58 protein-coding genes (2 of these 58 cut by a window edge) are annotated in these 57,671 nt (G+C 35.0%); 29 read left to right on the top strand and 29 right to left on the bottom strand.

Annotation, left to right across the window (positions count from 1 at the left end; translation table 11 throughout):
• From MKS83_RS02150 to MKS83_RS02130, 5 genes are all read left to right on the top strand, one after another.
• Positions 1-458, top strand: the final stretch of a protein-coding gene (locus MKS83_RS02150) for a pyridoxal phosphate-dependent aminotransferase (RefSeq protein WP_240581777.1). It extends 736 nt beyond the left edge of the window; only the last 458 of its 1,194 coding nucleotides appear in the window; its start codon lies off the left edge, out of view; the stop codon is at positions 456-458.
• 21 nt (positions 459-479) lie between these two features.
• Positions 480-3,419 carry a M16 family metallopeptidase gene (locus MKS83_RS02145; protein WP_240581776.1) on the top strand — a complete coding sequence of 980 codons (2,940 nt, stop codon included), beginning with the start codon at positions 480-482 and terminating at the stop codon, positions 3,417-3,419.
• 148 nt (positions 3,420-3,567) lie between these two features.
• The gene (locus tag MKS83_RS02140) at positions 3,568-4,200 is read left to right on the top strand and encodes a peroxiredoxin (RefSeq protein ID WP_100375498.1); all 633 of its coding nucleotides are present in this window, start codon (positions 3,568-3,570) and stop codon (positions 4,198-4,200) included.
• A 127-nt stretch (positions 4,201-4,327) separates the two neighbouring features.
• The gene (locus tag MKS83_RS02135; protein ID WP_100375497.1) at positions 4,328-4,633 is read left to right on the top strand and encodes a thioredoxin family protein; all 306 of its coding nucleotides are present in this window, start codon (positions 4,328-4,330) and stop codon (positions 4,631-4,633) included.
• A gap of 4 nt (positions 4,634-4,637) precedes the next feature.
• Entirely contained in the window at positions 4,638-4,886 is a 249-nt protein-coding gene (locus MKS83_RS02130; RefSeq protein ID WP_240581775.1) for a DUF6952 family protein, read from the top strand.
• Between the two features lie 151 nt (positions 4,887-5,037).
• On the opposite strand, the gene MKS83_RS02125 is transcribed toward MKS83_RS02130, so the two are convergent.
• Genes MKS83_RS02125 through MKS83_RS02115 form a run of 3 tightly spaced genes read right to left on the bottom strand, consistent with a single transcriptional unit; the run spans position 5,038 to position 7,286 of the window.
• Complete coding sequence (locus MKS83_RS02125; protein WP_100375495.1) at positions 5,038-5,727, bottom strand: Bax inhibitor-1 family protein; 690 nt, start codon at positions 5,725-5,727, stop codon at positions 5,038-5,040.
• 40 nt (positions 5,728-5,767) lie between these two features.
• Positions 5,768-6,214 carry a peptidylprolyl isomerase gene (locus MKS83_RS02120; RefSeq protein ID WP_240581774.1) on the bottom strand — a complete coding sequence of 149 codons (447 nt, stop codon included), beginning with the start codon at positions 6,212-6,214 and terminating at the stop codon, positions 5,768-5,770.
• A 37-nt stretch (positions 6,215-6,251) separates the two neighbouring features.
• The gene (locus MKS83_RS02115) at positions 6,252-7,286 is read right to left on the bottom strand and encodes an acyl-CoA reductase (protein WP_240581773.1); all 1,035 of its coding nucleotides are present in this window, start codon (positions 7,284-7,286) and stop codon (positions 6,252-6,254) included.
• A gap of 59 nt (positions 7,287-7,345) precedes the next feature.
• Between MKS83_RS02115 and MKS83_RS02110 the strand changes: the two genes are divergently transcribed.
• The 7 genes from MKS83_RS02110 to MKS83_RS02080 all read left to right on the top strand — a co-directional run bounded on the left by MKS83_RS02110 (position 7,346) and on the right by MKS83_RS02080 (position 14,766).
• Positions 7,346-7,696, top strand: coding sequence for a 4Fe-4S binding protein (locus tag MKS83_RS02110; protein WP_034682968.1), 351 nt, complete (start codon positions 7,346-7,348; stop codon positions 7,694-7,696).
• 108 nt (positions 7,697-7,804) lie between these two features.
• Positions 7,805-8,869, top strand: a complete 1,065-nt coding sequence (gene serC / locus MKS83_RS02105) for a 3-phosphoserine/phosphohydroxythreonine transaminase (RefSeq protein WP_240581772.1) — start codon at positions 7,805-7,807, stop codon at positions 8,867-8,869.
• A 127-nt stretch (positions 8,870-8,996) separates the two neighbouring features.
• Positions 8,997-9,956, top strand: coding sequence for a D-2-hydroxyacid dehydrogenase (locus MKS83_RS02100; protein WP_240581771.1), 960 nt, complete (start codon positions 8,997-8,999; stop codon positions 9,954-9,956).
• A 6-nt stretch (positions 9,957-9,962) separates the two neighbouring features.
• Positions 9,963-11,207 carry a DUF1015 domain-containing protein gene (locus MKS83_RS02095; protein ID WP_240581770.1) on the top strand — a complete coding sequence of 415 codons (1,245 nt, stop codon included), beginning with the start codon at positions 9,963-9,965 and terminating at the stop codon, positions 11,205-11,207.
• A 54-nt stretch (positions 11,208-11,261) separates the two neighbouring features.
• Positions 11,262-12,659 carry a M28 family peptidase gene (locus tag MKS83_RS02090; protein WP_240581769.1) on the top strand — a complete coding sequence of 466 codons (1,398 nt, stop codon included), beginning with the start codon at positions 11,262-11,264 and terminating at the stop codon, positions 12,657-12,659.
• Positions 12,660-12,661: 2 nt separating this feature from the next.
• Positions 12,662-14,017, top strand: a complete 1,356-nt coding sequence (locus tag MKS83_RS02085; protein WP_240581768.1) for a M20/M25/M40 family metallo-hydrolase — start codon at positions 12,662-12,664, stop codon at positions 14,015-14,017.
• A 77-nt stretch (positions 14,018-14,094) separates the two neighbouring features.
• Positions 14,095-14,766, top strand: a complete 672-nt coding sequence (locus MKS83_RS02080; protein ID WP_240581767.1) for a DUF2625 domain-containing protein — start codon at positions 14,095-14,097, stop codon at positions 14,764-14,766.
• 124 nt (positions 14,767-14,890) lie between these two features.
• On the opposite strand, the gene MKS83_RS02075 is transcribed toward MKS83_RS02080, so the two are convergent.
• From MKS83_RS02075 to MKS83_RS02035, 9 genes are all read right to left on the bottom strand, one after another.
• A complete protein-coding gene (locus tag MKS83_RS02075) occupies positions 14,891-15,196 on the bottom strand; it encodes an ATP-dependent Clp protease adaptor ClpS (protein ID WP_240581766.1) in 306 nt (101 codons plus the stop codon).
• An 11-nt stretch (positions 15,197-15,207) separates the two neighbouring features.
• On the bottom strand, positions 15,208-16,566 hold the full coding sequence (locus MKS83_RS02070; RefSeq protein ID WP_240581765.1) for a hemolysin family protein: 1,359 nt from the start codon (positions 16,564-16,566) through the stop codon (positions 15,208-15,210).
• 368 nt (positions 16,567-16,934) lie between these two features.
• A complete protein-coding gene (gene atpG / locus MKS83_RS02065) occupies positions 16,935-17,795 on the bottom strand; it encodes an ATP synthase F1 subunit gamma (RefSeq protein ID WP_240581764.1) in 861 nt (286 codons plus the stop codon).
• A gap of 80 nt (positions 17,796-17,875) precedes the next feature.
• Positions 17,876-19,453 carry a F0F1 ATP synthase subunit alpha gene (atpA, locus tag MKS83_RS02060; protein WP_240581763.1) on the bottom strand — a complete coding sequence of 526 codons (1,578 nt, stop codon included), beginning with the start codon at positions 19,451-19,453 and terminating at the stop codon, positions 17,876-17,878.
• An 18-nt stretch (positions 19,454-19,471) separates the two neighbouring features.
• On the bottom strand, positions 19,472-20,011 hold the full coding sequence (gene atpH, locus MKS83_RS02055) for an ATP synthase F1 subunit delta (RefSeq protein WP_240581762.1): 540 nt from the start codon (positions 20,009-20,011) through the stop codon (positions 19,472-19,474).
• 2 nt (positions 20,012-20,013) lie between these two features.
• The gene (locus tag MKS83_RS02050; protein ID WP_100375481.1) at positions 20,014-20,511 is read right to left on the bottom strand and encodes a F0F1 ATP synthase subunit B; all 498 of its coding nucleotides are present in this window, start codon (positions 20,509-20,511) and stop codon (positions 20,014-20,016) included.
• Positions 20,512-20,598: 87 nt separating this feature from the next.
• The gene (gene atpE / locus MKS83_RS02045) at positions 20,599-20,793 is read right to left on the bottom strand and encodes an ATP synthase F0 subunit C (RefSeq protein ID WP_002979108.1); all 195 of its coding nucleotides are present in this window, start codon (positions 20,791-20,793) and stop codon (positions 20,599-20,601) included.
• A gap of 37 nt (positions 20,794-20,830) precedes the next feature.
• Positions 20,831-21,931: a F0F1 ATP synthase subunit A gene (gene atpB / locus MKS83_RS02040; protein ID WP_240583223.1), complete on the bottom strand. Its 1,101-nt coding sequence runs from the start codon at positions 21,929-21,931 to the stop codon at positions 20,831-20,833.
• Positions 21,932-21,984: 53 nt separating this feature from the next.
• Positions 21,985-22,362 (bottom strand): hypothetical protein, encoded by a 378-nt coding sequence (locus tag MKS83_RS02035; protein WP_240581761.1) that lies wholly within the window; start codon positions 22,360-22,362, stop codon positions 21,985-21,987.
• A gap of 219 nt (positions 22,363-22,581) precedes the next feature.
• Here MKS83_RS02035 and ffh point away from each other — a divergent pair, with 219 nt between their 5' ends.
• On the top strand, positions 22,582-23,943 hold the full coding sequence (gene ffh / locus MKS83_RS02030) for a signal recognition particle protein (RefSeq protein ID WP_240581760.1): 1,362 nt from the start codon (positions 22,582-22,584) through the stop codon (positions 23,941-23,943).
• Positions 23,944-23,975: 32 nt separating this feature from the next.
• Entirely contained in the window at positions 23,976-24,257 is a 282-nt protein-coding gene (locus MKS83_RS02025) for a TM2 domain-containing protein (RefSeq protein WP_100375477.1), read from the top strand.
• Between the two features lie 79 nt (positions 24,258-24,336).
• Here the strand turns inward: MKS83_RS02025 and MKS83_RS02020 are convergent, their stop codons facing one another.
• The 6 genes from MKS83_RS02020 to MKS83_RS01995 all read right to left on the bottom strand — a co-directional run bounded on the left by MKS83_RS02020 (position 24,337) and on the right by MKS83_RS01995 (position 29,081).
• The gene (locus tag MKS83_RS02020; RefSeq protein ID WP_100375476.1) at positions 24,337-24,960 is read right to left on the bottom strand and encodes an outer membrane protein; all 624 of its coding nucleotides are present in this window, start codon (positions 24,958-24,960) and stop codon (positions 24,337-24,339) included.
• A gap of 33 nt (positions 24,961-24,993) precedes the next feature.
• Complete coding sequence (locus MKS83_RS02015) at positions 24,994-25,662, bottom strand: porin family protein (RefSeq protein ID WP_240581759.1); 669 nt, start codon at positions 25,660-25,662, stop codon at positions 24,994-24,996.
• Between the two features lie 75 nt (positions 25,663-25,737).
• Positions 25,738-26,394, bottom strand: a complete 657-nt coding sequence (locus MKS83_RS02010; RefSeq protein ID WP_240581758.1) for an outer membrane beta-barrel protein — start codon at positions 26,392-26,394, stop codon at positions 25,738-25,740.
• Positions 26,395-26,757: 363 nt separating this feature from the next.
• The gene (locus tag MKS83_RS02005; protein ID WP_240581757.1) at positions 26,758-27,267 is read right to left on the bottom strand and encodes a hypothetical protein; all 510 of its coding nucleotides are present in this window, start codon (positions 27,265-27,267) and stop codon (positions 26,758-26,760) included.
• Between the two features lie 109 nt (positions 27,268-27,376).
• Entirely contained in the window at positions 27,377-28,039 is a 663-nt protein-coding gene (locus tag MKS83_RS02000; RefSeq protein ID WP_240581756.1) for a porin family protein, read from the bottom strand.
• An 85-nt stretch (positions 28,040-28,124) separates the two neighbouring features.
• On the bottom strand, positions 28,125-29,081 hold the full coding sequence (locus MKS83_RS01995; RefSeq protein ID WP_240581755.1) for a PhoH family protein: 957 nt from the start codon (positions 29,079-29,081) through the stop codon (positions 28,125-28,127).
• A 131-nt stretch (positions 29,082-29,212) separates the two neighbouring features.
• Here MKS83_RS01995 and MKS83_RS01990 point away from each other — a divergent pair, with 131 nt between their 5' ends.
• The 7 genes from MKS83_RS01990 to rplI all read left to right on the top strand — a co-directional run bounded on the left by MKS83_RS01990 (position 29,213) and on the right by rplI (position 36,169).
• Positions 29,213-30,040 carry an S-adenosyl-l-methionine hydroxide adenosyltransferase family protein gene (locus tag MKS83_RS01990; RefSeq protein ID WP_100375470.1) on the top strand — a complete coding sequence of 276 codons (828 nt, stop codon included), beginning with the start codon at positions 29,213-29,215 and terminating at the stop codon, positions 30,038-30,040.
• Positions 30,041-30,103: 63 nt separating this feature from the next.
• A complete protein-coding gene (locus MKS83_RS01985; protein WP_240581754.1) occupies positions 30,104-31,414 on the top strand; it encodes a dihydrolipoamide acetyltransferase family protein in 1,311 nt (436 codons plus the stop codon).
• 209 nt (positions 31,415-31,623) lie between these two features.
• On the top strand, positions 31,624-33,060 hold the full coding sequence (locus MKS83_RS01980; protein WP_240581753.1) for a beta-lactamase family protein: 1,437 nt from the start codon (positions 31,624-31,626) through the stop codon (positions 33,058-33,060).
• Between the two features lie 326 nt (positions 33,061-33,386).
• Positions 33,387-34,739, top strand: a complete 1,353-nt coding sequence (locus MKS83_RS01975) for a chloride channel protein (RefSeq protein WP_240581752.1) — start codon at positions 33,387-33,389, stop codon at positions 34,737-34,739.
• 138 nt (positions 34,740-34,877) lie between these two features.
• On the top strand, positions 34,878-35,219 hold the full coding sequence (rpsF, locus tag MKS83_RS01970) for a 30S ribosomal protein S6 (RefSeq protein ID WP_100375467.1): 342 nt from the start codon (positions 34,878-34,880) through the stop codon (positions 35,217-35,219).
• Positions 35,220-35,250: 31 nt separating this feature from the next.
• Positions 35,251-35,553 (top strand): 30S ribosomal protein S18, encoded by a 303-nt coding sequence (gene rpsR / locus MKS83_RS01965; protein WP_100375466.1) that lies wholly within the window; start codon positions 35,251-35,253, stop codon positions 35,551-35,553.
• A gap of 106 nt (positions 35,554-35,659) precedes the next feature.
• A complete protein-coding gene (gene rplI / locus MKS83_RS01960) occupies positions 35,660-36,169 on the top strand; it encodes a 50S ribosomal protein L9 (protein ID WP_100375465.1) in 510 nt (169 codons plus the stop codon).
• Positions 36,170-36,240: 71 nt separating this feature from the next.
• Here rplI and MKS83_RS01955 read toward each other — a convergent pair whose 3' ends face one another.
• On the bottom strand, positions 36,241-37,044 hold the full coding sequence (locus MKS83_RS01955; RefSeq protein ID WP_240581751.1) for a helix-turn-helix domain-containing protein: 804 nt from the start codon (positions 37,042-37,044) through the stop codon (positions 36,241-36,243).
• A gap of 137 nt (positions 37,045-37,181) precedes the next feature.
• On the opposite strand from MKS83_RS01955, the gene MKS83_RS01950 reads away from it, so the two are divergent.
• The 3 genes from MKS83_RS01950 to MKS83_RS01940 all read left to right on the top strand — a co-directional run bounded on the left by MKS83_RS01950 (position 37,182) and on the right by MKS83_RS01940 (position 41,344).
• Positions 37,182-38,519 carry a TolC family protein gene (locus tag MKS83_RS01950; RefSeq protein ID WP_240581750.1) on the top strand — a complete coding sequence of 446 codons (1,338 nt, stop codon included), beginning with the start codon at positions 37,182-37,184 and terminating at the stop codon, positions 38,517-38,519.
• A 5-nt stretch (positions 38,520-38,524) separates the two neighbouring features.
• Positions 38,525-39,571, top strand: a complete 1,047-nt coding sequence (locus MKS83_RS01945; protein ID WP_240581749.1) for an HlyD family secretion protein — start codon at positions 38,525-38,527, stop codon at positions 39,569-39,571.
• Between the two features lie 210 nt (positions 39,572-39,781).
• On the top strand, positions 39,782-41,344 hold the full coding sequence (locus tag MKS83_RS01940; protein ID WP_240581748.1) for a hypothetical protein: 1,563 nt from the start codon (positions 39,782-39,784) through the stop codon (positions 41,342-41,344).
• Between the two features lie 9 nt (positions 41,345-41,353).
• Here the strand turns inward: MKS83_RS01940 and MKS83_RS01935 are convergent, their stop codons facing one another.
• Positions 41,354-41,863 carry a hypothetical protein gene (locus MKS83_RS01935; protein WP_240581747.1) on the bottom strand — a complete coding sequence of 170 codons (510 nt, stop codon included), beginning with the start codon at positions 41,861-41,863 and terminating at the stop codon, positions 41,354-41,356.
• 17 nt (positions 41,864-41,880) lie between these two features.
• Positions 41,881-43,566 (bottom strand): hypothetical protein, encoded by a 1,686-nt coding sequence (locus tag MKS83_RS01930; RefSeq protein ID WP_240581746.1) that lies wholly within the window; start codon positions 43,564-43,566, stop codon positions 41,881-41,883.
• A 159-nt stretch (positions 43,567-43,725) separates the two neighbouring features.
• Between MKS83_RS01930 and MKS83_RS01925 the strand changes: the two genes are divergently transcribed.
• On the top strand, positions 43,726-45,087 hold the full coding sequence (locus tag MKS83_RS01925) for an aldehyde dehydrogenase (RefSeq protein WP_240581745.1): 1,362 nt from the start codon (positions 43,726-43,728) through the stop codon (positions 45,085-45,087).
• 33 nt (positions 45,088-45,120) lie between these two features.
• On the opposite strand, the gene MKS83_RS01920 is transcribed toward MKS83_RS01925, so the two are convergent.
• Positions 45,121-45,705, bottom strand: coding sequence for a thioredoxin family protein (locus MKS83_RS01920; RefSeq protein WP_240581744.1), 585 nt, complete (start codon positions 45,703-45,705; stop codon positions 45,121-45,123).
• Between the two features lie 79 nt (positions 45,706-45,784).
• On the opposite strand from MKS83_RS01920, the gene MKS83_RS01915 reads away from it, so the two are divergent.
• From MKS83_RS01915 to MKS83_RS01900, 4 genes are read left to right on the top strand one after another with little or no spacing between them, the layout of a single operon-like run.
• Positions 45,785-46,669, top strand: a complete 885-nt coding sequence (locus MKS83_RS01915; RefSeq protein WP_240581743.1) for a lysophospholipid acyltransferase family protein — start codon at positions 45,785-45,787, stop codon at positions 46,667-46,669.
• Between the two features lie 5 nt (positions 46,670-46,674).
• The gene (locus MKS83_RS01910) at positions 46,675-47,643 is read left to right on the top strand and encodes a glycosyltransferase family 2 protein (protein WP_240583222.1); all 969 of its coding nucleotides are present in this window, start codon (positions 46,675-46,677) and stop codon (positions 47,641-47,643) included.
• Between the two features lie 3 nt (positions 47,644-47,646).
• Positions 47,647-48,159, top strand: coding sequence for an endonuclease V (locus MKS83_RS01905; protein WP_240581742.1), 513 nt, complete (start codon positions 47,647-47,649; stop codon positions 48,157-48,159).
• Positions 48,160-48,162: 3 nt separating this feature from the next.
• Complete coding sequence (locus MKS83_RS01900; protein WP_240581741.1) at positions 48,163-48,717, top strand: 3'-5' exonuclease; 555 nt, start codon at positions 48,163-48,165, stop codon at positions 48,715-48,717.
• 49 nt (positions 48,718-48,766) lie between these two features.
• On the opposite strand, the gene apaG is transcribed toward MKS83_RS01900, so the two are convergent.
• The 7 genes from apaG to glgB form a co-directional block, all read right to left on the bottom strand.
• The gene (apaG, locus tag MKS83_RS01895; RefSeq protein WP_100375453.1) at positions 48,767-49,153 is read right to left on the bottom strand and encodes a Co2+/Mg2+ efflux protein ApaG; all 387 of its coding nucleotides are present in this window, start codon (positions 49,151-49,153) and stop codon (positions 48,767-48,769) included.
• Between the two features lie 81 nt (positions 49,154-49,234).
• A complete protein-coding gene (gene odhB / locus MKS83_RS01890; protein WP_240581740.1) occupies positions 49,235-50,497 on the bottom strand; it encodes a 2-oxoglutarate dehydrogenase complex dihydrolipoyllysine-residue succinyltransferase in 1,263 nt (420 codons plus the stop codon).
• A gap of 38 nt (positions 50,498-50,535) precedes the next feature.
• Positions 50,536-53,349, bottom strand: a complete 2,814-nt coding sequence (locus MKS83_RS01885; RefSeq protein WP_100375451.1) for a 2-oxoglutarate dehydrogenase E1 component — start codon at positions 53,347-53,349, stop codon at positions 50,536-50,538.
• A 123-nt stretch (positions 53,350-53,472) separates the two neighbouring features.
• Positions 53,473-54,513, bottom strand: coding sequence for an SRPBCC domain-containing protein (locus MKS83_RS01880; protein WP_240581739.1), 1,041 nt, complete (start codon positions 54,511-54,513; stop codon positions 53,473-53,475).
• Positions 54,514-54,581: 68 nt separating this feature from the next.
• Complete coding sequence (locus tag MKS83_RS01875) at positions 54,582-55,850, bottom strand: glucose-1-phosphate adenylyltransferase (protein WP_100375449.1); 1,269 nt, start codon at positions 55,848-55,850, stop codon at positions 54,582-54,584.
• A 15-nt stretch (positions 55,851-55,865) separates the two neighbouring features.
• Entirely contained in the window at positions 55,866-57,275 is a 1,410-nt protein-coding gene (locus tag MKS83_RS01870) for a glycogen synthase (protein ID WP_240581738.1), read from the bottom strand.
• 39 nt (positions 57,276-57,314) lie between these two features.
• Positions 57,315-57,671: the final stretch of a 1,4-alpha-glucan branching protein GlgB gene (gene glgB, locus MKS83_RS01865; RefSeq protein ID WP_240581737.1), read on the bottom strand. 1,584 nt of this gene lie beyond the right edge of the window; only the last 357 of its 1,941 coding nucleotides appear in the window; its start codon lies off the right edge, out of view; its stop codon occupies positions 57,315-57,317.

The raw sequence follows: 57,671 nt of genomic DNA, 5'->3' as shown, positions 1-57,671 counted from the left end.
TCGGTTATTCTGCATGTCCGGAATGGCTGGCTAAAGCCTGTGAAAAAGTACAGGGACAAATGACAAGTGGTGCTAACACAGTAGCTCAAAGAGCTTCCATTACTGCTTTAAAAACAGATCCTTCTGAATATAAATACATGATTGATGCTTTCAAAAAAAGAAGAGATCTTGTGTATGATTTAATGAAAGAAATCCCTGGATTTAAGGTATTACTTCCTAAAGCTGCTTTCTATTTCTTCCCGGATATTTCTCATTATATCGGAAAAACATTAAACGGTACTGAAATCAAGGATTCTGACGATTTCGCCATGTTCATTTTAGAAAATGCTCATGTGGGATGTGTAGGAGGAGTTTCTTTTGGAAGCCCGGAATGTATCCGATTTTCTTATGCAGCTTCAGAAGAAGAACTGAGAGAAGCCATGAAACGTATTAAAAACTTATTAGACCAGTTCAATTAGACAAAATCAAAAAAATACAAAATGAACTTTTTCAAAAAAATCAGTATTGTAACCAGCATTGCTGCGGCAAGTTTCGTGGGTTATGCTTACGGACAGGATTTCCAGTGGAAAGAAGCTACATCAAACGGATATACCTACAAATATGTAACGAATGATCCTACTGCAGCCAGATATTATAAATTGAAAAACGGACTTACCGTTATTCTGAGCCCCACCAATAAAGATCCAAGGATACAAACCTATATCGCTACAAAGGCAGGAAGTAAAACAGACCCTGCTGATCATACAGGTCTTGCCCATTATTTAGAGCATATGCTTTTCAAAGGAACCGATAAATTCGGCTCAAAAGACTGGGCAAAAGAAAAGCCAATTTTAGATAAGATTGATACACTTTACGAAAAGTACAATTCTACAAAAGACGAAAATAAGAGAAAAGAAATCTATAAAGAAATAGACAGGGTTTCCGGAGAAGCCGCAAAGTTTGCCATTGCCAATGAGTATGACAAAATGATGGCTGGAATGGGAGCTGACGGAACGAATGCTTTTACCTCTTTTGAACAAACTGTTTATACGGAAGATATTCCCTCAAATGTTGTGGACAAGTTTCTTACGGTACAGTCAGAAAGATTCAGACAGCCTGTCTTAAGGCTTTTTCATACTGAATTAGAAGCTGTATATGAAGAAAAAAACAGATCTCTGGATGATGACGGAGATAAGGTATATGATATGATGTTTGCAAGCCTTTTCCCGAATAACAACTATGGAAAGCAGACTACCATCGGAACTATAGAACATCTTAAAAACCCTTCTCTTAAAGCTATCCGTGAATATTTCAACACCTATTATGTTCCCAACAATATGGGTATCATCATGTCCGGAGATTTCAATCCGGATGAAGTAATTGCTAAAATCGATAAAGCTTTTTCTTATATGAAGCCCAAATCGATTCCTGAGTATAAAATCGGGCAGGAAAAACCGATCACCTCTCCTATTGTAAAAGAAGTAGTGGGTCCTAATCCTGAAAACGTAATGCTTGGTTTCAGATTTCCGGGAGCAACAACTAAAGACGCGAGACTCCTTAATTTAGTTGGAAATATGTTGACTAACGGACAAGCCGGTTTAATTGATTTAGATCTGGTAAAAAAGCAAAAACTATTGGCTGCGTATGCTTTCCCATATGTATTGAAAGACTACTCTGTACTTTTACTACAGGGAAGACCTACAGAAGGGCAATCTTTAGATGAAGTGAGAAATCTTTTGCTTCAGGAGATCGATAAATTAAGAAAAGGAGAATTTTCAGACGATCTTATTGAGTCTATTGTCAATAATGAGAAGAAAAATATTATTCAGAAGGATGAAAAATATTCTTCCAGAGCAAGTATTTTAATGGATGAATTTACTTCCGATATTGATCATAAAGTATCTTTGGAATATGTAGACGAGATCTCTAAGCTTACAAAAAAAGACATTATGGATTTTGCCGCAAAATATCTGCAGGCAAACAATTATGTTGCCATTTATAAAAGAAAAGGGGAAGACAAAAGTATTGTAAAAGTTGACAAACCCACTATTACACCGGTTTCTGTTAACAGAGAAGACCAGTCGCCTTTCCTAAAGAAGATTGATGAAATGCCGGAAAATGCAATTGCCCCGGTATGGCTGAATTATGATAAAGATATCACTAAGAATAAATTAGGAAATATTGATGTACTGTCTGTAAAAAATACAGATAATGCTTTATTCAGATTATATTATCATTTTGATTCAGGAAAGTGGAACAATAAAATACTTCCGTTAGCTGCAGAATATCTTCAGTATTTAGGAACAAAAAATAAATCTTCAGAAACCATAAGCAAAGAGTTTTATAAATTGGCATCAAGTTTTAATGTAAGCGCTGGTAATGAGGAGACTTATGTTACTTTAGAAGGACTTAATGAAAATTTCGACAAAACGGCTAGTCTTTTTGAAGATCTTATTAAAAACTGTCAGGCTGATCAGGCTGCTTTAGACGCATACAAGACCAGGCTGAAAAAAGCAAGAGCCAATGCAAAGCAAAATAAAGGAACCATTATGGCAGGCTTAAGAAGCTATGCACAATATGGAGCTCAAAACCCGTTTAATAATGTATTAAGTGATGCAGAATTGGATGCTTTGAAAGCTGAAGACCTTATTAAGGTTCTTCATGATTTATTTAATTATAAACATAAGGTATTGTACTACGGTCCGAAATCAGGGAATGATCTTGTAGCCTCTTTAAAACCTATCCATACCCTTCCTAAAGATCTTAAGGAACTGACAAAAACAAAAACATTTGTACAGGTTCCTACAGATAAGAACAAAGTATTGTTTGCACATTATGACATGGTACAATCTGAGATCTTCTGGGTAAGAAATGCAGACCAGTACAGTGCTGCCGAAACTCCAACGGTTAATTTATTCAATAATTACTTTGGTGGCGGAATGGGCTCCATTGTTTTCCAAACCATTAGAGAATCTAAAGCTCTTGCTTATTCTACCTATTCTTATTTTGCTTCACCAAGTAAGAAAGAAGATAAAAATATGGTTTTAGCGTATGTAGGAACTCAGGCTGATAAATTCAACGAATCTACCACAGCAATGAATGAGCTTTTAACGACACTTCCAAAATCTGAGCAATTATTTGAAACGGCAAAAAGCGGATTGAAAAAATCTATTGCTTCCGAAAGAATTACTCAGGATGGGATTATTTTCTCTTACCTGAGAGCTCAAAAGCTTGGAAACAGTACAGACGTCAGAAAAAATGTATACGAACAAGCTCCAAAACTTTCTTTTACGGACATCAACAGCTTCCATGACAAGGAAATGAAAGGCAAGAATTACACTTATTGTATCGTGGCCTCTCAGGAAAAAGTAAACGAAGCGGATATGAAGAAGTTGGGTGAAGTGAAAAAGCTAAGTTTAACTGAAATATTTGGTTACTAAATATGAATAAAAGCTCTGGAATCAGAGCTTTTTTCTTTATAATCAATCAAAAACAATTATAGATTTTATTTATCAAAATCAATTTGTTTGATAGATGAAATATTTATATATTTGCATCAGAAAATTTAAATATAAAAACGAGAAAATTATGTCTTTAGTAGGAAAAAAATTCCCGAATGTAACAGTAGACGCAATGTCTGAAATGGGTGATGATCTTAGAATCAATGTATTCCAGGAAGCTACAGAAAACCAACAAAAAGTTCTTTTGTTCTGGTATCCGAAAGATTTTACTTTCGTTTGCCCGACTGAGCTTCACGCTTTCCAGGAAGCTTTAGGAGAGTTCGAAAAAAGAAACACAAAGGTAATCGGTGCTTCTTGTGATACCAACGAAGTACACTTCGCTTGGCTGAACGTTTCAAAAGACAATGGAGGTATTGAAGGGGTTACTTACCCGCTTTTAGCTGATACTCACAGACAATTGGCAAACATTTTAGGAATTGTAGACCAGGATTTCGAATACAATGAAGAAGGTGAAGAAGTTTTCACTGGTTCTAACGTAACTTACAGAGCAACTTACCTTATCGACGAAACTGGAAAAATTTTCCACGAGTCTGTAAATGATATGCCTCTGGGAAGAAACGTAAAAGAATATTTAAGATTAATCGATGCTTATACTCATGTTCAGAAGCACGGTGAAGTTTGCCCTGCAAACTGGGAAGAAGGAAAAGAAGCGATGAAAGCTGACAGAACTTCTACAGCTGAGTATTTGTCTAAGAACTAATACAATGTGTTAATTTGAAAATGAGATAATTTGAAAATTAATCGCATTGATTAGTTAAAAATTATCTCATTTTCTATTTATTGGCATTTTCAAATTAATAAATTCCCAAATTTTCAAATTAAAAATTATGTATACAGAATTAACAGAAGATACACTACAGAATATTGTAAATGATAATGAAAAAGTGGTTGTTCAGTACGGTGCTACATGGTGCGGAAACTGCAGAATCATGAAGCCGAAATTCAAAAAATTAGCTTCTGAAAACGACAACATTCCTTTCCTGTATGTAGACGCTGAAAAATTACCGGAAAGCCGAAAATTAGCTAAAGTTGACAACTTACCTACTTTCGCCATCTTCAGAAATGGTGAATTGGTGAATCAGGTTCAGTCTAACCAGGCAGAAAGTTTAATTAACTTATTTAACGAATTGTAAAATTATGAAGTTACCTATAATCAGACAGTTTTATCAAAATCAAACTCCTGAAAATCTTGAAAAGACATTAGAAGTTTTGGAAAGTTTCTGCGAGTTCAGAGGTACAAGTGAAGAAGATTTAAATGTTGCAGGAGAGTTAATTACCAATATCTGCGGAGCTTTGGAAGTTCACACCAACGTACAAAACGGAATGAGTGAAAAGGACGCTTTAAACTCATTTGCACAAAAGGTTTTAGGATCTATTGACAAGTAAAACTGAATTGAAAGATTTAAGAATTTAAAAAAGGCACAGACTTCGCGCGAAGTTTCCCTATATTTTTCAATAAAAAATCCCGATGAAAAGACATCAGGATTTTTTGGGTTTATAAAAACGAATTATAAAGTTAATAACTTATAACTCATCACTAGCTTCTTCTACTCATCAGAATTCTAAGAATATACCAGAACAGCAACATAATGGAAGCAAAAAGCTGTAAAGAAGCTCCTACATACTGACCGGTTGTATATACATTTTTTAGCTTACTTGTTTCATACAAAATACTTGCAGAAGCTAAAACTACCATTCCTACAGAAAACCAAAGTCCTAGGTTGAATCCGAAAATTGCTCCGGCAACAATTAATCCCAATGAAATGAAACCTCCGATAATAATAATATTTCTTAAAAAAGAAAAATCCTTTTTTGAAGTAAAAGCTACCAGAGATAATCCTGCAAACATCGCGATAGTAAGCATTGCTGCCTGAAAGATCAATGTTCCTCCTCCTGAATACCCTGTAGCAATATATAAGATGGGAAGAAAAATCACCGCTTCAAGCAAAATATAAAATCCTAACCCTAAATATTGAGTTGATCTGCTTTGGGATAAAGACCATTTATTAGCCAAAACAGAAGCCAGCCAAAAAACTCCGATAATTAATAACCATGTGTATTTTTGTCCGAACATCATGGCGATAAGCTCCACAGGAACCACCTTTAGCAATACAGTTTCCACCCCAATAAATGCAAGAATGGATAAAGCAACGTGCAGGTAAGTTTTTTTGTAAAAATCCGCTTGCTCTATCTCTGAAGAATGAGCGACTAATGCATCTGTCATCATAGTAATGTTTTTATTTAATTTAAATTTTAAATATTCTGATCTATTTCTTAAAAGGTTTTACCCCAAGAATCTTTCCGCTTTCTTCAAATACTACAGTCACCAATTCTGTCGGAACCTGTGATTTATCATCTGAATATTTGTACTGAATCATAGGATAAGAACTCCCGTCAATCATAGGTTTATACCCTGATTTAAATATTTCCAGTGTTTTATTAAAATGAATGTCTTCAGAAAGCTTTTTATAGACCTTATCAGTTACAATTTCTTTAGCTTTGGCAGACAACAGAGCATCGGTCACTTTGCGGTCAGATGATTTTAAGCCGGCTAAGAATTTTAAAAAATTATTATTGTAAGACGTAATCTGATTCTTACTTAATTCTATAAGCTTTTCTTTTTGCCCGGTATTTTCAATCTTCAGACTGGTCACTTTTTGTGCAAACCCAAGCTGAATACAGAAAACAGCAAATACAAGAACTATTTTTTTCATATAATTTTGTTGATTAAAGTGATGAAGATACAAAGAATTAAATAACTTCTAAGAATTTCATTGTATCTATATTGTCAGCATAAGTATTTAACCCCGGATTTTGAGCCTCTCCCAATTGGATAGAATCCAGTCTCAATTCATCTTTTGCCACTATACACTGAATATTTTCTGCATTTTCTGCAATAAACTTCTTCACATCCTCTAAAGAAGAATACCTGCTGAAATTAATTACAGAAAGCGGACTGAATAACTTATCGTCTTCCTTTAGCATCACAAAATTGTTATCCCAGAATTTTTCCTGATTTAAAAGATAAATAGCCCTGTTATAATCATAATTGTTTGCATATTTATTATGATTAATGATATCCTGAAACCCTAAAAAGTTTTCAAACAGACGATCGATTACAAAATCCTGCGGAATAAATAATCGGGTCACATTTCTGCATCCTAATCCGAAATACTGAAAAATGTCCTTTGCCAATAATTGCAACTCTTCGTCTGTTTCATCACCTTTCAAAACCGCGATTGAGGTTCTGTTTTTTCGGATGATATTCAACCGGTCTTTGAAATAATATTCAAGATATCTTGCCGTGTTATTGCTTCCTGTAGCGATTACCGCATCAAAATTTTCCAGTTTTTCAACAAACTCGAACTGAACATTCCCTTCCGAAAACTCATTCCATTTTTTAAGGAGAAACGGAATCATGTATCTGTCTTTTGAAGACAGCTTAATGACAGGAATATGATTGCTCAGCACAACAGAAATCACATCATGAAGCCCAACCAAAGGGATGTTTCCTGCCAAAATCAGCCCTACTCTTTTTTGGATTTTAGAAGGAGTGTATTCCTTCAGCCAATTCTTGATATGATCTTCTATCAGTAAATCGCCCCATTGCTGCAGAGCAAATTTATGATTTTCAATCGTGAACCATGGGTTTTCAATTTCGGACTTTTTTAATAATAATTCAAAATCCATATCGTTATCATTATAATCTTCCGTTTTCTTTAATAAAAACTCCTTAAGATATTCGCTAAGTCTAATAAGTCCTAAAACTTGATTTTCAATATTCATAATTACTTTTAAATTGGGGAATATTTTGTAATTTTGTGCAAATTTAAAAAAAATTAGCGATGGCTATTAAAATAACTGATGAATGCATTAATTGCGGAGCCTGCGAACCAGAATGTCCAAATAATGCAATTTATGAAGGAGCAGTTGACTGGAAAGCTTCCGAAGGTACTGAACTGAAAGGTACTGTAACATTACCATCAGGTCTTACAGTAGATGCGGATGCACCACAGGAACCTGTAAGTGATGATGTTTATTTCATTGTAACCGATAAGTGTACAGAATGTAAAGGCTTCCACGAAGAGCCACAGTGTGCAGCAGTTTGCCCTGTAGATTGTTGTGTTCCGGATGAGGATCACGTAGAATCTGAAGAAGCATTGCTTAATAAAAAAGCATTCTTACACGGTGAATAACATACACCGTCTCATACATCATGAGACGGTTTTTTTTACCAAATATCCCAAGTAAAACTAAAAGTACAACTGTAAACAGAAACGTTTACAAAATCAAAAAATAAAAATATGAGCAAAAAGCACAACTTTAGCGCAGGACCATGTATCTTACCTCAGGAAGTTTTCGAAAAATCCGCACAGGCAATTTTAGATTTCAACGGAATCGGATTATCGCTTCTTGAAATTTCGCACAGAAGCAAAGATTTTGTTGCGGTAATGGACGAAGCACGTGCCATCGTAAAAAGACTGATGAATTTAGGAGATGATTACGAAGTTTTATATTTAGGAGGAGGAGCAAGTCTTCAATTTGCTATGGTTCCTTACAATTTGATGAAAGTTGGCGGGAAAGCGGCTTACCTGGACACAGGAACATGGGCTGCAGGAGCGATTAAAGAAGCTAAAAAAGTAGGAACGGTAGACATCGTAGGTTCTTCAAAAGAAGAAAACTACTCTTTTATTCCGAAAAATTATACGGTAGGTTCAGAATACGATTATTTCCACTGTACTTCAAACAACACCATCTACGGAACTCAAATGAAGACTTTCCCTGATGTGGATACTTTGATGGTTTGCGACATGAGCTCAGATATTTTTTCAAGACAACTGGATTTCTCTAAATTTGATCTGATCTATGCCGGAGCTCAGAAAAATATGGGACCTGCAGGAGTAACTTTGGTAGTAATAAAAAAAGAAATTTTAGGTAAAACAGGAAGAGAAAATATGTTCTCAATCCTTGATTACTCTCAACATATTGCTAAAGAATCAATGTATAATACTCCACCGGTTTTCCCTGTGTATGCCTCTTTACTTACTCTACAACATTTGGAGAATAACGGAGGAATTGCTGCTGCTGAAGCAAGAAATGAAGCAAAAGCAAAACTTTTGTATGATGAAATTGACAGTAATCCCTTATTTGAAACGTTCTGTGTAAAAGAAGACCGTTCATTAATGAATGTTTCTTTCAAAATTACAGACGAAAGCAAAAAAGAAGAATTTGACAATGCCTGGAAAGCTGCAGGAATCAGCGGATTGAACGGGCACAGAAGTTTGGGAGGTTACAGAGCAAGTTTATATAATGCGTTACCTATTGAAAGTGTGCAGGTTTTAGTAGATGTAATGAAGTCTATTAAATAATTTAAAGATTAAAAAATATCAGCGATTAAAAGATTATTACCATTATTTTAAATTTTCTTAATTTGCGACCCCGATTTAGAATTTTTAAATATTTAAATTTTTTAATCTTTAAATCAAATAAGAAACCATGAAAGTTTTAGCTAACGACGGTATTTCGAAAGCAGGAGAACAGGCATTAAAAAATGCGGGAATTGAAGTTTTGGACAACAGAGTTGCTCAAGACCACGTAATCAATTTCATCAACGAGAATAACGTAGACGTTCTTTTGGTAAGAAGTGCTACGAAAGTGAGGCAGGATCTTATCGATGCATGTCCGAATCTGAAAATTATCGGAAGAGGAGGCATTGGAATGGACAATATTGATGTTGAATATGCTATTGAACAAGGAAAATACATTATCAATACGCCGACAGCTTCTTCAAAATCAGTTGCGGAATTGGTTTTCGGACATTTCTTTGCTTTAGCAAGATTTCTTCATGAATCCAACAGATTAATGCCATTGGAAGGGGAAACCCATTTCAATGCGATGAAAAAGTCTTTTAGTAATGCGCATGAACTTTCAGGAAAAACTTTAGGAGTTATTGGTTTTGGGAGCATTGGTCAGGAAGTGGTGAAAATAGGAATCTCTTTAGGGATGAAAATTAAAGTTTTAACCCGAAAACCTAAAACGGAAATCCTTACATTGAATTTTTTCGACGGACAGTCGGTGAAATTTGAAATCACTTCTACCAACGATATGGACGTTTTCTTAAAAGAAGTGGATTTCATCAGTATCAATACGCCTAAAACGAACGAATATATTATAAATACGCCGGAGTTTGAAAAAATGAAAGACGGCGTTTATATTGTAAATACTGCAAGAGGCGGTGTCCTGAATGAAGTGGCTTTAATTGATTTTATTGAATCTAAAAAAGTGGCCGGTGCAGCTTTGGATGTTTTTGAAAACGAGCCTAATCCTGAATTACCACTTTTGATGAATCCTGCATTATCACTTTCACCTCATGTAGGTGGAAATACGGTAGATGCACAGGAAAAAATAGGACTGGAACTTGCAGAACAAATTATTAAGATAAAAAACGAACTATAAAGAAATATGCCTGTTTTTAAACCATTTCGTGGAATAAGACCTCATAAAGATTATGAAGCCACTTTTCCTACTCATCCATTAGATAATTTTACCCAATCTGAAATTGCTGAAAAAGCACAGGTTGAAAACACTTACATCAATATGATTAAACCATATGTGGTAAGTAAATCTAAAGATGTAGACAGGAATTTAAGGAAAATAAGAACTACCTTCGAAGAGCTTCTGAATGAGAAAGTCCTGGTACAGGATAACTCGGCTTATTATCTTTATGAGCAAATATACCCTAATAAACAGGTGTTTAGAGGCCTTTTAGGTTTAAGCAGTATTGAGGATTTCTGGAGCGGAAAAATCAAAAGACACGAAAGTACCATTCCGCAAAAGAAAGAAAAACTGGCTCATTATCTTGAGAAAGTAAATTTACAGGCAGAACCGGTATTATTAACCTATCCTTCTAATTCAAAAATAGAATTATTGATGAATCATGAAGAGAAAAATGTACCTATTTTCAATCATGTAGATAGTATCGGAATCCGTCATAAAATCTGGAGAATCGACAATCGTCTGAAATTACAGCAATTCAAGGAAGTTATTGATCAGATCGACTCTTTTTATATTGCAGATGGACATCACAGGATAGGATCTACCGCCTTGAATGCAAAACGTCTGAAAGATAAAAACAAGAAACATAACGGGACTGAACCTTATAATTTTGTATACAGTTTCATTGTTTCCAACCAATCCATAAAAATTCACGATTATAACAGGATTATCAGTGATCTGAATGGTTTGAGCTCTGAAGAATTCCTGTCAAAACTTGAAAAGTATTTCTTGATTCACGAAAAAGAAGAAACTCCATACTACCCTTCTCAGAAGTTCCATATCTCTATGTATCTTGACGGAAAGTTTTATTCTCTTCACGTAAAGCATGATCTTCGTTCCCAGGAAATGTCTTTGGATAATCTGGATCATCATCTTTTGGATAAATATATTATTAAAGATATCCTTCATATAGAAGATTCTGACAGCTCAGATAAAATCTCTTACATCAAAGGAACTTCAAATATTGAAGGAATTAAACTACTGAAAGAAAGTGTTGATAAAGGTGAAGGTAAGGTAGGTTTCGGAATCTATCCTGTAAGCTTCAATGATATGATCAAGATTTCGGATCTTAAATTGAGTATGCCGCCAAAATGTACCTTTATAGAACCTAAACTGGTAACAGCTTTATTAATGTATGACATGAAGCCTTAATTCATAATTTTTTATTTATTTTTATGCTTTGAAAAGAAATAGGTCAGTATAAAAATGAAGAAATCATTACTTATCATATTTCCACTCTTTTTGGGTGGATTTTTGTTTTCTCAAAAGAAGCAGGTCAAAAAAACGGTTCCTACTCCTAAATATAATTATCATACTGAGTTCAAAAAAATCTCAGACGAAATTATGATTAACGGAACGGCCTATGACAATCTTGGTGAACTTACCAAAGGAATCGGTCCCCGCTTCAGCGCCACTCCAGGATATACAAAAGCAGTCGACTGGGCTGAAAAACAATTTAAGGAAATCGGAATTGAAACCATCTGGAAACAGGATGCAAAAGCTCCCATTTGGATCAGAGGAAGAGAATCTTTGCAGATAAAAGCAGGAAATGGTGACTGGAAAAGTATTAAAATGCTTTCTTTCGGAAATTCTGAAGGAACGAACGGAAAAGATCTGATCGGCGAAATTGTTTTAATCAATACGACCGGAGAGCTTAATGCTTTATCTATTGGCCAGCTAAAAGATAAAATTGTTTTCGTTAACCTTCCTTTAGATCCAACCATTGTTAATACCAGCGATTCCTATTTAATTACAGCTAAATCAAAGCTCATTTCAGCTTCCGTAATTGCAAAAACCGGAGCAAAAGCATTAATCATAAGATCATTAACTACAGCTTATAATGATATTCCCCATGCTAAAATGGTGTACTATGAACCGGATGATAAGGCAAAAATTCCGGCGGTGTCCATCGGTGCAAAATCTGCGGATGAGCTTGAAAAACTGCTAAAGAAGGAAAAGGTAACGGCAAAGATCAATATGTCTGCGGAATCAAAAGGAGAAACCGTTAATCCCAATATTATTGCCGAAATTCCCGGTAAAAAAGATTCTAAAGTAATCCTTTTAGGTGCTCAACTGGATTCCTGGGATTTCGGAGAAGGTGCGATTGACGACGGTACCGGGGTTGTACAATGTATTGAGGTTTTAAGAACGCTAAAAGCACTTGGCTATGAAAACAACCATACCATACGAGTTGTTTTATTTGCCAATAGTGAAAATGGCGGACAAGGAAGGGAAATGTATGCTTCCTACGTAAAAAAGAAAGAGGAGAAACACATTTTTGCTTTAGGAACCGATGCAGGAGGATATTCCCCGAGAGGATTCTCATTGGATATGTCTCCGCAAAGAAGAAGACAAATCTTTGAATGGAAAAACTATTTCCTACCTTATGGCGTGTATGATTTTGACCAGACGGATGCTATTCAGGATATTTCACCCCTGAAAAAACTGGATGTTCCCCTTGCGGAACTTGTTGTAGATACACAAAGATATTTCGACTATCACCACTCTGTTCAGGATACTTATGATAAAGTAAATAAACGTGAACTTCTTTTAGGTTCGATAGTGATGACCCAAATGGTACTTATGATTGATCAAAACTGGTAAAAATGAAAAAAATTATAACAACAACTACTCTACTTTTGAATTTATGCTTAATAGCACAAAGCAAAGAAGATTCAATACAATTCAACAAAATTTCAACGGAGATTTTAAATAATGGCAAAGCCTATAATGAGCTTAGAGATTTAACTAAAAATATAGGTCATCGCCTGAGCGGTTCTGCGGCTTATGAAAAATCTGTTCAGTGGGCAGCACAACAACTTCGTGATGCGGGAGCAGATAAGGTATGGCTACAGGAAGTGATGATCCCGGTTTGGGAAAGAGGAAAAGAGTCTTTGCAGATCAAGACTGATACCGGAAAATGGAAAAGCTTAAAAATGCTTTCTTTAGGAAATTCTGAAGGAACAGGCAATAAAGATGTTTCCGGGGAAATCATCATGGTAAAATCTATGAATGAGTATGAAAAATTACCCACAGAAAAGGTAAAAGATAAAATCGTTTTCTTCAACTATCCATTCAGTCAGTCTTATATCGAAACGTTCAAAGGATACAGTGATGCGGCAAAATACAGAACAACAGCCGCTTCATTAACGGCTAAGAAAGGTGGAAAATTTGCCATTATCAGATCTCTTTCTTCTGCTTTTGATGATGTTCCGCATACCGGAGCCATGCGTTATCAGGATGATAAAAAAATCCCTGCAGTGGCCATTGGAAGTACTACAGCCGATGAACTTGAAAATCTTTTAAAATCTCAGAAGGTTGTGGCAAAATTAAACTCCAACTGCGGAATGAAAGGAGAAAAGCTCTCCCACTCTGTTATTGGAGAAATTACAGGCAAGAAGGATAAAAGTGTCATCGTTGTAGGCGGGCACCTAGATTCCTGGGATGTCGGTGAAGGCGCTCATGATGACGGGACCGGAATTGTTCAGAGTATTGAAGTTCTAAGAACATTCAAAAAATTGGGAATTCAAAACAATCATACAATACGTGTGGTTTGTTTCGCTAATGAGGAAAATGGTGTAAAAGGAGGCATACAATATGGAAAAACAGCTAAAGAAAACAATGAAAAACATCTTTTTGCCATAGAATCGGATGCGGGTGGCTTTACTCCGAGAGGAATTGCTCTGGAAATGGATGAAACAAAAAGAAAGCAGATCCAAAGCTGGAAACCTTTGTTCCTTCCTTACGGTGCCTATGATTTTGAAAATAAATATTCAGGAACAGACATTTATCCACTTCGGGATATGGGAGTTCCTGCTGCAGAACTTGTTCCGGATTCGCAAAGATATTTTGACATTCACCATACCGAAGAAGATACTTTTGAGAAAGTCAACAGAAGAGAACTGCTTCTTGGTGCAACAGTAATGACACAGCTTATTTATATGATTGATAAAAACTGGTAAACTATTTACATGTGAAACATAAATTTCTAATTTTAGCATCAACTTTATTCCTAAGCCTGTCTTTCGCCCAAACAAAAATGAAGGATTTAAAAGATTTAATAAATAAAAATGAGGATGCAATAACCTTAGTCCAAACATGGAAAAAAAGTGCCCGAAATAAAGTTCAGATTTTAGAAAGAGATTCTCTGAAATCAAAAGAAGCATTATTTAATATTCAAATATCAACTCGTTCTCCTATGGGAGCAATAGTTTTCCATACCGGAGGAATTCTAATTAATGATGGCTGGATTAGAATTTATGGATCTAGCAATAATAAATTGGACCGAAATTTACCTAATTGGAACAAAGGAAAAACCTTTGAAAATTTTGGTGAGAAGCCAGGCCACTTAATCATTGCTGATGATGCTATAGGAGGCTTTTTTCTTTTAAATGGCGGCGACTTGGGAAGCGACTTAGGAAAAGTTTATTATTTTGCGCCTGACAGCTTGGAAACAGAACCTCTGGATTTTACATATTCTGATTTTATTAATTTCTGTTTTAATGGAAATGTAGACGGGTTTTACAAAGATTTACGATGGAAAAACTGGGAAAAAGATTTTAAAGATTTAAGTACAAACGAAGCTTTTATATTTTACCCTTATCTATGGACTAAAGAAGGAAGAGATATCGACTCTGTTCAAAAAAGCAAGGTAAATATTGAAGAAGTTTATAAATTAAAAGTTTCTAAAATAAATCCTATTGATAAATAAAAGAACAAAATTAGATTTCTCCTTTCGTCGAAATGACAGATTTCCAATTTTAAAATATAAAAATAAAAAGAGTTCAGGATTTTCTGAACTCTTTTTATTTTATCATTAATAAAGATTAAAATCCTTACATAATTTCGCTTGTTAATTCCCTTGAAAGTAATTTTTCATGCATCGGTTTTAATAAATCCATTGATCCGGTTTTTACCGTGCATTTGCCCTTGAAATGGACTAATATTGTACATTGCTCGGCCTGCTCCAGCGTATGTTTACATATTTCTATCAATGAATCTATGACATAATCAAAAGTATGTATATCATCGTTATGCAAAACGAGTTTGTACACTTCATCCAAATCATCTAGTACGAGAACTTCTTCTTCATACTGACGTTTCGGGTTTTCGTAATCTTTTATATGGTTATGAAAAAACATACTTATTAATTTTAAACTTCACCTATTTTATCTGCCAATTCATTAATATTATTGGGCTGTTCATATACCAATTCTACAAGCTCGACACTCTTATTATTCATTTTCAAAATTTTGAAATGATAATTATCCAGGTCAAATTCCTGATTCTCTTCCGGAATATCTTCCAAAGCATGAAGAATGAACCCTGCTAATGTATTGTACTCACTTTCTTCAGAAAGAGGCAGTTTCTTAGGTAAAAACTCGTTAATTTCATCCAAAGGCTGCGTGGCCTGAACCCAGTAAGTATCTTCTCCCATTTTATCGACAATCTTATCTTCATCATCCTCTTCATCCTGAATTTCCCCTACAAGCTCTTCCAAAATATCTTCAAGGGTGATAATTCCTTCAGTTCCTCCGAATTCATCAATTACAATGGCCAAATGCTGCTTTTTCTGCTGGAAAATTTTCAGTAGATCCGAAATCTTTTTACTTCCCACTACAAAGAAAGCATCACGCATTAGTTCTTTCAGATCTTCGTGATTGAGCTCACCTTTTCTTTTTACAAACTCCCTGATGATTTCTTTAGTATATAAAATACCAATAACATTATCTATTGAATCTTCATAAACCGGAATACGGGAATATCCGCTATCCATAATTTTGTTGATAATCTCATTGATATCCTCTTCAAAATCAATAGAAGTAATATTCTGTCTCGGAACCATGATCTGTTTTGCAGAATGATCTGTAAAATCGAACGCATTTTTAATGATCTCATAGTTTTCCTCCTCAATCTCCCCACTGTCTGCACTTTGTTTTACCAAAAGCTGCAACTCTTCTGTAGAGTGGATTTCCTGTTCAGATGCCGGGTGTATTTTAATCAGTCTTAAAAAACCATTCGACATAGAGTTCATCAACCATATAAATGGTTTAAAAATCGTATAAAAAACTCTCAAAGGAACTGCCGTTGCCATCGTAGTTGCTTCTGATTTCCTGATGGCAATTGACTTAGGAATAAGCTCACCAAAAACAATATGCATAATGGTAATCAATACAAAGCTAATAATCAATGAAACCGAAGTAATGGATGACTGACTAAGATTGATATTAAAAGAGTCAAAAATATTTTCCACAATGTGGTGCAATGCACTTTCTCCTACCCAACCTAAAGCCAGGGAAGCCAAAGTGATTCCTAACTGTGTTGCAGATAAATACTCATCAAGATGCTTGATAATATGCTCTGCCTGCTTTGCCATAGAGTTACCTTCTGCGGCTTTTAGCTGTATTTGTGAATAACGAACTTTAACAATTGAAAATTCTGCGGCTACGAAAAAGCCATTAAGTAAAACAAGTAATAAGGCCAACAAAAGCCTGACTATGTCCGAATCCATTTAGAAATTAATATAAATTTATTATACAAAGATATACAAAATAATATAATTAAATCCGCCCTATTTTCCGGAAATCATACGATCGGCCAAGAGAATCGTTCTTTTATTTATAGAGATACAAATATATTATCCTGTTACTGTTACTTCTCCACATCTTAAACCAATTTATAAATAAATTCATTTAACTAAATGTTTATCAATTAAATAAATTAACTTATTTCATATATTTCTTAATAATCACTCCTGTTTTTTATTACTTCGCCAATTAATGTAAAAAAATAAAGTACTGTATACGGAATTCCTGAAAACAAAAAAGCACCGAATATTTCGATGCTTTGTATTATAGATTTGATAAATGCTATTTCTTGTTAGCTCTTTAAAGCTTCAGCGCCGGAAACGATCTCAAGGATTTCGTTTGTAATAGCTGCCTGTCTCGCTTTATTGTAGAAAATTACAAGATCATTTTTCAATGCCTGTGCATTATCTGTTGCTTTATGCATTGCGGTCATTCTCGCTCCGTGCTCAGAAGCTACAGAGTCTAAAACAGCTTTGAACACCTGAGTTTTAATCGATTTTGGAATCAAATTATCCAAAATCTCATTTTTATTAGGCTCAAAGATATAATCTGTTTCTACTTCTGATCTTTCTGTTTCAGGCATTGAAATTGGAAGAAGTTGTTCTGCAGTTACTTCTTGCAATGCAGCATTTACAAATTTATTGTAAATCAAATAAACTTCATCAAACTTACCGTCTCTGAAACTTTTCATTACCCCTTCAGTAACATTAGCAACTCTGTCAAATGTAAGATTATCAAATACTGCACTTTCGTTAGAAAATACTGTTCTCGTTCTTCTTACAGCATCAAAAGCTTTTTTACCAATGGTAAGAACCTCAATTTCGTGCTGAGAATTATTCTGAAACTGGTTGTTAAGCTCTTTAACGATAGATGAGTTGAAAGCACCTGCCAAACCTCTGTTGGAAGTTACAGCAATGAAAAGAACTCTCTTCACCTCTCTTTTCTGAGCATAAACAGAAACCTGATCAGGATCTGAACTTGAATTTACATTCTGGATGATCTCCTGAAGTTTTTCAGAATAAGGTCTCAACATTACGATCGCATCCTGTGCTTTCTTTAGTTTCGCCGCCGAAACCATTTTCATAGCACGTGTAATTTGCATCGTAGATGAAATTGAACTGATTCTACCTCGTATTTCTTTTAAGTTTGCCATTAATTTAGGTTCAAAGTTTAAGGTCTGAAGTTTAAGGTTTAAAACTTTGAAATTCTAAACCTTAAACATTGAATTTTTAATTAGTTGTATTTAGAAGCTAAATCATTAGCCGCTTGCTTAAGAACTCCTGTAATATCGTTATCGATTTTTCCAGCTTTGATCGCAGCCATTGTATCTGGGTGCTTAGATCTTAGGAACTCGATATATTCGTGTTGGAATTCTTTTACTTTGTTCAAAGGAACGTTTCTCAATAAGTTCTCAGTTCCAGCGTAGATAATAGCAACTTGGCTATCTACAGGAAGCGGAGAGTTTACTGGTTGTTTAAGGATCTCAACGTTTCTTTCCCCTTTAGAGATAACTGCTAAAGTAGAAGCGTCTAGATCTGAACCGAATTTAGCAAACGCCTCTAATTCTTTATATTGCGCCTGGTCAAGTTTTAATGTACCAGATACTTTTTTCATTGATTTGATCTGAGCATTACCTCCTACTCTCGATACAGAGATACCTACATTGATCGCAGGACGAACCCCTGAGTTGAATAGATCAGACTCCAAGAAGATCTGTCCGTCCGTAATAGAAATTACGTTTGTAGGGATATATGCAGAAACGTCACCCGCCTGAGTTTCGATAATTGGAAGTGCAGTTAATGAACCACCACCTTTTACGATTGGTTTAAGAGATTCTGGCAAATCGTTCATTTGCTTAGCAATTTCATCATCAGCAATTACTTTTGCAGCTCTTTCCAATAATCTTGAGTGAAGATAGAAAACGTCTCCAGGATAAGCCTCACGACCCGGTGGTCTTCTCAATAGTAGAGAAAGCTCACGGTAAGCAACAGCTTGTTTAGATAGATCATCATAAACGATCAAAGCTGGTCTTCCGGTGTCTCTGAAGAACTCACCGATAGAAGCTCCTGCCATTGCAGAATATACCTGCATTGGAACCGGATCTGATGCATTAGCTGCAACGATTACCGTATATGCTAAAGCTCCTTTATCAGAAAGCGTCTTAACGATTTGTGCTACTGTAGAAGCTTTTTGCCCGATAGCAACATATATACAATATACTGGTTTACCAGCATCAAAGAATTCTTTTTGGTTGATGATCGTATCGATCGCAACAGTAGTTTTACCTGTTTGTCTGTCACCAATGATAAGCTCTCTCTGTCCTCTTCCTACAGGGATCATAGAGTCGATCGCAACGATACCTGACTGTAATGGTTCAGTTACCGGTTGTCTGAAGATAACTCCAGGAGCTTTTCTTTCCAATGGCATTTCGTATAATTCCCCAGTAATAGGACCTTTACCATCGATTGGGTTACCAAGAGTATCCACTACTCTTCCTAACATCCCTTCTCCTACTTTGATAGAAGAAATTCTGTTTGTTCTTGTTACTGTATCTCCTTCTTTTACTAATTTACTTTCACCTAGCAAAGCAACACCTACGTTGTCTTCTTCAAGGTTTAGTACAATACCTTCTACATCACTAGAAAATTTCACCAACTCTCCGTATTGTACGTTTTCTAACCCGTATACACGAGCGATACCATCACCGATGGTTAAAACTGTACCTACTTCCTCAACGTTGGATTGAGTATCGAAGTTGGCCAATTGCTGTTTTAAGATCGCAGATACTTCTGCCGGATTTATTTCTGCCATTGTATGGTTGTTTTTTTCTTAATTTAATTGAAAACCTTTTTTAACTTGGTTAAGCTTAGTTTTTACAGAGGCGTCGATCTGCTGATCTCCTACTCTTAAAATGTATCCTCCTAAGATTTCAGGATTGATAATTCTTTTTAAATCGAAGTTGGCGCTTGTATTAACAAGTTTACTTGATTTTAAGATTTCTTCAATATTAGCATTAGATATTTCTGTTGCAGTAGTAAGAGTAAGCCTCTGTACTCCATTGATATCTTCAACTTTGTTGATGAACTCCTGAGCGATATTTTTTAATTGAGATTCACGACCTTGCTTAATAACCAGTTTAATCAGGTTTTGAGAAGACTGTGATAATCCCTTAAAAATTTCTGATGCTACTTCAATTTTCTTTTTAGAATCGATGTAAGGAGTAAGGAAGAATTTATTCAAATCTTTAGACTCTGCCATTACTTTTACTACATCTTTCATTTCTGAAAATACAGCAGCTGTCTGGTTTGTCTCGTTTGTAAAGTCAAGCAAACCCTGTGCGTATCTTTTAGCTACTTTAGATGTAAGCATTCTTAGTTAAGATTTGATTTGTTTAAATAATTCTGAACCAACTCATTTTGAGCTTCGTTGTTGTCTAATTTTTGCTTAAGAATAGATTCTGCAATATTGATAGAAATTGTACCAATTTGAGTTTTGATATCTGCCATTGCAGCATTTTTCTCAGCATTGATAGTTTGTTTAGCAGATTCAATCATTTTATCTCCTTCAGCTTTAGCAGCATCTTTAGCTTCTGCTACAATTCTATCTTTAATATCTCTGGCTTCTTTAAGGATCGCATCTCTTTCGATTTTAGCTTCACGAATGATTCTTTCGTTATCCTCTTTTAAAGTTTCCATCTCTTTTCTAGCCAATTTAGCTTGATTAAGAGCGTCAACAATAGAAGTTTCTCTATCATTGATAGATTTTAAGATAGGTTTCCATGCGAATTTACCTAACAAAAATAATAATGCTAGAAAAATAACAGACTGGATAATAAATAATCCTGACGAAAACTGATGAATTAATTCCATTATATAAATGTATAAATAATTATTACTTTTTTTCTTAAATAACCACTATCTGTAACCAACCGTTACGGATAGTGGTTTTAGTTTTAATTAGTTTACTGCGAATAGAGCAGCAAACGCAACACCTTCTACAAGGGCAGCCGCGATAAGCATAGCTGTTTGGATTTTTCCAGATTGCTCAGGTTGTCTAGCGATAGCTTCAAGAGCAGCAGCTCCGATTTTACCAAGACCGATACCTACACCTAGTACTACGATACCAGCACCTACAATTTTAGGGATTTCCATAATATATAATTTTAAAAAATTTGTTTCTATTATTTAATTAATGAGCCGCATGATGTTCATGCTCATGCTCTTGTACCGCCATTCCAATAAACAAAGCCGATAACATTGTAAAGATATATGCTTGTAAGAATGCAACCAATACTTCTAGTAAATAGATCACTAATGTTAAGAATGGGAATGCAACACCTGCAATAAAATTTTTAAATACATAGATTAATCCAATCAAACTCATTACTACGATATGTCCGGCTGTCATATTCGCAAAAAGACGAATCATTAACGCGAAAGGCTTAGTAATTGTTCCTAATAATTCGATTGGCAACATGATCAATTTCATTGGCACAGGAACTCCAGGCATCCAGAAAATATGCTTCCAGTAATCTTTATTAGCAGAGAATGTAGTGATTAAATATGTAAGGATTGCCAAAAAGAATGTCATTGTAATATTACCTGTAACATTAATTCCGAAAGGCATTAATCCTAATACGTTTAAAAATAAAATAAAGAAGAATACTGTTAATAAATACCCAATAAATCTCTTGTATTTGTGTCCAATATTTGGAATAGCGATTTCATCTCTCACGAAAATCACCAATGGCTCTAAAAATCTTGCTGCACCTGTAGGAACTGCTGATTTTTTATAAGATTTAGCCATTCCTGTAAATAACACAAACATAAAGATTGATGTAAGCAAGATAATAAGCACACTTTTCGTAATTGACAAATCTAACACTTTTTCTGAAGTTACGTGACCTTCTTTATCAAAAACTAAATTTCCAGCAACATCGGTTTTGTAAATTTTTTCGTGGTGCAACCTATAATAAGAACCATCTACTTCTGTTGTCTCTCCATGCATAAACCCTTCTTTATTACTCATGAAAGCATGAATACCATTATCATAAAAAATAACAGGAAGAGGAAAACCAATGTGATGACCATCCTTATCTACCATCAATGTAAAATCGTGTGCATCTAACAAGTGGTGATCGATGAACTCTTTGTTTTCTTTACTTATTTTATCTTTCTCTGAAAGCTCTGTAGTAGCTGCTCCTCCCTCAGCAGTGGCTTCACCATGCTGTGCAGACACTAAGTTTAATACAAAAATACTGTAGAATAAAACTGCGAATTTCTTAAACATTGATAGGTTTTTTTCGTTGTGCAAAAATATGATATTTTTTCTAGTTTCAATAATTAATTTTCCTGTTTTTTGTCATGATTAATTAGCTTTATCGCATAGTATGTAAGCAGTGTTGTTAGTACAAAATATGGAATAATAAAATGAAATTTATAGCCTGGAATAACTTCAAAGTTCAATTTTTTGCGAATTAAATACATTAAACCAAATTTTAGAAGAATCAAGCCGATTACGGATAACCCTAAAAACTCAGGGACTACTCTATTGATTAAAACAATAAGAGTGATCATCATCATGAACATCACACTAAGGAATAAATAAAATTTCACAATGACAATTTCATCCAGATGGAAAACAAATTTCCATAAAGAGAAATGAATCAGAAATGTTAAAAAAAACAATATTGTAACCAGAATATTTGGATTAGCTTTCATTTTAAAATTTTATTTTCGCCTAGCATTAGTTAGGTTAATTTTAACTAATCGCAAAAATAGACTTTTTCTATCGTATTTTTTCATGATTTGATTTTTATCATCTTATCACAGCATCTTTAATGCTTAAAATATTCTACATCCTATATAATATTACGTGCTATACAGGTTGATATACTAAAAAATTCCTTATTTTTGCACACTTATAATTTACAAATCAATATGTTTAATAGTTTACAGGATAAATTAGACAAAGCGCTTCATAATATTTCAGGACGTGGAAAGATCACGGAAATCAATGTTGCGGAGACCGTAAAGGAAATTCGTAGAGCATTGGTAGATGCCGATGTTAATTATAAAGTTGCAAAAGATCTTACTAAAAGAGTTCAGGATAAAGCTTTAGGGCAGGATGTTCTTACTTCCCTAACGCCGGGACAATTGATGACGAAGATTGTTCATGACGAATTGGTAGATTTAATGGGAGGTTCTCAGGAGGGGATCAACCTTTCCGGAAAACCTTCTGTAATTTTGATTGCAGGTCTTCAGGGTTCCGGTAAAACTACTTTCTCAGGAAAATTAGCTAATTATTTAAAGACAAAAAGAAATAAAAAACCTCTTTTGGTTGCTTGTGACGTTTATCGTCCGGCTGCAATCGATCAGCTGAAAGTTTTAGGTGGACAGATCGGGGTTCCTGTTTTCACGGAAGAAGGTTCTATGGATCCTTCAAGCATCTCTCAAAACGCTATTAATTTTGCTAAATCTAACGGTCATGATGTTGTAATCGTCGATACTGCAGGTCGTTTGGCGATTGATGAGCAGATGATGAAGGAAATCAAAACTGTTCATTCTACGATTACGCCAAACGAAACATTGTTCGTTGTTGACTCAATGACAGGTCAGGATGCTGTAAATACAGCAAAAGCATTCAACGATGCTTTGAATTTTGACGGAGTTGTTTTAACTAAATTGGATGGTGATACCCGTGGTGGGGCTGCATTGACGATCCGTTCGGTAGTTGAAAAACCAATCAAATTTATCTCTACAGGAGAAAAAATGGAAGCTTTAGATCTTTTCTACCCGGAAAGGATGGCAGACAGAATCCTGGGAATGGGAGACGTTGTTTCCTTGGTAGAAAGAGCTCAGGAGCAGTTTGATGAAGAAGAAGCAAAAAAACTTCATAAGAAAATCGCTAAGAATGAGTTTGGTTTTGATGATTTCTTGAAGCAAATCAATCAAATCAAAAAGATGGGTAACATGAAGGATTTGATGGGAATGATTCCGGGAGTTGGTAAAGCAATTAAAGATGTAGAGATCAGCGATGATGCTTTTAAACACATTGAAGCAATCATCTACTCTATGACTCCTGAAGAAAGAAGGAAACCTTCCATTATCAATACTCAGAGAAAAAACAGAATTGCGAAAGGTGCGGGAAGAAAAATCGAAGATGTAAATCAATTGATGAAACAGTTCGACCAAATGGGTAAAATGATGAAGATGATGCAGGGACCTCAGGGAAAACAAATGATGCAGATGATGAGCAAAATGCCAAATATGCCTGGAATGGGCGGAATGTTTGGGAAATAAAAAACACAAAAACCGATTTAAAAAATATTATTATGGAAATTAACGAAAAACAAGAAAATTACAATTACAATCAACAGCCTTACAAATCTGAGAAAAAGCTTGTTGCAGGTCTATTAGGTATTTTATTGGGTACATTTGCTATTCATAAATTTTACTTAGGATATACAAAAACAGGAATCATTCAGTTAGTTTTGGGGATTGTAACATGCGGAATTGTTGGAATTGTAGGATTTATAGAAGGAATCATTTACCTTACAAAATCGGATGAGGAATTCGACAGAACATACGTTCAGAATCAAAAAGAATGGTTTTAAAATTAAAACTCAATCTTTATAATAAAAGAAACCGACTCAGATTGAGTTGGTTTCTTTGTTTTTATCTCAAAATAATCTATTATTTATCTCCTTTCTGAGCTTTAGCTTTGATGAAATAAGAGAAACCTACGTTTACACCGAAAGTATTTACAGTGTTTTTAAACTCTGTTCCCATAAAAGTATCTTTATTAGAAAACTGGTCAAAAGAAACTCCTAAATTAACCCCTAAAGACTGAGTTGCCATATAAGTTACTCCTCCTTTTACTTTCCAAGCCAAACCGTCTGCAGTATACTCATCTGTAGTTCCTGAATAAGTTTCTTTCGTTTTGTTAGATGCGTATCCAATACCCGCTCCTAAGAAAGGAACCAACTTACTGCTGTTCGCAAAATAATATGTTGCTGTTGGCATTACAGAAAAACTAGAAATTGTAGACTTATCTCCGTCTTCTTTTGTGGTAATACTTGTAAATCCTAAATCGATTCCAACTGCTAATTTATCGATTACGAAATATCCTACAGAAGGAGTAACAGAGAAAGTACTTACCTTTGCTCCATCATAGCTTTGTCCTTCTACTTTAGTTTTAGTATCAACACTGTTGAAGCCCATACCGGTATTTCCACTGATTACCCAGTCTCCTTTAGTCATTTGCGCATTTGACAAACCGAAAAGTGCAACTGCACCCGCTAGTAATAATTTTTTCATAGTATTTAATTTTAAAAAGTTTATTATTTGTTATTATTTTGCAAAAACATATTTTACTCCAAAAGAGATAGAAGATAGGTTTAAACCAAAATTATAATTGTTAAGAGCTTTGGCATCTTCCTCTTTATACTTGAAGTTCTTGTACCCAAACTCTCCTATTGTTGCTTCAATAGACCAGTTTTTATTTAAGAAATAATCTAGACCTGGTTTTACATTTATTCCGATTGAAGTATATTTTGTTTCAACAGATAGCGTTTGGTGGTCTATATATCCATACATTCCATCTACATAGGTAACCAAAGCATCCTGATTTATTTTTCCAAATTCCATTGGAATTTCAAGCTGGCCAAAAATATATAAATTATCTGATAAAGTCCAGTATTTCCTTACAAAAGGAGCCACCACAACAGCCTTTTTTTCTCCTGTATAGTCAACAAAAGTAGTAAAAGAGCCGCCACTGTAAACTTCACTATCTTCTTCTTTTTTGTTAGTGAATCCTATACCTGTTCCCACTGCTAAGTTTTTAGCTACAAATACTCCTGCTGTAGGTATTATTTTGAAGTCTTGGATTGTAGTATTAATATTTTTATTCTCTTCTTTAGAATAGCTTACTTGTCCTGAAACATATACCGTTCCCGTTTTAATCTGGGCATTAGAAAGCCCGAAAAGTACAATAGCTCCAGCTAATATGATTTTTTTCATGGTTGAGTTTTTAATAATGAGAAAAAGCCCTAAGAAAGACTTAGGACTTTTATTTTTAATGTTTTTTAGCTTAAATTATTTAGCGAAAACATATTTAACTCCGAAAGTTACAGAAGATAAGTTCAAACCGAAGTTGTAGTTGTTTGTAGCATCACCATCTTTTGGTTTGTAGTTGTTATATCCAAACTCACCGATAGTAGCTTCAATAGACCAGTTTTTGTTTAGGAAATAATCTAAACCTGGTTTTACAGTTACACCAACCTGAGTGTATTTTGCTTCAGTAGAAGTTGAAGTTGTAGTAGTTGTAGAGCCTGAAGTAGCTACAGATGTATTTTCAACTTCTGTTTTTCCAAACTGCATTGGTACTGCCAATTGTCCGAAGATGTATAATTTATCACCTAAAGTCCAATATTTTCTTACGAAAGGAGCAACAACAAAAGCTGGTTGCTTAACTTCGTTAGTAGTTACGATTGTAGTACTTGGCAATACAGTTGTAGAGATATTTGTATCTTTTTGAGTCTGGTATCCAACTCCTAAACCTACTGCTAAGTTTGTTCCTACAAAATATCCAACTGTTGGCAATACGTTGAAGTTTTCTGTTTTATTGTTTCCGTTGTTAGTTTCTACTTGAGAATATCCTACAGATCCTGATAGGTAAGTTGTTCCTTTAGCAATCTGTGCATTAGATAGACCGAAAAGTGCAATAGCACTTGCTAATAATAATTTTTTCATTTTAATAATTTTAATACTTTCTGACTGCAAATGTATAATGGTCTATTCTAATATTAAAATTTGTTAACATGATTAATATCACTGTTAAAATTTGGCAGTTTCCCAAAAAAAATCCCATTATATATAGGTTTTTGATTTTTTCACAATATTTTGAATAAGAAAGTTATAATTTATCAACCAAAAAGAAAAAAGATTATTTTTCATCATGTTTTAGCTTCTGAAATTGGGATATAATTACAATTTTACTAAGATAATTTATGAATAAGCCGATATTTTTCATAAAAAAATATATATCCTTAAACATATAACCGAAAAATAAAAAACTTCGTCCATGGACGAAGTTTCTATCAATATTTTATTTCTTTATTTTAAAAAGAAATTTACGCCGAAATTAACGGCACCAAAGTTATATCTGTCATCATCATACCAATACCCTCCATGATTTTTATATCGGCTGCTGATATTTTGGAATCCTAAATATAATTCAGCATTTTTCATCTGGTAACCAACTCTTGGCGCAACGTATAATCCGCTATTAATATAATCTCTGGTAGAAATTGCCGCTCCCAAATCCAACCCTACGAAAAGAGGAATTTTATCAAATTTATACTTCCCTGATGCTGCAATAGGAACAAATCCAAAATCATCTACCTGATCTTTTCCAAAAAAATGAGAATACCCTGTAGTAGCACCAATATCCAATCCTTTAGTAATATTCCACATATAAGCAGCGTCTATACCTATCGTAACACTTGCAGCATCTGCAGCATCACCTAGCGGAGCACCAATGTGACCTCCAAGTCTAAAGCCTTCCTGTGCATGAGCCATACCACCAAACAGTGCAAAAGCACCTAGTAATAATAATCTTTTCATTGTTTAAAATTTAAAATGTTGTTATAAAAAATTAGGTATGCAAACTCAGTGCCGTTTATAAAAAAAGCAGGATAAAATTCCTGCTTTTTATAATTATTTAAAACGAGTCTTAGTTACCTCCGAATTTAAAACCTACTCCAATTTGAGCAAAGCTATTCGTTACTTTTCCTCCGCTTCCGTCATTAGAAAGGTTGGATACTCCCAAACTGTATCTTCCATCGATGAAGAATCCGTTCTCAAACATATATTCTACACCTACAAATGGAGCGATGTTTAATGTCTTGATATCATCTTTAATATCTACCTCTCCAGAATCTCCTTCAATTTCCATGTCGGCAAAATCAGAACCTATTACCGTTTTTTGCTTAGCGGAAAGAATAACTCCAAAATTAGCTCCTGCAGCTACAGAGAAATTTTCTGATATAAAATATTTTGCAGAAACCGGTACCAGTAATGTTCCTAAATTAACCTTAGTCTGCTCACCTACGAACATGATTCCGGCATTTATTCCATCGATTTTTTCTTTTGCTCCAAGCGGAGAGTATAAAACTTCAGCCTGAAATCCGAAATTATCGTTGATTTTGTATTCTGCCATACCTCCAATGTAAAAAGTGTATTTGGGATCCATAGTTCTTTTTCCCGCATCATCCTGCTTTTCATCAATTTTTAAGGTAGACATTGCAAAACCAGCTTTTGGTCCGAATCTGAATTCCTGTGCGTATGCACTGCTTCCCATGACAGCTACTGCTGCAATAAGTAAAAGTTTTTTCATGATATACTTGTTTTTCTAAAAAATTAGCGGACAAATATATCACTTTTTGCTGATTTACAAAGGAATTATAAAATTTTATGAAAAATTATTCTCTTTGCCTCTTTTCTTCTTCATTATAAGCCAGGATAATTTTCTTAACAACAGGGTGCCTCACTACATCTTCTTCCGTTAAATGAACAAATCCTATTTCTTTAACATCTTTCAGAATTCTCATAGCCTCTTTCAATCCTGATTGTTGTTTGGGCGGCAAGTCCACCTGGCTCGGATCTCCTGTAATGATAAACTTTGCATTCATCCCCATTCTCGTCAAAAACATTTTCATCTGAGAATGTGTCGTATTCTGTGCTTCATCCAGGATTACAAAAGCATCATCCAAAGTTCGTCCTCTCATAAAAGCCAGTGGCGCCACCTCGATTACTTTCTTTTCCATAAAACCTTCCAGTTTTTCATGAGGAATCATATCTCTAAGCGCATCATATAAAGGTTGTAAATACGGATCCAGTTTTTCTTTAAGGTCACCTGGTAAAAACCCTAGACTCTCCCCCGCTTCTACAGCCGGTCTGGTCAATACAATTCTTTTTACCGCCTTATCTCTTAAAGCTCGTGCTGCTAAAGCTACACTGGTATAAGTCTTCCCTGTTCCAGCAGGTCCGATCGCAAAAACCATATCTTTTTTCTCAGTTTCTTTCACTAACTTTTTAAGATTGGTGGTTTTAGCTTTAATCACTTTACCATTTACCCCTTTTACAATAATATCCTGATCGAAAACAAGCTGTTTTTCATTCTCGTCTTTTAAATTAAGGATATTTTCTACGTCTTTAAGCTCGATAGAGTTGTTTTTCGAAATAAACTTAACAATATCATCAAGTTTCTGTTTAAATATATCCAACGCTTCCTGATTCCCCATCGCAAAGATAAAATGATCTCTTCCTGTGATTTTAAGAGTGGGAAAGCTTGATTTTATTAAATTGAAAAATTGGTTATTAACTCCATAGAAGATTTTCATGTCGATATCTTCCAAATCATATGTCAATTCAAACATGCAGTATTTTTATTTTTAGATTTTAAATGTAAAGCTTTTTTTGAAATTTTTATCAAATTCTTTGCTAGAATATTTCGGGCTTTCTTTTTATTTTAGATAAATTTGCAGTTCTATTATTCTACAAACAATCAATGTCAATTATTACCCTTACTTCAGATTTCGGAAATTTGGATTACAGAGTTGCCGCTGTGAAAGGCAGTATTCTTTCTCTGAATCAGAAGGTTAATATTGTTGATATCACCCACGATATTCAGGCTTTCAACCTTATCCAGACTTCATATATTGTAAGAAACGCTTATAAACATTTTCCGAAAGGCAGTATTCATATCATTTCTGTCGATAGTTTTCAGCACAAATCGAGAAAAAATATTTTATACAAAGCAGATGGTCATTACTTTATTGCAGCGGATAACGGTCTTTTAAGCTTAATATTTTTTGACATCAAACCCGAAGCAATTTTTGAAATTACTTTAAATAACAGGTTTGATGATATCGTTAATTTCACTTCAACAGATGTTTTCGTTCCTGCAGCGGTACATTTAGCTAATGGAGGACTTCCCGGAGTGATCGGGCGAAAAATTGATACCGCCAAGCAGCTTTTATTCCCGAAACCTGTATATAACGAATCCGAAAAGATGATCATCGGAGAAGTAACGTATATTGATAATTTCGGAAATATCATTTCAAATATCAGTAAAGATTTTTTTGAAAGTGTAGGAAACGGATATGAAAACTTCACGATCAAATTCAGGAACTTAGCCCTTTCAAAAGTTTTTTCCAGTCATACGGAAGTCGTTTCGGATTGGGAAAGAGAAACGGAATATCACGGTCAATCGGCAGCAATCTTCAATGACAGTCAGCTTTTGGAGCTCACCATCTATAAAGGAAGCAAGAAAAACGGAGCAAAAAGCCTTTTTGGAATGAACGTAGGAGAGAACATTTATATCGAATTTTCCTAAAATTATACATTTCATAAAAAAACCGATTTTTTTTATATATTTGTCAAAATCTAAAAATTAAAAATGGCAGAGTACAAATTATTGCTTCCTTCCATGGGAGAAGGTGTTATGGAAGCTACTATTATCACTTGGTTATTCAATGAGGGTGATAGTGTAAAGGAAGATGATTCCGTAGTAGAAATTGCAACAGATAAAGTAGATTCAGACGTTCCGACACCGGTTTCGGGGAAAATCGTAAAGATTTTGAAACAGAAGGACGAAGTTGCAAAGGTAGGTGAAGCTATTGCTATTTTAGAGATTGAAGGAGAAGGCGGAAATACAGCTGCAGAAGAGGTACAAACTGAAACCCCGACAGCAACTCCAGATGCTGAAACTTTAAAAACAATTGAACAGCCTCTTCAGGTAGCTGCTTCAACAGAATTTTCGGGAGATCTTTATCTGTCTCCACTTGTAAAATCAATTGCACAACAAGAAAATATTTCTGAACCTGAACTAAAAACTATTAAAGGAAGCGGTTTAGAAGGAAGAATTACAAAAGAAGATATTTTAGCTTACGTTAAAAACAGAGGAAATCAGCCAGCTTCACAAGCAGCTCCGGTACAAGCAGCTTCTACTCCACAACCGACAGCTTCTTCAACTCCGGCTTCTACAATCCCTGTTGCAGCAGGTGATGAAATCATTCCAATGGACAGAATGAGAAAGATCATCGCTGAAAACATGGTGAAAGCTAAACAAATTGCACCACACGTAACTTCTTTCATTGAAACAGATGTTACCAATGTTGTAAAATGGAGAAACAAAAACAAAGCGGTTTTCGAAAAACGTGAAGGTGAAAAACTAACCTTCATGCCTATTTTCGTAAGAGCTGTTGTAAAAGCGATCCAGGATTTCCCAATGATCAACGTTTCTGTGAATGGTGAAAACATCATTAAAAAGAAAAACATCAATATTGGTATGGCAACTGCTTTACCAGACGGAAACCTTATTGTTCCTGTTATTAAAAATGCAGATCAGTTGTCACTTTCGGGATTGGCAAAAGCCATTAATGATCTAGCTTACAGAGCAAGAAACAAAAAATTAAGACCTGAAGACACTCAGGGAGCAACATACACGATTTCTAACGTTGGAAGCTTCGGGAACCTGATGGGAACACCGATTATTCCTCAGCCACAGGTTGCGATCTTAGCAATCGGAGCTATCGTTAAAAAACCTGCAGTTCTTGAAACAGCTGATGGTGATGTAATTGCAATCAGAAACCTGATGTTCATGTCTCATTCTTACGATCACAGAGTGGTAGACGGATCTCTTGGTGGAATGATGTTGAAACACGTTCACGATTACCTTGAAAACTGGGATCTGAATACGGAAATTTAATTATAAACAATGAATGATGAGTTATAAATGATTTTGATTGTCATATTAAACTTATCTGAATATCTTTACAATACAAAACCTTCGATTTTTTCGGAGGTTTTTTTTATTGAAAGAATCTGTAACATTTTACAACAATTACTAACAAACCATGTAACAGTATACTTTTTTCACCTGTCTTAAATAAAATATGATCACAATTTTTAAAATATATGAAACAAGTTCTCCTGACCGCTTTAGCTATAAATATTTCTGCCACTGCTTTTTCGCAGCAAACGAATCAATTTAAACTAATTGATAATTATGTACAAGAAGCTATCAAAACAAATCAAATTCCCGGTTTAGCGATTGGTGTTATAAAAGATGATAAAGTCATTTTTGAACAATATTACGGTACAGAAAATTTGGAAGATGCTAAAAAAGTCAGTCCAAGTTCAATGTTCAGGATATATTCCACTTCAAAATTAATGACCGATGTAGGCGTTTTTCAACTGATTGAACAGGGAAAACTTTCTTTGGAAGATAATGTTTCGAAATATGTTGACAATCTTCCCAAAGACTGGCAGCATGTAAAAGTAAAAAACCTTTTGACCCATTCTTCGGGAATGCCGGATTTTGTTGCATTCAGTGATATTTTGCCCGAATATTCCGGTCCTAAAACCATTGAACGTTTGAGCAAAGAGAGAATGGACTTTAAAACAGGGAATGAATTCAGATATAATCAAACGAATTATATGCTTCTCTCAATGATTATTGAAAGAATTACCGGACAATCTTTTGAGGATTTTATTTTAAATAATCAATTTTCTGATGTGAAAAATCAAGTTGTTTATTCATCAAATGCTCTTGAAAAAATCCCGAATCGTATTATAAAGTATAATTACAACTCAGAGACTAAAAAATATGTAAAGTCTACCGATGTTGAAGGGAAAAAAGCATATCCGGGAAATGGAATAGCTGTTACTCTACCTGCCTTTTTAAAATGGAGCAGCCATTTAAGTACAACAGATTTCTTACATCAAAAAACGAAAGATATGATGTGGCAACCGTTTGAATATGGAAATAAAAAAGATGTTTTTGCATATGGCTGGGAAATCAATAAAGCCAATGATATTCCATCTTATGGTTTTTCCGGTGGAAATGTAAGTGCTTATAGATTTTTCCCACAGAATAATATGGCGATAATCATGCTATCGAACGGGTATAATTTTTTCCCTGCACAATATCACATGGTCAACCATATTGCTGCAATCATGGATAAAAACCTGACGGATAGTTATTCCCTGGCTGAAGAATCCATTATAGCTGAATTTGCTAAAAAAAATAACATTCAAAATGCTGAAAAAAACTATTTTACCATCAAATCTAAAAACCCAAAACTGGATTTTGAAAACACTCTAAATAATCTCGGTTATATTTTAATGGGAAATTCAAGGATGGATGAAGCGATTAAAGTTTTTAAATTAAATGTAGTAGAGCATCCTCAATCCGGAAGTGCTTTTGACAGTTTAGGAGAAGGTTATTTTTCGGCAAAAAACTATGACCTATCTCTTGAAAATTATAAAAAGTCTTTAGAATTAGATCCTCAAAATACCAATGCGAAAAATATGATTGAAAAGATCAATGGTATTCAGGTTCAAAGAAATTAATCAAAAATATATAAATTCATTCAGTAAAAATCCTTTCGAAAGTCAGAATTTCTGCATTTACACCTAAGAATGATCCTTTACCCTAAACTACCAAATTTAAGTTTTAAATTTTAAAAATAATTTAATTAAAATTGAAATTATTTAATAAATCAATAATACAATCATATCCATTTACTATATAATATTTGTTTTTGAAGATTGATTAATGGGAGCACAAAATTAAAACCGGTAACAACACATAAAACTCAACTAAAATTTAATTCTTCTCATTTGTTAAAACGCAAAATCCATAAAAATCATGTATTTTTAAGCCTTAAACTTAACAAATGTTGAAATTTTTATCACTCATTCGAAAATCTCTGAAAAAATCTTTCGACAACATCCGAAACGAACAGCTGAAATACAACCTGCTTCAGGCCATTCCGTTCTGGATTGGTTCAGTGATTACCGGCTTTTTTGCAGTGATGTACGCCAAAATATTTGCGTGGGGAGAAAATCTTCTACATTTCATTCTCGACTGGCATTCCTGGATGATTTTCATCATTGCTCCGGTTGGTTTTGTATTGTCGTGGTGGCTGGTCAAAGAATTTGCACCCAATGCCAAAGGAAGCGGAATTCCACAGGTAATGGCTGCTGTAGAATTGGCTAATCCGAAAGAACATAAAAAAATCCGAAGTCTTTTAAGTTTAAAAATAATTGTTTTTAAAATTATTTCGTCTGTGGTTTTAGTCATTGGTGGTGGTGCAGTTGGTAGAGAAGGTCCCACCATCCAGGTGGCGGGCTCCGTTTTCAGAAAAGTAAATGAATACCTTCCCGAATGGTGGCCAAAAATTTCCAAGAAAAATATGATTATGACCGGAGCTGCAGCCGGACTTGCAGCTGCATTTAATACGCCACTCGGAGGAATTGTATTTGCTGTGGAAGAACTTTCTAAAACTCATATCAATTATTTTAAAACAGCTTTATTTACTGCAGTTATTATTGCCGGGCTAACTGCCCAGACTTTAGCCGGTTCCTATTTATATTTAGGCTATCCAAAAACGAATGATGTTTCATTAATGGTCATGTTTCCTATTATTTTAGTCGCAGGAACTGCTGGGATTTTAGCCAGTCAGCTTTCTGTCACTATGCTAAAGATGAACGACTGGAAGAAAAGAAAACTAAAAACTGACAGAGCTAATGTTGTTTTCCTGGTCATTAGTGCTTTAATTATTGCTTCAATCGCCTTCTTTATCAATAGAGAAATTCTGGGTTCAGGAAAAGAGATCATGGAGAGAGTGCTTTTCACAAAAGATAAACATGAAGACTGGTATGTTCCAGTGTTAAGAATGTTGGGTCCTGCCCTGTCTTTTACTTCCGGAGGTGCCGGTGGAATTTTCGCTCCTGCCTTGACTGCCGGAGCAAGTATCGGATCTGTAATTTCCGGATTTATTCATCTGAGTCCCAACGAAACCAATGTAGTTGTTCTCGCCGGAATGGTCGCTTTTCTGACTGGAATTACGAGAGCTCCGTTTACATCAGCGATTATCGTTCTGGAAATGACTGACAGGCATTCTCTGATATTCCACCTTATGTTAGCTGGAATGGTTTCTTCAATCGCTTCCATTCTGGTGAGCAGACATTCTTTATATGATGTAATAAAGGTAAACTTCCTGAAAGAAATAAGAGAAAAAGAATAAAGAGTTCTATCCCCCCATTAAGATTACTCACCCTTATTGCTTATTACTGTTTTCAAAATATTTGTAGGTATAATTGCATATTACAAATATATTTTCTACTTTTGCACCTCGAAATAATTAACAAATTCATTTAACATTATGAACAATTACGAAACTGTTTTCATTTTAACTCCCGTTCTATCTGAGTCACAGGTAGAGGAAGCAGTGAACAAATTTGTAGACCTTTTAAAAGAAAAGAACTGCGAAATCGTTGCTAAAGAAAACTGGGGATTAAAAAAATTAGCTTATCCGATCCAATTGAAAAAGAACGGATTCTACACTTTAATCGAATTTAAAGGAGAAGGTACTGTAGTTGCTGATCTAGAATTAGCATTCAAACGTGACGAAAGAGTAATTCGTTACCTTACTACAAAACTAGACAAACACGCTGTAGAGTACGCTGTAACAAGAAGAGCAAAAGTAAAAGCAGCTAAAGCTTAATTATTAACCCAATTTTTTAAAAAGACAAGACATGGCAATAGATGAAATGGCTAAACAAGCCTCAGCTGGAGGAGAATCAGAAGTAAAATTCCTTACTCCGCTTGATATCAACACAAAATCTGAAAAGAAATATTGTAGATTTAAAAAATACGGAATTAAGCACGTTGATTACAAAGATGCTGATTTCTTATTACAGTTCGTAAACGAGCAAGGTAAAATTTTACCAAGAAGATACACTGGAACTTCTTTGAAATACCAAAGAAAAGTTTCTGCTGCTATCAAAAGAGCAAGACACCTTGCTTTGATGCCTTACGTAGCTGACTTATTAAAATAAGACAAAAAAATAATAAAAGAAGAGAGCAATCTCTTCTTTTGTTGCTGAATACTTAATTAATTCTAACTTGATTTTAGACATCTAAAATCTAAAAAGGACAACAACAATGAACATTATCCTAAAAAAAGACGTAGAAAACTTAGGTCTTGAATTCGACACAGTAAGCGTAAAGCCTGGTTATGCAAGAAACTTCTTAATCCCTCAAGGATTTGCACTTTTAGCTACTCCTAAAAACATTGCAGCTTTAGAAGCTACTTTGGAGGCTAGAAAAGAAGAAGAAGCTAAATTAATCGCTGCTGCAAACGCTGTAGTTGAGCAATTAAAGAAAACTTCTGTTACTATTCCTGCAAAAGTAGGTACTGGTGATAAATTATTCGGATCTATCAACAATGCAGATCTTTCTGCAGCTCTAGAAAAAGCTGGAGTTTCTGTAGAGAAGAAATACATCAAAATCCCAGGGAACACTATTAAGAGAACTGGTAAAGTAACTGCAAACATCAGATTACACAGAAACGTTGAGTACAACTTCGAATTCGATATCGTATCTGACGCTCCGGTAGAAGCTCCAAAAGCAGCTCCTGCTAAAAAAGAAGAAGCTCCTTCTGAAGAAGCTTAATCAAGACGAGATTTTCTCAACATATAAACCACTTCTCATGGAAGTGGTTTTTCTTTTATAATACAGTTTAATCAAACGTCTCCTTTCAGTTTATGCTGATATTCCGTAGGAGCAACTCCAATTACTTTTTTAAAAATATTACTAAAGGAAGAAAGACTGTTGTACCCTACCATCATTGCAATTTCGTACATATTATACTTTCCTTCCAGCATGAGTTCTAACGAGCGTGTAATTCTCAAAGCGCGTAAAAAACGAACATAATTCATCCCCAAAATCTCTTTGAATTTCCTGGAAAGAGTTCTTGTACTCATTCCGAATTCTTTTGCGGTAGATTCAATCGTTAAAGGCTTTTCAAGATTCGCATGGATATATTGTGCCACCTTCAATAAAGTTTCGTCATTAGGAAAGGGGTGCTGAACGGGAAATGCTAATTTTTTATCTCTTTTCTCAGGTAAAATTCCTTTTAAAGCTTTAAGGAAATAATATTTGGGACCATCATTTTTTGTGATTTTCCCATCCCAGTCTTTGGTATATAAAATCATCTCTCTAAGAAGATGGCTTACAGAATAAATGTTAATTTCATCAAAAAAGCCACTTTCATTTTCTTCTTTTTTGAAATAAAAATTATATAAATCCACTTTGGGGCTGGTTGAAAAAATATAATGAGGCGTTCCTGCCGGAATCCACATAAAACATCTTGCCGGCAAATACCAGTGTTTCAAATCTGTAAACACATGTACAATACCACCTTCTGCATAGACTAATTGCGCAGAGCTGTGATGATGAATCTCTGTTTTTACATTCCCGGTAAGCACATGGTAAACATAAAATTCAGCATCAACTTCTTCAACCGCTCCAAAATGACTGTTATTCATAAAATAAAGGTATGAAGAAAATTTTAATTTGGCGTAAATGGACAAATATTTTTCTGTTTTCACAAATTACGTCCTATGCTTGACCGCGTAACTTTGCAATATCAAAATCAATTTAGCAAAAAACCTTTAATTAAATTATGAAAATGATATTTGGCGCACGCAGATATCACTGTATAGCGTTGTGCTTATTATTGATAAGCAATCTTTTATATTCACAAATGATCGATTATCAGCGTCTCAGTTTGCAGCAGGCTGTTGAGATTGGGCTAAAGAATAACAAAAATATTCAAATCAGTCATCTAAAAAATGAAATGTCCAAAACGAAAGAAAAAGACCTTACAATGGAAAAACTTCCGGATATTGAATTCCATACAAGCTACAACCAGGTTACCAATCTTTTTCAGCATGAAAATGGTATATTCGGAAAAGCCACAAAATATGATGTCATCAATGGAATGTATGATTTTACCCTTTCGGCTTCAATTCCGGTTTATATGGGTGGGAAAATTAAATATACTGAAAAGAAAGCAGCTATAGACACCCAAATTTCTTCGTTAAAGACCCATCTGGATGAAAGACAACTGACGATGGAAATCATCACAGCTTTTCTTCAAATCCATCATTTAAAAGAGCAGCAAAACTTGATTAATGATAAAATGAAAGAAGATTCTGTAAACATTAAGCAGGTAAAAGCATTGAAAGCAAATGGGGTTGTAACCGTAAATGAAGTCTTAAGAACCTCTTTACAGCTTTCTAATCATAAAATGAGCTGGACAGAGCTTGATAATGATATTCAGATTGCAGAACACAAACTGAAAACAATTCTTTCTCTTCCTGAAAGCCAGGAAATGCATGTAAACACGGAAGATCTGATCTCTGAAAATGCAGAAATTCCTTATGTAGATGAACTAACAGAAATAGCTTTACATAAAATTGAGTCTGTTGAAGTGGCTAACAAAAACCTTTCGCTTAAAGAATTGGATCAAAAGATCACAAAAGCGAATTATCTACCAAAAATTACGGTAGGCGGAGAATATTTTATGAAATATCCAAACATGATGTTTTTTCCTCCCGAACCTTATGCGTATCGTTTAGGAATGATCGGAGTGAATCTCACCTACCCTATTGAAAGCTTGTATAAGAACAAATACAAAATGCAGGAAGCTAAACAAAACATTCATCTGGCAAAACTGCAGATTGAAGAGAATGAAGAAAATATCAGACATAATGTTTATGAAGCTTATAAAAAATTCGAAGAAACGGATCAAAAGGTAAAGATTGCTGAAGAAGCAATTACCCAGGCAAAAGAGAACTACAGAATAGTAAGAACGAAATATGCCAATAAGCTAAGCCTGATCACAGAATTAATTGACGCTGATAACGCGTATCTGGAAGCCCAATCAAATCTTATTTCCGTAAAAATTAACCGACAACTTAAATATTACCAACTCCAATATACGATTGGAAACCTATAAAAGCTATGGCAAAGAAAGAATTAACACAAAAGGAAAAAAGAATCAACAAAACAATTACTTTACTTGCTTGGATCCTCATTGTAAGTGGGATTACAGGAATGATAAGTTTCTATCTTTTTTCCAGAAAAAATGTTACCACCAACGATGCACAAATCGAACAATATATTACTCCTGTTTCCAGTAAAGTTTCAGGTTTCATTAAAACCATTAAGTTTAACGAAAATCAGTTTGTCCATAAAGGAGATACTTTAATTGTGATCGATAATCGAGAGTTTATCAATCAGGTAAAAATGGCCGAAGCCAGTCTTAATGCCAATTCAGAGAATATCAACACGATTGAAAGTGGCGTAAACACCAAAGCTAGTGACACTAAAATCATCGATGCGAAAATTGCTTCTGCAAGAATTGATATATGGAGAACCGAACAGGATTTTAAAAGATATAAAAATTTAGTTTCGGAAGATGCCGCAACCGAGCAGCAGTTTGAAAATGTAAAGGCATCCTATGAGCAGGCAAAAGCTAATCTTTTAACTTTGGAACAACAGAAAAATGCAGTGAGAGCAAGCGTGAATGAGCAGGAAACGAAAGTTGCTCCTGTAAAAAGTCAGATCCAGCAAAGTTCTGCCAGTCTGAATAACGCTAAACTCTTCCTTTCTTATACAGTTGTTACGGCTCCTTATGACGGTTGGGTGGGAAAGAAAACCATTCAGGAAGGTCAGCTGATTAAAGAAGGTCAGGCTTTGGTTCAGATCGTAAGTAAAGAAAAATGGATTATTGCCAATTATAAAGAAACACAGTTAGGGCAAATCGATCAGAATAAAGAAGTGATCATTACTGCAGATGCTTATCCTGATATAGAATTCAAAGGAAAAATTGTTTCCGTTTCCCCCGCTTCCGGTTCGCAGTTTTCTTTAGTAAAACCAGACAATGCAACAGGAAACTTTGTGAAAATAGAACAAAGATTTCCCGTAAAAATCATTCTTAATAATAATCAACACAATGAAAAATTACTTTCCGGAATGAATGTTCTGGTAAGTGCCAAAAAGATATAAGATTTGAGAAGCCGAGGAATTGAGAATTGATGTAGAAGGGCATGTATATTAGATTTTAATTTTTTCAATTTCCTCATTCTCAAATTTAAAACTTTAGCGAAAAGGCAGAGTGTAATATTGCCATCTTACCTTTACTTTTACATGCTGTTCCTTTGTCCTTTCGCATTTTTAGACATATTCTCTCTTTCTTAGCTTTTCACCAAGAAAATCATGCAACATAATACAATTTATCATAAATGGGTACCACAATGGTTGAAACTGCCGCTTCTTATTCTGGCGCTGTTTCCCCACCTGATGTTGTTGTCACTTTTGCATTCCAATAGTGCCTTCACATCTTCTTTTATGGATGTCGATTCAGACGATATCCAATACTTAATGATTTTGATGTATGGGACATTTGTGGTTACCCTTTTAGTTATACAGCGGTTTATGGCTTACTTCAGTGTGAAATATTATACATTGCTGATGTCTTCCGTTTCAATACTTATTCTCTACGGGCTTTCAGTCACCAATGATTATCATATTATTTTAGTTATCCGCTTTCTGGAAGGAATTTTCGGAGTCATGGAAGGTGCTATTTTCTTACCTTTAATTATAGCTGAACTCAAGACAAAACATGCTAAAGAAATTGCCTATCTCTTCATGTATACCATTATTCTTACGGGAGGAACACTTACGACTTCTCTTTTAAAATCAAGTATTGAGGATTATGATTTCAAGCATATGATTTTAATGATGGTTTATTTTCATGTCTTTGTACTAATCATTGCCTTTGCCATTTTCAATAAAAACAGATTCTTCCCAAAGAAGCCGTTATACCAATTGGATATTACCAGCTGGTTTTTGCTTTGGGTTTGTCTTCAGGCTGGTGGATATGCATTAATTTATGGAAAAAGATTGATGTGGTTCGAATCGGATCTTATTATTTTTTGTTTTTTAATTTTCTTATTATTCGGCGGATTGTTTATGCTAAAACAGAGAAACCAACCGCGCCCTTTTTTCCATTTTGAAGTTTTCAGCTCTAAAAATGTAATTGTCGGAGTTATCCTTTTTTTTATTTTTTACATTCTGAGAACTTCTATTAATAATGTATACAGTGTAATGGCAACAGTTTGGAAATGGCCTTGGGATTATATTGTAAAAATTCAGTACTGGAATGTTGCAGGAAGCCTTTTGGGCGTCATTATTTCTGCGCTATGTATTACAAGAGGAGCTTCTTCAAGATTAGTTTTCTTTACCGGGTTTCTGATTCTGGCCATTGATTCGGCTTGGTTTACTTACACATTTTATCCCGATACAACTCTTCAGACGATTTGTCCACCTTTATTTCTTCAGGGAGTTGGGCAAGGTTTACTTTTTACCCCGCTCGTATTTTTTTTAATTGCAGGAATGCCTGAACAATATGTTTCCAATGCAACAGCAGTAGGAACTGCAACACGTTTCTGGACAACAGCCATAGGATATGCCTTAATGCAAAATTTAATGCTTTTTCTAACATTAAAACATTCTGATGCTTTAAGTTCTCAATTAACAGATATCAATCCTATTTTCTATTCTCAATGGAACCAGCTGTTCGGAGTCAATATATCTAAACTTCCTGTAAATCAATCTTTATCCGTAACTGCTGGAGTTTTTAAAGCAAAAATTAACGCTCAGGCTATTTTACTTTCCAATATGGAAATATTTACGGGGTTATTCTGGCTCGCATTGGCTACAGCATTTATTGTGCTGTTGTACCATCCGGTGAAAATTGCTGTAAGAAATATTATGTAGCTTTAAAATTTATTCGCCCCAGAACGTCCACACCGAACCATTGAAAACAGCAAGTTGTTTTTTCACCGTATCATAAACCATCATTCCGGCTGCAGGAGAAATAATATTGAGATGCGGACTGGCAACTTTAGGTAAAATCATCGCTTTGTTATTGTCTTCCAATACCAAAATTCCTGAAGTTGCTGTTGGTGTTCCGATAGCCACCTTTGCGGCCGGATTTTCATTCAAAGCATCCTGTAATGTTGAATCCGCAACTCCCGTCCCATCAATAGACAGATCAATCCAGGTATTATTCTGATAAGATTTTACTTTTTTATCTGTAAGATCAAAAGCTAAAGTTCCGTTCACAACATTTTGCATACTGGCTGCATCAGTAACCCAAGGCAAAACTATTCCACGATTGGCGTTACCGAATTCTATCGAAGAAGATGCTGATTCGGCCACAGCTTTTCCAATCGCAACTTGTGAATAAAGCGAAACAGAAGATATTAATCCTATTATTAAAACCGTTTTTTTCATTTTCACTTAATTTTTAATTAATCCGGACATGTTTGATTATTGAAACATCTCCACCCTGTAGAAGTTCCGTCAATATTCACTTGAAGACAATTTTGGGTAGTATTGTAAACGATCATTCCTTCTTTCAGATCTGCTGCAGGAATGGCTGCAACCTGAGCATCTGTAAGCCGGTTTAAAACAAAACCTTTAGTTTTGGATTCCAATACCATCCATGCTCCCTTTCTCACTCCTGGCCAGTTTATATCTCCTGAATTAGCCCTTCCCAAACCTGTAATTCCCAGATTGGAAGGAAGTACTGTTCCTGAGTTTACAGCAGGCTTGTAGCAAGGTGTAATTCCCCCTCCGGGAACGATTACAGTATCGACTGCTGTATCACAATTAGCAGGATCTGCCTGTTGACAAATCTGATACACCAAAGTATATGTTCCTGCCGGTGTCCCAGGAGCAACTGTAATGTGACCATCAGTTGTGTTTAATGTAACATTCGGGTTTGATGTTGAAATTTGAGATATAATAACATTTATAATGGTTGCCTGCGGCCCGTTATACGTTTCAAAATCATTATCCAGAACAGTTCCGATAGATGTACTTCCGGCATTAATGGTATAAGAATCATCTACTGCCATTGGAGGCAAATCACCATTAATTGCAGGGCAAAATCCGGGATTCAGAACCAACGGGGCACTACAGTTATTGGTAGATGCACAATCAAAAGTGACATTGGCAAGATAAGTAGGATTACTGTTCATAAAAACCGTACTTGGATCGGAAACTCCACTGGATCTTTTGAAATCAAGGTTCGGTCCCAGCGCCGCATTATTTACTTGGATAGGATTAAAAACTTCTATATATCCTTTTTTAGCAGATGATGAAGGTCCCTGAATAGTGGCATTTCCTCCCTGATATTGATTAATTACCATCTTTCCTTCATTGTAAATAACAGCATCTGAAGGCGCGTTATTCATGCTTCCGCTTGAACTAAAAAGCCCGAAGTTATAAATCATACTGGAATTTCCAGACATATTAATGTCTCCACCAGAAGTAAAAGTACCCGTATTAAAAATAGATCCTCCATTGATATTAAAACCACTATTGGAATTAATAGTTCCGCAGTTAATATAAACACTGTTCTCATTATTGCTGTAATTTCCTGTTAAAGAAATAATACCTCCAACTTCATTTCTAAAATGTGTAACTGCAGAATTGCTCATATTCATATTACCATTAATCGTAAGGGTTCCGTAATTATCAACTGTATTGGTAGTGTTGTCTCCAAATTGTAAAACTCCCATTTCTATGGTTCCTTCATTAATGATAATATTCTGTACTCCGTTCATGGTAAAGTTTCCGTTTCCTGAACTCATGGATACATTCCCCGTACTGAAAACATGAACATTAAGATCTGCAACAGCGGTAATAGCCTGACTAAAAAGAAGTGTTCCGTGGACATCAAAATAGGTCATCGCATTATTGACTCCTGAAATATTATTCTGAAATGTCACTGTTACTCCAGAAGCAATACACACCTTTACGTTAGACCCAAATGTTGGATTATTAAAGGTCATATTAGAAGAAAAGCAAACCGTTGTATTATCTGGAAAATGATAGTTCGGGTCGGTTGGGTTGGTGACAGTACAGCCTGTGCATTGAGCCTGTAAGATGTAACTGATAAAAATGAAAGTTAAAAGTATAATTTTTCTCATTTTTAGTAATTTGGGGATATATAAATATACGATTTATTCATCATAAAACAATGAAAAAGCAATATTTTTATTATATTAACAATACATTCAAATATCCTTAACTTTATCAGTATTATTTTGACAAGATATTAGAGTTAAAGATAATTAGTAACTTACTTTATGGAAATTCAAAAAATTGTTCAAAAACAGAAAGATTTCTTCAGAACACACCAAACGAAAAGTATTAAGTTTCGTAAACATTACCTGGAAAGATTAAAAAATTTAATCCTTGAAAACGAAGATCTTTTATATGAAGCTATTGATAAAGATTTTGGTAAATCTAAGTTCGATACTTTCACCACAGAAATTTCTTTTATAATAAATGACATAAATTATTACCTCAAAGATTTAAAATCACTTTCCAAACCCCGAAAAGTCAAAACCAATCTTGTTAATCAAATTGGGAAAAGCAGAATTCATCCCGAACCACTGGGAAACGTTTTGGTGATAGGTGCTTGGAATTATCCATATCAATTATCCCTATCTCCAATAATTGCAGCTTTGGCAGCAGGAAATTGTTGTATTTTGAAGCCCAGCGAGATTGCTGAAAACACCATGAAGATCATGTCGAAAATCATCAATGAAAATTTCCCTTCCGAATATCTGTATGTTTATGAAGGTGGGATTGATGAAACAACGCAACTTTTGAAGCTCAAATTCGATAAAATCTTTTTCACAGGAAGTACAAAAGTAGGGCAAATTGTTTACAAAGCCGCCGCAGAAAATCTAACTCCCGTTACTTTAGAATTAGGCGGAAAGTCACCTACAATAATTTCTAAAGATGCTAATCTTGAAATTGCGGCCAAAAGAATAGTCTGGGGTAAATTTTTAAATGCAGGACAAACCTGTGTTGCCCCGGATTATTTATGTGTTGAAAAGACTGTTCAGGAAGAATTTTTAGCTTTATTGAAAAAATATATTCAGGAATTTAGATATCACCCCAATTTCAGTCATTACACAAAGATCATTAACCAAAAGAATTTTGAACGACTGATTCTCTTAATCGACAACGATAGAATTTATACCGGCGGAAGTTATAATAAAGAGCAATTATATATAGAGCCTACCATATTACATAATATTGACTGGAATGATCAGATTATGCAGGAAGAAATTTTCGGACCTATTTTACCTGTAATTTCTTTTACTGATTTTAATTTAATTTTAAATGATATTTTAAACCACGAAAAACCACTTGCTGCCTATTTATTTACCAGTAATAATGAAGAAAAAGAAGCATTTATTAAAAAGATTTCTTTTGGCGGAGGTTGCATCAATGATGTGATCATGCATTTGGGAAATGAGAACCTTCCCTTTGGAGGAGTCGGAAACTCAGGAATTGGAAGTTATCACGGAAAATTCGGTTTTGAAACTTTTTCTCATCAAAAAGCAGTGCTGGAAAAGGTTACCTGGGGAGAACCCAATATTAAATATCCTCCATATTCGGATAAAAAATTCAGCTGGATCAGAAGATTTATGTAAAATAAAAACCGGGAAATTTTCCCGGTTTAAGTTTTATGATTTCTTTGGAGCCCATTGATTAAAGAACTCTTTTACTTTTTCAAGGCTGTATCCTTTTCCTTCTTCCAGAACATCACTTGGCTGTATGTGAATCATTTTTCCATTTTTACCCAATACAATAAAGACAGGATAACCAAACTTATCACCCGGATTGCCATACTGTGCAAATATCTTCTCATTCTTATTCTCCGGAGAATAATTCAAATGGTAATAGATATAGTTTTTGTCCACGATATTTCTTAATTCCGGAGTAGTCTGTACATATTGGTTAAATCTTAAACACCAGATACACCAGTTCCCTCCTGCCTGAATCATGATGTTTTTTCCCTCTTTTTTTGCTTTTGCGATCAGCTTATTAATATCTGCCTGTGCATCAGCTTTTGGATCATAAGGTTTAGGAAGTCTTGCCTTTTCTTCTGCCGCAGCTTTCTTCTTCGCTTCCAATTCTGCAGCATCATTTTTCACCAACAAAGCTTTGTCTCCCGAATATCTTACTCCAGGAGTCTCTTTGGGTTCCGTATTCTGAGCCCAAATGATACTACTCAGGGCTACAAAAGCTATTAACGACACTTTTTTCATACTATAAAAATAAAAAAATAATACTTATTACCTGCAAAAATGAAACCATATTTTTATTATCCTTAAATTTGCATACCTTATGAATTTTTTAATCAAAATACTTTATTTAATTTCAAAGATCCCGCTTAAGATATTGTATATTTTTTCGGATATCATTTTCTTTTTAAACTACTATATTGTAGGCTACAGAAAGAAAGTCATCTTACAAAACATTAAAAATTCTTTCCCTGATAAAACAGATGAGGAAATTCAGGTTATTTTAAAGAAATTCTATCTCAACTTTTCTGATTACCTGGTGGAAACTGTAAAATCTTTCAGCATCAGCGAAACAGAATCCAGAGTTAGGATGCAGCATATCAACCAGCATTTATTTCATGAAGCTAAAGCAGAAGGTAAAAATATCATTTTACTTGCCGGTCATGTCTTTAACTGGGAATGGATCAATGCATTAGCAAAAGTAATTCCTCAAAAACACTGTCATCCCGTTTACAGAAAAGTAAACAGCAATTTCTGGGAAGACCAGATGAAGAAGGTAAGAAACAAATTTGGCAATGAAGCTTTAGAAGCCAATGAAGTCATCATGAATATTTTCAGGAATAAAAACGATGGCGATTCTGCTTATATGTTTGTGGCCGATCAAACTCCGCATGTTGCTCATGTCAATTACGGTCTTGAATTCCTTAACCAAAGAACTCCTGCCTTTATTGGATATGATAAACTGGCAACAAGAATGGATCTGGTATTCATTTACTGTGAGATGAAAAAGGTGAAAAGAGGCTTTTATCAGGTAAATTATCACCGGATCTATCCGGATGGAGAAAAGTTTGTCAATAATGAAGTGGTCAAAAAGTTTCATAAATTATTAGAAAATACCATTCACAAACATCCAGATAATTATCTTTGGTCCCACAGAAAATGGAAATACCAGGATTCCATCAAAACATTTGATGCCGAAAAAATATAAAAATGATGAAATCTAAACTTGCGGTTGCCATCTTAAACTGGAACGGAAAAAACTGGCTGGAAAAATTTCTTCCAAGCGTAGTTCGGTTTTCTGATGGTGCTGATATTTATGTTATTGATAATGCATCAACAGATGATTCTGTAAAATTTCTACAGCTCAATTTTCCATCCGTAAAAATTGTAATAAATTCTAAAAACTCCGGTTTTGCAGGTGGATACAATGAAGGTTTAAGACAAATCGATGCAGAATATTATTGTTTATTGAATTCTGACGTAGAAGTAACTGAAAACTGGATCGAACCTGTTTTAAATCTCTTTGAAAACAACCCTGATATTGCCGCTATACAGCCTAAAATTCTCTCTTATAACGACAAAAATAAGTTTGAATTTGCCGGAGCTGCAGGTGGTCTAATTGATAATTTAGGCTATCCTTACTGCAGAGGAAGAGTGTTTGATGAGGTAGAAGAAGATAAAGGTCAATATAACGATGAAACGGAAATATTCTGGGCTTCAGGATGTGCTCTTTTTATTCGTTCAAAAGATTTCTGGAATCAGAATGGTTTTGATGAAAGATTTTTTGCCCATCAGGAAGAAATTGATCTTTGCTGGAGATTAATTAACTCCGGAAGAAAGATTTTTTATACCGGAAAATCTAAAGTGTATCACGTTGGAGGCGGAACTTTAAACAAACAAAGTGCTCAGAAAACATATTTAAACATTAGAAATAACCTTTCTATGATGCTTAAAAATCTGCCTTTTCCTAAACTAATCGGATTAATCTTTTTCAGATTGTGTTTGGATGGAGTTGCCGGAATTTATTTTGGTTTAAAACAAGGCTTTCCTCATCTTTGGGCTGTTGTAAGAGCACATTTTGGGTTTTATGCTCAGGCATCCGGAACCTGGAAACGCAGACAAAAGCATCAAAAGAGCAATTTTTATCAATCAAAATGGTTGATCTTTAAACACTTTTTATAAGGAATGAATTTAGTTTTCGATACTTATTATTTTGATCATGATAAAGCCAATACCATTTGTCTGGCTTTTGAAAACTGGGAAAGTGCGGTTCCTGATTACGAATTTTCCGAAATAAAAGAAGGTGTTGAAGAATATATTCCGGGACAGTTTTACAGAAGAGAACTCCCTTGTATTTTAAGCCTTTTAGAGAAAGTTAAAATTCAGATCAAAGATATTTCCTGCATTGTTATTGACGGTTTTGTGTATGTTGATGATCATATGAAACCCGGTTTAGGGAAACACTTATATGATGCTTTAGATGGTGAAATCCCCATAATTGGTGTAGCAAAAACAAACTTTGCCACTGTGGAAAGCTATAAATTAGCATTAAAAAGAGGAAGCAGTGAAACACCTCTCTATATTTCAAGTGTGGGAATTGAGATGGAAACAGCTTACGACTTCATTAAAAAGATGCATGGAGAACATAGAATCCCCACTCTATTAAAAAAAGTAGATACTTTAACAAGACAATTTTAAACGATGGATTTCTGCGCAATAGATTTTGAAACCGCTACTTTTGACCGACACTCCGCTTGTGAGTTGGGAATTTGCGTAGTGCAGGATTCAAAAATCGTAGAAACGAAAACATGGTTGATCAAACCTCCGAGCTTCCCCTATTTCAGTCAAAGAAATATTGATGTACACGGGATTTTACCCGACGATGTGAAAGATGCTCCAACTTTTGAAGATATTTGGTATGAAGTGGAGGAAATGATGTACGGAACATTAATGATTGCCCATAATGCGAGTTTTGATGCAAATGTTTTGCGGAGCTGCCTGGATTATTACGGAATGTTTACTCCGAAATTAAACTATCTGTGTAGTATTCAGTTGGCAAAAAAATCATGGAATTATCTTCCCAGATATGGTTTAAAGCATTTGGCGGAATACCATCAAATCAAATTCAACCATCACAGAGCAGGAGACGATGCAGAGGTTTGTGCAAAAATATCTTTATTAGCTTTTGAAAAACTGTTTCTCACCAGTAATGAAGAAATTTCGGAATACATGAAAGCTAAGATCAAAAAACTTTGATTTTTAGTGCTTACACAAATTTGCATCGAAGTTGAACAATAATTTCATATTAATTGCTCAAGACTTCAGACAAAAGGTTGAATTTCGGAATATCAATTTCAAAATTTTCTTTGGTCTGTTCATTTCTTACCAGGTATTTTCCACTCATATTACCTACTCCGGAACGAAGCATTACATTCGAAAAATAAGCAAAGTTTTCGTTAAGTTCTATTACCGGAGTTAAGCCGATCACTCCATCCCCTACAATCTCTGTATAGCCGAAACCAACATCGAAAATCAACCATTTTCTTTTAAGAATCTTAATAGGAAAATCTCCCTTATTTTCAATCACAATGTTATATTTGAAAACGTAGCGGTTTTCTGAGGGATAACTGTTCTTACTATCATATTCAGGAACTACTGAAACTCTGATATTAGATGTGATTTTAGAAAACATTTTTTTTCATTTTATTTATTAGATACAAAAATCTCGCCTTTTTCAAGACGAGATCGTAAAATATTTTTATAATGCAGTAAATTATAATCCAAGACCTTTTCTTTCGTCTCCGCCTAATAAAATTTCTACAGGATTGTCAATACCTTCTTTTACCGCAACAAGGAATCCTACAGACTCTTTACCATCGATAATTCTGTGGTCATAAGACATGGCAACATACATCATTGGACGAATAACAACCTGTCCATCAACCGCTACTGGTCTCTGGATGATGTTATGCATACCTAAGATAGCAGATTGAGGAGGGTTAATAATCGGCGTAGACATCATAGATCCGAAAGTACCTCCGTTTGTAATGGTGAAAGTACCACCAGTCATTTCATCAACAGTGATTTTTCCGTCTCTTACTTTGATAGCCAAATCTTTGATGTTTGCTTCAACGCTTGCAAAAGACATATTCTCAGCGTTTCTCAATACAGGAACCATTAATCCTTTAGGGCCTGAAACAGCAATTGAAATATCGCAGAAATCGTAATTTACTTTGAAGTCTCCGTCAATAGATGCATTTACATCAGGATACATCTGTAATGCTCTGGTAACCGCTTTTGTGAAGAAAGACATGAAACCAAGTCCTACTCCGTGTCTTTGAGCAAACTCTTCTTTATATTGTTTTCTTAGTCTAAAGATCTCAGACATGTCAACTTCGTTGAAAGTAGTTAACATCGCTGTTTCGTTCTTTACAGAAACTAATCTCTGAGCGATTTTTCTTCTAAGAACTGAAAGTTTAGTTGTTGTAGTAGATCTTGATCCTGTAGCCGTAACCGGGTTTCCTCCGAATGCAGGAACAGCAGCCAATTCAGCATCAGATTTAGAGATTCTTCCGTCTCTTCCGGAACCTGAAACCTGAGAAGCATCAATACCTTTTTCGTCAAGAATTTTCTTAGCTGCAGGAGAAGGAGTACCTGTTGCATACGTTTGCGTTGCAGCAGCTACCGGTTGAGCAGCAGGTTTTGGAGCTTCTTGTTTAGCAGGTTCAGCTGCTTTAGGAGCCTCCTCTTGTTTTGGAACTTCTGCAGCGGGAGCAGCGCTACCCGCAGGTTTTGCAGCATCCATATCTATTAAACAAACCACTTGTCCTACCTGTACCACATCACCTTCTTCAGCTTTCAAAGTGATAACACCACTTTGTTCAGCAGGCAATTCAAGAGTCGCTTTATCTGAATCTACTTCAGCGATTGGTTGATCTTTTTCTACATAATCACCATCTTTCACAAGCCAAGTTGCAATTTCAACTTCTGTAATTGATTCGCCCGGTGAAGGAACTTTCATTTCTAAAACTGACATATCGTATTTTTTATTTTTTTATTGATTATTATTTATAATTAAGCGGTTACAGGTCTTTTTACAGGAGCATCATTTCTATCGAATACTCTGTTGATCACTGCATTTTGATTTTTCTCAAACATTTTGTGGCTTCCTGGAGCCGGAGCACCGCTTGGAACTGGAGCAACCACCTGGATTCCTGTATCTCTGAAGTTTCTTAAGATATAAGACCAAGCGCCCATATTTTCCGGTTCTTCCTGAGCCCAAACAATTTCTTTCCTGTTTGAATATTTTTCGAAGATCGCTTCAATAGCATCTGTCTGAAGCGGATACAATTGTTCGAATCTTACCAATGCGATATTTTCAGCATTCAGCTCTTCTTTTTTAGCTAATAATTCGAAGTATAATTTACCTGAACATAGCACTAATTTTTCCACTTTTTTAGGATCTGCGGTCGGATCGTCTAAGATAGGCTGGAATCCTTTGTTTGAGAAATCTTCAAGCGGAGAAACCACTCTTGGATGTCTCAACAATGATTTTGGACTCATAACGATCAATGGCTTTCTGAATGACCATTTCAACTGTCTTCTCAATAAGTGGAAATAGTTGGCAGGAGAAGTGATATTCGCCACAACCATATTTTCGTTAGCACAAAGTGTTAAGAATCTTTCCAGTCTCGCTGAAGAGTGTTCTGCTCCCTGTCCTTCTGAACCGTGAGGCAATAGCATTACTAAACCGTCCTGAATTTTCCATTTCTCTTCCGCAGCAGCTAAGTATTGATCAACGATGATTTGAGCTCCATTTACGAAATCTCCAAACTGAGCTTCCCAAATTGTCAAAGTATTGGGAGAAGCCATTGCATATCCGTAATCAAAACCTAAAACTCCGTATTCTGAAAGGTGAGAATTGAATACATCAAACCTGCTTTCAGAAACATGTCTTAACGGGATATATTCTTCTTCAGTATCTTCAGTTTTTACAACTGCGTGTCTGTGAGAGAAGGTACCTCTTTCCACATCTTCTCCGGAAATTCTTACATTGTGACCTTCCACAAGAAGTGTAGCATAAGCCAGCCACTCTCCTAGAGCCCAGTCTAATGAATTTCCTTCAATAGCTTTCAGTCTGTTTTCGAAAAGCCTTGTAATTTTATTTAAGAACTTTTTATCAGCCGGAAGTGTTGACATTTTAATTGCCAATTCTTTTAGCTTCTCTAAGTCGTATTTTGTATCTACAGCTTCCTGAACTGCTCCTCTCTTACCAATTGGATAGTTTGTCCAGTCTTCTGCCATGAAAACGTCCATTACGTTTTTCTCAATTTCTTTTGAAGCATCAAAGTCCTTATCTAAAAGCTCTTTAAAATCAGCTTCCATTTTAGCAATAAGATCATTTGAAACAACACTGTCCTTTAACAACTGATCTTTATAGATCTCTCTTGGATTCGGGTGTTTAGAAATTGTTTTATATAAATTAGGCTGTGTAAATCTTGGCTCATCTCCTTCGTTATGACCATATTTTCTGTACCCTAATAAATCGATATAAACATCTTTACCAAACTTCGCTCTGAAATCAGCAGCAAAATGGATCGCGTGAACTACAGCTTCTGCATCATCAGCATTTACGTGCATTACAGGAGATTCTGTAACCTTTGCAATATCTGTACAGTATGTTGAAGACCTTGCATCCATATAGTTAGTCGTAAACGAAACCTGGTTATTTACAACAATATGAACTGTTCCTCCTGTTTTGTATCCGTCCAAAGTCATCATCTGAGCCACTTCGTAAGCAATACCTTGTCCGGCAATCGCCCCGTCACCGTGGATGATGATTGGTAAAACTTTAGAATAATCTTTATATTTATCGTCTACTTTTGCACGGCAGATTCCTTCTACAAGAGCCGCAACCGTTTCAAGGTGAGATGGGTTCGGAGTCAGATTAATAGCAACTTCTTCTCCGGAAGCTGTTTTGATCTTTTTGGATGATCCTAAGTGATATTTAACATCGCCTGAGAATACATCTTCTTCAAATTCTTTTCCTTCAAATTCTGAGAAGATCTGCTTGTACGATTTACCGAATATATTGGTCAATACATTCAATCTACCTCTGTGAGCCATTCCTAAAACAACTTCATCAACTCCCAATTGAGAAGATCTTGAGATCAACTGATCCAACGCAGGGATTAGAGTCTCCCCTCCTTCTAATGAGAATCTTTTCTGGCCAACAAATTTTGTATGAAGATAATTTTCAAACGCTACTGCCTGATTTAATTTTAGTAAAATCTCAGTTTTTTCATTCGCTGAAAGATTTGGATGGTTTTCATTTACCTGAAGCCATTGCTTGATGAAATCTTTTTCCTCAACGTTGTTGATGTGCATATATTCCACACCGATAGAATCACAATAAATGTTTTCTAAGTGTCTAATCAGTTCCTGTAAAGTTGCAGGACCTTTCATTCCCGTTTCAACAGCACAGTTGAATTTTGTATTTAAATCTGACTTATCAAGACCGAAGTTTTCGATGTCTAAAGTCGGAGTATAGTGTCTTCTTTCTCTTACAGGGTTTGTTTTGGTAAACAAATGTCCTCTTGTTCTGTATGCTTCAATAAGGTTTACTACCTTAAATTCTTTTTTGATATGCTCAGGAACTTCTCCGTTAGCTGCTGCCTGAGAAATTTGCTGCACTGCAGGGGCAGATGGAGCTGAAGTCTGAATGTATTGAATACTTTCGTCATCACCATAGTTCTCCAAGGCAAAATCGAAACCTTGAAAGAAGGCTTTCCATGATGGTTCTAAAGAGTCCGGGAATTTTAAATATTGTTGGTATAAATCCTCAATTAACTGAGAATGAGCTGCGTTTAGGAATGAAAATCTGTCCATTATTACAGTTTATCTATTATTAAAATTTATTTGTAGAATTAATCTTCAAATTTAATAAAAAAACCGATGTGAAACAGTGCTAACTTATTAAAAATAACTATAAAAATGATAAATTTCAGTAATTTACTTATAAACTGATAAAGATATCTTCATATTCACATTCTGATCGTCCGTAGGTCGTTCTATGAAAGTCTGACGAATATCTCCAAAACGCATTTCATCTTTTTTAGCTTTCTGAATAAGCTGCTGAATAGCTTTTATCCTTCCGGCATAATTTCCCTTGTAGTAGACCACATAATCCTGTGTAGGGTTTATCGTTCTGAAACTAAAGTTATTATCCGTGATCCCAACTTTTTTAGATAGTGGAATTCCAATAAAATAAGAAACCTCTTTATCTTTGTAATTGTCTGCATCTGTTATCAGGACTGAATATCCAAACTCATCTTCTTTTTTACCCAAATCCATGGTAACATAGTTATAAACTTTATTATAGTTCATAACCACATTTTTATATAAAGCATCTTTTTTATTGGAGGTACTGATGTTAATTCCCAGTAATATTTTTTCTTCCTCTTTTTCAACCATAAGGCTGTCATATTTTATAGCAGCCATCTGATTGTCTTTTTCTACCTTATTCCCTAAAACATTCTTCAGATTTGCCATACTTTTATCAATATTTTCAGCAAACCGGTCTTCTGTCCAGAAGTTTTCAACTCTTCTCAATACCGAAAGCTTAGGCGTATGAACATACCATATAATTTTAGTTCTTTCAGGAGAAATCGCTTTAAATTTTACATCAACCAACGTAGGGTTTTCATTTTTATCTTCAAAAAGCTGATATTTTAAAGTTTTGTTCAGGTTTTCGTAACGGATAAACATTTCTCCTTCCCTGTCGTTTTTCGTATCTACATAGCTTATTGAACTCCCTTTTCCTTCATAAGGTGTATAATAGTCTATATCCATACTTTGAGAACTGGTAAAAAAATTGTTCCAGCGGGTAAAATGCTGCAGATTATTGAACTGGGAAAAGACTTTATCTAAAGGATAATCAACTTCCTTTTCAATCTGAAAATTTTTATTTTCCTCTACAAAAAAATACATGGAAGCAGCATAAGCTCCCACCAAAAGAATAACAATTACCGCTAAGATTTTAAAAAAACGCATTTCACAAATATAATACAAATAAAAAAAGTGACCAATATGCTCGATCACTTGTTTATGTTAAAGAATTATTATCCGATATGAGTTCCCGGAGGTAGAACAGCTCCTTTTTTCACCACTACAATTCCGTCCTGAACAGAATAGGTTCCATAGTCTCCGTCTTTCAAATGTTTTCCTCCTATAATCCTCACATTATCTCCGATATAACAATTCTTATCTAAGATTGCTTTTTCAATATAACAGTACTTTCCAACTCCCATATTGGGGCTTCCTTTTTTATTATTTTTCAGAATTTCGTCTGTATTTTGGTAAAAATCTGAACCCATAATATAGGAATTCACAATTGTACTGCCTTTATCAATTCTCGTTCGGTTACCTATGATCGAATTTTCAATTTTATCGGCCATAATGATACATCCGTCTCCAAAAATCGCTTTGCTTACATATGAGCCATTTATTTTTGAAGGAGGCAACATTCTTGCTCTTGTATAGATTGGAGAAGTGGAAAATAGATTAAATTGAGGTAAATCCTGACATAAGTCTAAATTAGCCTCATAAAAGGATTCAATGGTTCCAATATCCGTCCAATATCCTTCATACTGGTAACTCATTATTTTATATTTCGCAATTGAGCTTGGAATAATATCTTTTCCAAAATCGTCACCTGCTCCTTCATCAAACATTTTTTTAAGAATGCTTTTTGTGAAAATATAGATTCCCATCGAAGCCAGATATTCTTTTCCTTTATGCTTGTTTTCTTCTGAAACTTCAGATTTTAAATTATCTAAAGCATCAAGAGCCGGTTTTTCTACAAAAGAAGTAATATTTCCTTCATCATCAGAACTCAAAATTCCAAAACCTGTCGCGTCTTTAGCATTTACAGGAATAGTTGCAATAGTAACATCCCCTCCTTTTTCAATATGGAAGTCGAGCATTTCTCTAAAATCCATCTGGTACAGCTGATCTCCGGAAAGAATCAGAATATAATCATAATCATATTTTTCCAGATGCTTCATCGACTGGCGGACTGCATCTGCAGTTCCCTGATACCAGTTATCATTCTCTACATTTTGTTCTGCAGCAAGAATATCAACAAATCCTTTACTAAAAATGTCAAAATGGTATGAGTTCTTGATATGTGAATTAAGAGATGCAGAGTTAAACTGTGTTAATACCAGGATTTTGTTCAGTCCCGAGTTTAAACAATTTGAAATAGGAATATCTACCAATCTGTATTTTCCTGCAATAGGAACAGCCGGCTTTGATCTTGTATAGGTCAACGGGAAAAGCCTTGTGCCTCTTCCTCCTCCAAGAACAATAGAAATTACTTTACGATTCATATATTTTGTATTTTTTTAACTATTACTATATAATTTTAAATACTTTTCCGCAGATTTTTCCCACGCAAAATCAAAACTCATATTAGCATGAATAAGATCTGTCATTACTTCTTTCTGATTATAAAGACTTAACGCCCTGTTCATAGCATGAATCATATCATCTACTCCCGGAAAAGCAAAGTTGAGCCCCGCTCCTCCCGTAGAGATATCAGCTACAGTATCTTTTAAACCTCCTGTATATCTTACCACCGGAATTGTCCCGTACCTCATTGAATACATCTGGTTCAAACCACAAGGCTCTACCCTTGAAGGCATTAATAAAAAATCTGCCGATGCGTAGATCTTATGAGAAAGTTGTTCCTTATATCCCAAATCTAGTGCAAAATTGGTATATGTAGTATCATATTCCTTCAATTTATTTTCAATATAAGGATCCCCCGATCCTAAAATGATAATATTTAACGCTCCGTAACTTTGCTTTATGCTTCTCCAGACCATATCCGGTAACAAATCTGCTCCTTTTTCTCCTGCAAAACGGCCAATAAAAGCAAATAAAGGAAGTTCCGGCTTCAGATTATACTCTTTACAGATCTTTTCTTTATTTTTTTTCTTTTGTTCAAGAGCATTTGTTATGTTGTAATTAAAATCCAGCATAGGATCGGTTTCAGGATTCCAGACTTCAGTATCGATTCCGTTAATGATTCCATATGCTTTTCCAAATTCCTGACGCACCAGACTTTCCAACCCTCTGAAACTTATAAAAAGTTCTTCCAGATAGCCTTCTGAAACCGTAGTAAATGCATTACAACACTTAATCATTGCTGCCAAAGGATTAATCTGGCCTTTCCAGTCTAGAAGTCCCCATTTATAATAATCAAATGAAGGGATATATTTAGCCATTTCCCAGTTCATATTTCCCTGATATTCACCGTTGTGTATTGTACCTATGGTTTTTACTCCTTTTAAAAAAGCAAATTCAGCACAATGTTCGGTCATAAAAGGTACTAATCCTGTATGATAATCGTGACAGTGCAGTACATCCGGACGAATTTCCATCGCACTCAACCAATGTAAAACCCCATGCTGAAAAGCAATGAACTGAAAGTTCTCATCAACGTAACCGTAAGGGTTTTCCCGATCCAAAAGCCCAGGAATCTTCACCATAAACAATTCAAATCCCAAAGCATTGGTTTTCTCCTTCAACACCTGCACCTGAAGCATATTCGGTCCCTGATGAATGAACCCATCAAAAACTATGTCAAACTCATGGTTGTATATAAAAGATTTGTTATACCATGGCATAACCACTTTTGAATCAACTCCTTTTATTTTGTTCTGGTATTTGGGAAGAGCGCCAACAACATCTGCCAATCCTCCTACTTTTGCTACAGGATAACATTCTGTACTTAGATGATATATGGTCATATAATTTCTATAATGTTTATGTTAATCTAACTTAGAACCTTATTTTCTAAATTTACTTCTGTGGTGCTTATATTTTTTGTCTTTTGTCTGTCTCAGAATAACTCCGGCAAGAGGTGGCAATTTTAAAGTTATGGATTTGGGATGCCGCATATAGTCTTCATATTGCTCACTCCATACCTCCGGCTCCACTCCGCTTCCTGCATATCTTTCATCATCTGAATTAAAAATCACTTCCCAATGCGTTCCTGCTTTGACTCCTATTTTATAATCGATAACTTTAGGTAAAAGGTTCAGAACGATCATAAAAACATCATCCCGCTTTTTTCCTTTTCTTAGATATACATAAACCGAATTTTCCAGGTCATCTGCTTCAACCCACTCAAAACCGTCTTTCTG

The sequence above is a fragment of the Chryseobacterium sp. Y16C genome (genome assembly GCF_022488405.1).
GTDB lineage: Bacteria > Bacteroidota > Bacteroidia > Flavobacteriales > Weeksellaceae > Chryseobacterium > Chryseobacterium geocarposphaerae.
The sequence above is the reverse complement of the archived record's forward strand: the minus strand, read 5'-3'. Positions and strand labels throughout refer to the sequence as shown.

Coding starts and splice junctions, on each gene's coding strand:
- MKS83_RS01995 (WP_240581755.1), bottom strand. CDS start 29,081: ATGTTTGAATTGACATATGATTTGGAAGATATCGACATGAAAATCTTC.
- MKS83_RS01935 (WP_240581747.1), bottom strand. CDS start 41,863: ATGAAAAAAACGGTTTTAATAATAGGATTAATATCTTCTGTTTCGCTT.
- MKS83_RS01990 (WP_100375470.1), top strand. CDS start 29,213: ATGTCAATTATTACCCTTACTTCAGATTTCGGAAATTTGGATTACAGA.
- MKS83_RS01925 (WP_240581745.1), top strand. CDS start 43,726: ATGGAAATTCAAAAAATTGTTCAAAAACAGAAAGATTTCTTCAGAACA.
- MKS83_RS01985 (WP_240581754.1), top strand. CDS start 30,104: ATGGCAGAGTACAAATTATTGCTTCCTTCCATGGGAGAAGGTGTTATG.
- atpG (WP_240581764.1), bottom strand. CDS start 17,795: ATGGCAAACTTAAAAGAAATACGAGGTAGAATCAGTTCAATTTCATCT.
- MKS83_RS02015 (WP_240581759.1), bottom strand. CDS start 25,662: ATGAAAAAAATCATATTAGCTGGAGCTATTGTACTTTTCGGGCTTTCT.
- atpB (WP_240583223.1), bottom strand. CDS start 21,931: ATGTTTAAGAAATTCGCAGTTTTATTCTACAGTATTTTTGTATTAAAC.
- MKS83_RS02125 (WP_100375495.1), bottom strand. CDS start 5,727: ATGATGACAGATGCATTAGTCGCTCATTCTTCAGAGATAGAGCAAGCG.
- MKS83_RS01880 (WP_240581739.1), bottom strand. CDS start 54,513: ATGCGTTTTTTTAAAATCTTAGCGGTAATTGTTATTCTTTTGGTGGGA.
- MKS83_RS02140 (WP_100375498.1), top strand. CDS start 3,568: ATGTCTTTAGTAGGAAAAAAATTCCCGAATGTAACAGTAGACGCAATG.
- MKS83_RS02070 (WP_240581765.1), bottom strand. CDS start 16,566: ATGGATTCGGACATAGTCAGGCTTTTGTTGGCCTTATTACTTGTTTTA.
- atpH (WP_240581762.1), bottom strand. CDS start 20,011: ATGCTTACATCTAAAGTAGCTAAAAGATACGCACAGGGTTTGCTTGAC.
- MKS83_RS02100 (WP_240581771.1), top strand. CDS start 8,997: ATGAAAGTTTTAGCTAACGACGGTATTTCGAAAGCAGGAGAACAGGCA.
- MKS83_RS01870 (WP_240581738.1), bottom strand. CDS start 57,275: ATGACCATATATCATCTAAGTACAGAATGTTATCCTGTAGCAAAAGTA.
- atpA (WP_240581763.1), bottom strand. CDS start 19,453: ATGGCAGAAATAAATCCGGCAGAAGTATCTGCGATCTTAAAACAGCAA.
- MKS83_RS02095 (WP_240581770.1), top strand. CDS start 9,963: ATGCCTGTTTTTAAACCATTTCGTGGAATAAGACCTCATAAAGATTAT.
- rpsR (WP_100375466.1), top strand. CDS start 35,251: ATGGCAATAGATGAAATGGCTAAACAAGCCTCAGCTGGAGGAGAATCA.
- MKS83_RS02035 (WP_240581761.1), bottom strand. CDS start 22,362: ATGAAAGCTAATCCAAATATTCTGGTTACAATATTGTTTTTTTTAACA.
- ffh (WP_240581760.1), top strand. CDS start 22,582: ATGTTTAATAGTTTACAGGATAAATTAGACAAAGCGCTTCATAATATT.
- MKS83_RS01930 (WP_240581746.1), bottom strand. CDS start 43,566: ATGAGAAAAATTATACTTTTAACTTTCATTTTTATCAGTTACATCTTA.
- MKS83_RS02110 (WP_034682968.1), top strand. CDS start 7,346: ATGGCTATTAAAATAACTGATGAATGCATTAATTGCGGAGCCTGCGAA.
- odhB (WP_240581740.1), bottom strand. CDS start 50,497: ATGTCAGTTTTAGAAATGAAAGTTCCTTCACCGGGCGAATCAATTACA.
- MKS83_RS02050 (WP_100375481.1), bottom strand. CDS start 20,511: ATGGAATTAATTCATCAGTTTTCGTCAGGATTATTTATTATCCAGTCT.
- atpE (WP_002979108.1), bottom strand. CDS start 20,793: ATGGAAATCCCTAAAATTGTAGGTGCTGGTATCGTAGTACTAGGTGTA.
- MKS83_RS01900 (WP_240581741.1), top strand. CDS start 48,163: ATGGATTTCTGCGCAATAGATTTTGAAACCGCTACTTTTGACCGACAC.
- MKS83_RS01945 (WP_240581749.1), top strand. CDS start 38,525: ATGGCAAAGAAAGAATTAACACAAAAGGAAAAAAGAATCAACAAAACA.
- MKS83_RS01905 (WP_240581742.1), top strand. CDS start 47,647: ATGAATTTAGTTTTCGATACTTATTATTTTGATCATGATAAAGCCAAT.
- MKS83_RS02120 (WP_240581774.1), bottom strand. CDS start 6,214: ATGAAAAAAATAGTTCTTGTATTTGCTGTTTTCTGTATTCAGCTTGGG.
- MKS83_RS01920 (WP_240581744.1), bottom strand. CDS start 45,705: ATGAAAAAAGTGTCGTTAATAGCTTTTGTAGCCCTGAGTAGTATCATT.
- MKS83_RS02085 (WP_240581768.1), top strand. CDS start 12,662: ATGAAAAAAATTATAACAACAACTACTCTACTTTTGAATTTATGCTTA.
- MKS83_RS02020 (WP_100375476.1), bottom strand. CDS start 24,960: ATGAAAAAATTATTACTAGCGGGTGCAGTTGCACTTTTCGGTTTGTCA.
- MKS83_RS01950 (WP_240581750.1), top strand. CDS start 37,182: ATGAAAATGATATTTGGCGCACGCAGATATCACTGTATAGCGTTGTGC.
- MKS83_RS02025 (WP_100375477.1), top strand. CDS start 23,976: ATGGAAATTAACGAAAAACAAGAAAATTACAATTACAATCAACAGCCT.
- MKS83_RS02005 (WP_240581757.1), bottom strand. CDS start 27,267: ATGAAAAGATTATTATTACTAGGTGCTTTTGCACTGTTTGGTGGTATG.
- MKS83_RS02135 (WP_100375497.1), top strand. CDS start 4,328: ATGTATACAGAATTAACAGAAGATACACTACAGAATATTGTAAATGAT.
- MKS83_RS01910 (WP_240583222.1), top strand. CDS start 46,675: ATGAAATCTAAACTTGCGGTTGCCATCTTAAACTGGAACGGAAAAAAC.
- MKS83_RS01875 (WP_100375449.1), bottom strand. CDS start 55,850: ATGAATCGTAAAGTAATTTCTATTGTTCTTGGAGGAGGAAGAGGCACA.
- MKS83_RS02075 (WP_240581766.1), bottom strand. CDS start 15,196: ATGTTTTTTCATAACCATATAAAAGATTACGAAAACCCGAAACGTCAG.
- rplI (WP_100375465.1), top strand. CDS start 35,660: ATGAACATTATCCTAAAAAAAGACGTAGAAAACTTAGGTCTTGAATTC.
- MKS83_RS01885 (WP_100375451.1), bottom strand. CDS start 53,349: ATGGACAGATTTTCATTCCTAAACGCAGCTCATTCTCAGTTAATTGAG.
- MKS83_RS02080 (WP_240581767.1), top strand. CDS start 14,095: ATGAAGGATTTAAAAGATTTAATAAATAAAAATGAGGATGCAATAACC.
- MKS83_RS02000 (WP_240581756.1), bottom strand. CDS start 28,039: ATGAAAAAACTTTTACTTATTGCAGCAGTAGCTGTCATGGGAAGCAGT.
- rpsF (WP_100375467.1), top strand. CDS start 34,878: ATGAACAATTACGAAACTGTTTTCATTTTAACTCCCGTTCTATCTGAG.
- apaG (WP_100375453.1), bottom strand. CDS start 49,153: ATGTTTTCTAAAATCACATCTAATATCAGAGTTTCAGTAGTTCCTGAA.
- MKS83_RS02010 (WP_240581758.1), bottom strand. CDS start 26,394: ATGAAAAAATTATTATTAGCAAGTGCTATTGCACTTTTCGGTCTATCT.
- MKS83_RS02090 (WP_240581769.1), top strand. CDS start 11,262: ATGAAGAAATCATTACTTATCATATTTCCACTCTTTTTGGGTGGATTT.
- MKS83_RS01955 (WP_240581751.1), bottom strand. CDS start 37,044: ATGAATAACAGTCATTTTGGAGCGGTTGAAGAAGTTGATGCTGAATTT.
- MKS83_RS01915 (WP_240581743.1), top strand. CDS start 45,785: ATGAATTTTTTAATCAAAATACTTTATTTAATTTCAAAGATCCCGCTT.
- MKS83_RS02115 (WP_240581773.1), bottom strand. CDS start 7,286: ATGAATATTGAAAATCAAGTTTTAGGACTTATTAGACTTAGCGAATAT.
- MKS83_RS01940 (WP_240581748.1), top strand. CDS start 39,782: ATGCAACATAATACAATTTATCATAAATGGGTACCACAATGGTTGAAA.
- MKS83_RS02145 (WP_240581776.1), top strand. CDS start 480: ATGAACTTTTTCAAAAAAATCAGTATTGTAACCAGCATTGCTGCGGCA.
- MKS83_RS01975 (WP_240581752.1), top strand. CDS start 33,387: ATGTTGAAATTTTTATCACTCATTCGAAAATCTCTGAAAAAATCTTTC.
- MKS83_RS02130 (WP_240581775.1), top strand. CDS start 4,638: ATGAAGTTACCTATAATCAGACAGTTTTATCAAAATCAAACTCCTGAA.
- MKS83_RS01980 (WP_240581753.1), top strand. CDS start 31,624: ATGAAACAAGTTCTCCTGACCGCTTTAGCTATAAATATTTCTGCCACT.
- serC (WP_240581772.1), top strand. CDS start 7,805: ATGAGCAAAAAGCACAACTTTAGCGCAGGACCATGTATCTTACCTCAG.